The 52,919-nt window shown below is 60.1% G+C and carries 51 protein-coding genes (1 of these 51 cut by a window edge); 29 read left to right on the top strand and 22 right to left on the bottom strand.

What is annotated here, in order from left to right; genetic code table 11:
* The first annotated feature begins 259 nt into the window (after positions 1 to 259).
* Positions 260 to 739, top strand: a complete 480-nt coding sequence (locus ACQZ40_RS10825; protein ID WP_448747922.1) for a DUF2938 domain-containing protein — start codon at positions 260 to 262, stop codon at positions 737 to 739.
* Between the two features lie 40 nt (positions 740 to 779).
* Here ACQZ40_RS10825 and ypfJ read toward each other — a convergent pair whose 3' ends face one another.
* A complete protein-coding gene (ypfJ, locus tag ACQZ40_RS10820; RefSeq protein ID WP_078051812.1) occupies positions 780 to 1,697 on the bottom strand; it encodes a KPN_02809 family neutral zinc metallopeptidase in 918 nt (305 codons plus the stop codon).
* Positions 1,698 to 1,794: 97 nt separating this feature from the next.
* Entirely contained in the window at positions 1,795 to 2,283 is a 489-nt protein-coding gene (locus tag ACQZ40_RS10815; protein ID WP_220317236.1) for a DUF2306 domain-containing protein, read from the bottom strand.
* 47 nt (positions 2,284 to 2,330) lie between these two features.
* Here ACQZ40_RS10815 and ACQZ40_RS10810 point away from each other — a divergent pair, with 47 nt between their 5' ends.
* The 3 genes from ACQZ40_RS10810 (at position 2,331) to ACQZ40_RS10800 (ending at position 7,329) form a co-directional block, all read left to right on the top strand.
* A complete protein-coding gene (locus tag ACQZ40_RS10810; protein ID WP_448747921.1) occupies positions 2,331 to 3,197 on the top strand; it encodes a LytTR family DNA-binding domain-containing protein in 867 nt (288 codons plus the stop codon).
* Between the two features lie 157 nt (positions 3,198 to 3,354).
* Positions 3,355 to 6,843, top strand: a complete 3,489-nt coding sequence (gene carB / locus ACQZ40_RS10805) for a carbamoyl-phosphate synthase large subunit (protein WP_448747920.1) — start codon at positions 3,355 to 3,357, stop codon at positions 6,841 to 6,843.
* A gap of 297 nt (positions 6,844 to 7,140) precedes the next feature.
* Entirely contained in the window at positions 7,141 to 7,329 is a 189-nt protein-coding gene (locus ACQZ40_RS10800) for a type II toxin-antitoxin system antitoxin (RefSeq protein WP_174036264.1), read from the top strand.
* Between the two features lie 79 nt (positions 7,330 to 7,408).
* Here ACQZ40_RS10800 and ACQZ40_RS10795 read toward each other — a convergent pair whose 3' ends face one another.
* The 3 genes from ACQZ40_RS10795 to ACQZ40_RS10785 all read right to left on the bottom strand — a co-directional run bounded on the left by ACQZ40_RS10795 (position 7,409) and on the right by ACQZ40_RS10785 (position 11,380).
* Complete coding sequence (locus ACQZ40_RS10795; protein ID WP_078051808.1) at positions 7,409 to 8,548, bottom strand: GGDEF domain-containing protein; 1,140 nt, start codon at positions 8,546 to 8,548, stop codon at positions 7,409 to 7,411.
* Between the two features lie 151 nt (positions 8,549 to 8,699).
* Positions 8,700 to 10,148: a UdgX family uracil-DNA binding protein gene (locus ACQZ40_RS10790; RefSeq protein ID WP_448747919.1), complete on the bottom strand. Its 1,449-nt coding sequence runs from the start codon at positions 10,146 to 10,148 to the stop codon at positions 8,700 to 8,702.
* A complete protein-coding gene (locus ACQZ40_RS10785) occupies positions 10,148 to 11,380 on the bottom strand; it encodes a putative DNA modification/repair radical SAM protein (protein WP_271045384.1) in 1,233 nt (410 codons plus the stop codon). Before ACQZ40_RS10785 ends, ACQZ40_RS10790 begins: the two co-directional genes overlap by 1 nt.
* Before the next feature lie 221 nt (positions 11,381 to 11,601).
* Between ACQZ40_RS10785 and greA the strand changes: the two genes are divergently transcribed.
* Both greA and ACQZ40_RS10775 read left to right on the top strand, forming a co-directional pair.
* Positions 11,602 to 12,078, top strand: a complete 477-nt coding sequence (gene greA / locus ACQZ40_RS10780) for a transcription elongation factor GreA (protein WP_003522847.1) — start codon at positions 11,602 to 11,604, stop codon at positions 12,076 to 12,078.
* 80 nt (positions 12,079 to 12,158) lie between these two features.
* The gene (locus tag ACQZ40_RS10775; RefSeq protein WP_448747918.1) at positions 12,159 to 13,214 is read left to right on the top strand and encodes a glycosyltransferase family 4 protein; all 1,056 of its coding nucleotides are present in this window, start codon (positions 12,159 to 12,161) and stop codon (positions 13,212 to 13,214) included.
* Between the two features lie 31 nt (positions 13,215 to 13,245).
* Here the strand turns inward: ACQZ40_RS10775 and ACQZ40_RS10770 are convergent, their stop codons facing one another.
* Entirely contained in the window at positions 13,246 to 13,713 is a 468-nt protein-coding gene (locus tag ACQZ40_RS10770; RefSeq protein WP_020011325.1) for an Lrp/AsnC family transcriptional regulator, read from the bottom strand.
* A 267-nt stretch (positions 13,714 to 13,980) separates the two neighbouring features.
* Between ACQZ40_RS10770 and trxB the strand changes: the two genes are divergently transcribed.
* The 4 genes from trxB to ACQZ40_RS10750 all read left to right on the top strand — a co-directional run bounded on the left by trxB (position 13,981) and on the right by ACQZ40_RS10750 (position 18,019).
* Complete coding sequence (gene trxB, locus ACQZ40_RS10765; protein WP_243015656.1) at positions 13,981 to 14,955, top strand: thioredoxin-disulfide reductase; 975 nt, start codon at positions 13,981 to 13,983, stop codon at positions 14,953 to 14,955.
* Positions 14,956 to 14,979: 24 nt separating this feature from the next.
* Positions 14,980 to 15,876: a LysR family transcriptional regulator VtlR gene (locus ACQZ40_RS10760; RefSeq protein WP_020011327.1), complete on the top strand. Its 897-nt coding sequence runs from the start codon at positions 14,980 to 14,982 to the stop codon at positions 15,874 to 15,876.
* A 612-nt stretch (positions 15,877 to 16,488) separates the two neighbouring features.
* Positions 16,489 to 16,779, top strand: a complete 291-nt coding sequence (locus tag ACQZ40_RS10755) for an ArsR/SmtB family transcription factor (protein WP_003522852.1) — start codon at positions 16,489 to 16,491, stop codon at positions 16,777 to 16,779.
* Between the two features lie 127 nt (positions 16,780 to 16,906).
* Positions 16,907 to 18,019, top strand: a complete 1,113-nt coding sequence (locus ACQZ40_RS10750) for an alkene reductase (RefSeq protein WP_065655738.1) — start codon at positions 16,907 to 16,909, stop codon at positions 18,017 to 18,019.
* Positions 18,020 to 18,072: 53 nt separating this feature from the next.
* On the opposite strand, the gene ACQZ40_RS10745 is transcribed toward ACQZ40_RS10750, so the two are convergent.
* On the bottom strand, positions 18,073 to 18,462 hold the full coding sequence (locus ACQZ40_RS10745) for a DUF6220 domain-containing protein (RefSeq protein ID WP_448747917.1): 390 nt from the start codon (positions 18,460 to 18,462) through the stop codon (positions 18,073 to 18,075).
* A complete protein-coding gene (locus ACQZ40_RS10740) occupies positions 18,462 to 19,499 on the bottom strand; it encodes an NAD-dependent epimerase/dehydratase family protein (protein ID WP_448747916.1) in 1,038 nt (345 codons plus the stop codon). Before ACQZ40_RS10740 ends, ACQZ40_RS10745 begins: the two co-directional genes overlap by 1 nt.
* 89 nt (positions 19,500 to 19,588) lie before the next feature.
* On the opposite strand from ACQZ40_RS10740, the gene ACQZ40_RS10735 reads away from it, so the two are divergent.
* Positions 19,589 to 20,533 carry a LysR family transcriptional regulator gene (locus ACQZ40_RS10735; RefSeq protein WP_174044670.1) on the top strand — a complete coding sequence of 315 codons (945 nt, stop codon included), beginning with the start codon at positions 19,589 to 19,591 and terminating at the stop codon, positions 20,531 to 20,533.
* Positions 20,534 to 20,591: 58 nt separating this feature from the next.
* On the opposite strand, the gene ACQZ40_RS10730 is transcribed toward ACQZ40_RS10735, so the two are convergent.
* Positions 20,592 to 20,858: a DUF2188 domain-containing protein gene (locus tag ACQZ40_RS10730; RefSeq protein ID WP_003522857.1), complete on the bottom strand. Its 267-nt coding sequence runs from the start codon at positions 20,856 to 20,858 to the stop codon at positions 20,592 to 20,594.
* A 194-nt stretch (positions 20,859 to 21,052) separates the two neighbouring features.
* Between ACQZ40_RS10730 and ACQZ40_RS10725 the strand changes: the two genes are divergently transcribed.
* Entirely contained in the window at positions 21,053 to 22,159 is a 1,107-nt protein-coding gene (locus tag ACQZ40_RS10725; RefSeq protein WP_065655735.1) for a calcium:cation antiporter, read from the top strand.
* A gap of 58 nt (positions 22,160 to 22,217) precedes the next feature.
* Here the strand turns inward: ACQZ40_RS10725 and ACQZ40_RS10720 are convergent, their stop codons facing one another.
* Positions 22,218 to 23,420 (bottom strand): pyridoxal phosphate-dependent aminotransferase, encoded by a 1,203-nt coding sequence (locus tag ACQZ40_RS10720; RefSeq protein ID WP_003522859.1) that lies wholly within the window; start codon positions 23,418 to 23,420, stop codon positions 22,218 to 22,220.
* 211 nt (positions 23,421 to 23,631) lie between these two features.
* Between ACQZ40_RS10720 and ACQZ40_RS10715 the strand changes: the two genes are divergently transcribed.
* The 4 genes from ACQZ40_RS10715 (at position 23,632) to ACQZ40_RS10700 (ending at position 26,729) form a co-directional block, all read left to right on the top strand.
* Positions 23,632 to 24,558: an EAL domain-containing protein gene (locus ACQZ40_RS10715; RefSeq protein ID WP_078051801.1), complete on the top strand. Its 927-nt coding sequence runs from the start codon at positions 23,632 to 23,634 to the stop codon at positions 24,556 to 24,558.
* Between the two features lie 146 nt (positions 24,559 to 24,704).
* Entirely contained in the window at positions 24,705 to 25,016 is a 312-nt protein-coding gene (locus tag ACQZ40_RS10710) for a hypothetical protein (RefSeq protein ID WP_078051800.1), read from the top strand.
* A 150-nt stretch (positions 25,017 to 25,166) separates the two neighbouring features.
* Positions 25,167 to 26,069 (top strand): DMT family transporter, encoded by a 903-nt coding sequence (locus ACQZ40_RS10705; protein ID WP_174039524.1) that lies wholly within the window; start codon positions 25,167 to 25,169, stop codon positions 26,067 to 26,069.
* A gap of 444 nt (positions 26,070 to 26,513) precedes the next feature.
* Complete coding sequence (locus ACQZ40_RS10700) at positions 26,514 to 26,729, top strand: cold-shock protein (RefSeq protein ID WP_003494703.1); 216 nt, start codon at positions 26,514 to 26,516, stop codon at positions 26,727 to 26,729.
* Positions 26,730 to 26,874: 145 nt separating this feature from the next.
* Here ACQZ40_RS10700 and ACQZ40_RS10695 read toward each other — a convergent pair whose 3' ends face one another.
* Complete coding sequence (locus ACQZ40_RS10695; protein WP_125145551.1) at positions 26,875 to 27,519, bottom strand: MBL fold metallo-hydrolase; 645 nt, start codon at positions 27,517 to 27,519, stop codon at positions 26,875 to 26,877.
* A 230-nt stretch (positions 27,520 to 27,749) separates the two neighbouring features.
* Here ACQZ40_RS10695 and ACQZ40_RS10690 point away from each other — a divergent pair, with 230 nt between their 5' ends.
* The 4 genes from ACQZ40_RS10690 to ACQZ40_RS10675 all read left to right on the top strand — a co-directional run bounded on the left by ACQZ40_RS10690 (position 27,750) and on the right by ACQZ40_RS10675 (position 31,224).
* Entirely contained in the window at positions 27,750 to 28,349 is a 600-nt protein-coding gene (locus ACQZ40_RS10690) for a DUF1236 domain-containing protein (RefSeq protein WP_065655730.1), read from the top strand.
* 241 nt (positions 28,350 to 28,590) lie between these two features.
* Positions 28,591 to 29,097: a MarR family winged helix-turn-helix transcriptional regulator gene (locus ACQZ40_RS10685; protein WP_031234081.1), complete on the top strand. Its 507-nt coding sequence runs from the start codon at positions 28,591 to 28,593 to the stop codon at positions 29,095 to 29,097.
* 2 nt (positions 29,098 to 29,099) lie between these two features.
* Positions 29,100 to 29,813 (top strand): response regulator, encoded by a 714-nt coding sequence (locus tag ACQZ40_RS10680; RefSeq protein WP_003522866.1) that lies wholly within the window; start codon positions 29,100 to 29,102, stop codon positions 29,811 to 29,813.
* A 31-nt stretch (positions 29,814 to 29,844) separates the two neighbouring features.
* Entirely contained in the window at positions 29,845 to 31,224 is a 1,380-nt protein-coding gene (locus ACQZ40_RS10675; protein WP_059757454.1) for an ATP-binding protein, read from the top strand.
* Positions 31,225 to 31,282: 58 nt separating this feature from the next.
* Here the strand turns inward: ACQZ40_RS10675 and ACQZ40_RS10670 are convergent, their stop codons facing one another.
* The 4 genes from ACQZ40_RS10670 to ACQZ40_RS10655 all read right to left on the bottom strand — a co-directional run bounded on the left by ACQZ40_RS10670 (position 31,283) and on the right by ACQZ40_RS10655 (position 33,648).
* On the bottom strand, positions 31,283 to 31,624 hold the full coding sequence (locus ACQZ40_RS10670) for a tRNA-binding protein (protein WP_448747915.1): 342 nt from the start codon (positions 31,622 to 31,624) through the stop codon (positions 31,283 to 31,285).
* Positions 31,625 to 31,635: 11 nt separating this feature from the next.
* Positions 31,636 to 32,454, bottom strand: a complete 819-nt coding sequence (gene proC, locus ACQZ40_RS10665; RefSeq protein WP_078051799.1) for a pyrroline-5-carboxylate reductase — start codon at positions 32,452 to 32,454, stop codon at positions 31,636 to 31,638.
* A 1-nt stretch (position 32,455) separates the two neighbouring features.
* Positions 32,456 to 32,956: a type III secretion system chaperone family protein gene (locus ACQZ40_RS10660; RefSeq protein ID WP_003522870.1), complete on the bottom strand. Its 501-nt coding sequence runs from the start codon at positions 32,954 to 32,956 to the stop codon at positions 32,456 to 32,458.
* A 428-nt stretch (positions 32,957 to 33,384) separates the two neighbouring features.
* Positions 33,385 to 33,648 carry an accessory factor UbiK family protein gene (locus ACQZ40_RS10655; protein WP_003522871.1) on the bottom strand — a complete coding sequence of 88 codons (264 nt, stop codon included), beginning with the start codon at positions 33,646 to 33,648 and terminating at the stop codon, positions 33,385 to 33,387.
* Between the two features lie 308 nt (positions 33,649 to 33,956).
* Between ACQZ40_RS10655 and lgt the strand changes: the two genes are divergently transcribed.
* From lgt to ACQZ40_RS10625, 6 genes are all read left to right on the top strand, one after another.
* The gene (gene lgt, locus ACQZ40_RS10650) at positions 33,957 to 34,769 is read left to right on the top strand and encodes a prolipoprotein diacylglyceryl transferase (RefSeq protein ID WP_174039662.1); all 813 of its coding nucleotides are present in this window, start codon (positions 33,957 to 33,959) and stop codon (positions 34,767 to 34,769) included.
* 15 nt (positions 34,770 to 34,784) lie between these two features.
* Positions 34,785 to 35,885: a class I SAM-dependent methyltransferase gene (locus ACQZ40_RS10645; RefSeq protein WP_448747914.1), complete on the top strand. Its 1,101-nt coding sequence runs from the start codon at positions 34,785 to 34,787 to the stop codon at positions 35,883 to 35,885.
* A gap of 151 nt (positions 35,886 to 36,036) precedes the next feature.
* Positions 36,037 to 36,831, top strand: coding sequence for a peptidoglycan editing factor PgeF (pgeF, locus tag ACQZ40_RS10640; RefSeq protein ID WP_080856615.1), 795 nt, complete (start codon positions 36,037 to 36,039; stop codon positions 36,829 to 36,831).
* Position 36,832: 1 nt separating this feature from the next.
* Positions 36,833 to 37,984, top strand: a complete 1,152-nt coding sequence (locus ACQZ40_RS10635; RefSeq protein ID WP_448747913.1) for a M24 family metallopeptidase — start codon at positions 36,833 to 36,835, stop codon at positions 37,982 to 37,984.
* Positions 37,985 to 38,073: 89 nt separating this feature from the next.
* Positions 38,074 to 38,823: a hypothetical protein gene (locus ACQZ40_RS10630; protein WP_400156228.1), complete on the top strand. Its 750-nt coding sequence runs from the start codon at positions 38,074 to 38,076 to the stop codon at positions 38,821 to 38,823.
* Between the two features lie 221 nt (positions 38,824 to 39,044).
* Entirely contained in the window at positions 39,045 to 39,977 is a 933-nt protein-coding gene (locus tag ACQZ40_RS10625) for a ribose-phosphate pyrophosphokinase (protein ID WP_003522877.1), read from the top strand.
* A 247-nt stretch (positions 39,978 to 40,224) separates the two neighbouring features.
* On the opposite strand, the gene ACQZ40_RS10620 is transcribed toward ACQZ40_RS10625, so the two are convergent.
* The 4 genes from ACQZ40_RS10620 to ACQZ40_RS10605 are packed head-to-tail and all read right to left on the bottom strand — an operon-like array spanning position 40,225 to position 43,684.
* Positions 40,225 to 41,064 (bottom strand): phosphatase PAP2 family protein, encoded by an 840-nt coding sequence (locus ACQZ40_RS10620; RefSeq protein ID WP_448747912.1) that lies wholly within the window; start codon positions 41,062 to 41,064, stop codon positions 40,225 to 40,227.
* Positions 41,054 to 42,562 carry an ArnT family glycosyltransferase gene (locus ACQZ40_RS10615; RefSeq protein WP_448747911.1) on the bottom strand — a complete coding sequence of 503 codons (1,509 nt, stop codon included), beginning with the start codon at positions 42,560 to 42,562 and terminating at the stop codon, positions 41,054 to 41,056. Before ACQZ40_RS10615 ends, ACQZ40_RS10620 begins: the two co-directional genes overlap by 11 nt.
* Complete coding sequence (locus tag ACQZ40_RS10610) at positions 42,537 to 42,824, bottom strand: lipid-A-disaccharide synthase N-terminal domain-containing protein (protein WP_031233742.1); 288 nt, start codon at positions 42,822 to 42,824, stop codon at positions 42,537 to 42,539. The genes ACQZ40_RS10615 and ACQZ40_RS10610 overlap by 26 nt, the downstream gene beginning before the upstream one ends.
* 20 nt (positions 42,825 to 42,844) lie before the next feature.
* Entirely contained in the window at positions 42,845 to 43,684 is an 840-nt protein-coding gene (locus tag ACQZ40_RS10605) for a glycosyltransferase family 2 protein (protein WP_448747910.1), read from the bottom strand.
* A 189-nt stretch (positions 43,685 to 43,873) separates the two neighbouring features.
* Between ACQZ40_RS10605 and ACQZ40_RS10600 the strand changes: the two genes are divergently transcribed.
* The gene (locus ACQZ40_RS10600; RefSeq protein ID WP_448747909.1) at positions 43,874 to 46,138 is read left to right on the top strand and encodes a methyl-accepting chemotaxis protein; all 2,265 of its coding nucleotides are present in this window, start codon (positions 43,874 to 43,876) and stop codon (positions 46,136 to 46,138) included.
* Positions 46,139 to 46,270: 132 nt separating this feature from the next.
* On the opposite strand, the gene adh is transcribed toward ACQZ40_RS10600, so the two are convergent.
* The 3 genes from adh to ACQZ40_RS10585 all read right to left on the bottom strand — a co-directional run bounded on the left by adh (position 46,271) and on the right by ACQZ40_RS10585 (position 51,111).
* Positions 46,271 to 47,788 (bottom strand): aldehyde dehydrogenase, encoded by a 1,518-nt coding sequence (adh, locus tag ACQZ40_RS10595; RefSeq protein WP_142845448.1) that lies wholly within the window; start codon positions 47,786 to 47,788, stop codon positions 46,271 to 46,273.
* Positions 47,789 to 47,961: 173 nt separating this feature from the next.
* Positions 47,962 to 48,921, bottom strand: a complete 960-nt coding sequence (locus tag ACQZ40_RS10590) for a helix-turn-helix domain-containing protein (RefSeq protein ID WP_065655946.1) — start codon at positions 48,919 to 48,921, stop codon at positions 47,962 to 47,964.
* Positions 48,922 to 49,026: 105 nt separating this feature from the next.
* Positions 49,027 to 51,111 carry a putative bifunctional diguanylate cyclase/phosphodiesterase gene (locus ACQZ40_RS10585; RefSeq protein WP_448747927.1) on the bottom strand — a complete coding sequence of 695 codons (2,085 nt, stop codon included), beginning with the start codon at positions 51,109 to 51,111 and terminating at the stop codon, positions 49,027 to 49,029.
* Positions 51,112 to 51,416: 305 nt separating this feature from the next.
* Here ACQZ40_RS10585 and ACQZ40_RS10580 point away from each other — a divergent pair, with 305 nt between their 5' ends.
* Both ACQZ40_RS10580 and ACQZ40_RS10575 read left to right on the top strand, forming a co-directional pair.
* Entirely contained in the window at positions 51,417 to 52,025 is a 609-nt protein-coding gene (locus tag ACQZ40_RS10580) for a 50S ribosomal protein L25/general stress protein Ctc (RefSeq protein ID WP_065655715.1), read from the top strand.
* Between the two features lie 295 nt (positions 52,026 to 52,320).
* Positions 52,321 to 52,919 carry the 5' end (the start) of a putative bifunctional diguanylate cyclase/phosphodiesterase gene (locus ACQZ40_RS10575; protein ID WP_448747908.1) on the top strand. The gene runs 1,789 nt beyond the window's last position, so 599 of the gene's 2,388 nt are visible here — the first part of the coding sequence; it begins with the start codon at positions 52,321 to 52,323; its stop codon lies off the right edge, out of view.

Raw genomic sequence — 52,919 nt, 5'->3', positions numbered from 1 at the left:
GCTCCTCTTTCGTGTCCGAGATCGTCGCCAAACGCTCGAATACGAGTAGAATCAACACCGTGCGCCATGTCCACCAAATTTAAACCGGACAGCAGTGGGACAAGCACGAGCATGACGGGGGCGAGGTCTTGCGCCTTTCTCACCACTCTGATGGCCGGAGCGATCCGGCCATTTTTCTTGTCCGCTCCGGCAATAGCCGGTTTCCGCCACCGGCGTGATCCGCTAGAGCTTGATCGATCATGATCATGCGGAGGGATCTATGCTGGAACTGATTTGGCGCGGCATTGCCATGGGCATCAGCGGCACCGTGTTTATGGATATATGGGCAATCGTGCTGCACCGGTTCTTCGGCCAGTCCGCGCCGAACTGGGCGCCGGTCGGCCGCTGGTTCTGGCATGTGCCGAAAGGTACGATATTTCACGACAGTATCGCCACGGCTGAACCCTATGAACATGAACTGGCGCTCGGCTGGATTTCACATTACGCCGTCGGCATTCTTTATGGCATCGTTCTAGCGCTGGTAGTCCCGGCCGCGTGGTTTGCCAATCCTTCGTTCATTGAGCCGTGGATCGTCGGCATCGTAACGGTTGGCGCGGGCTGGTTCCTGTTGCAGCCGGGGCTCGGCATTGGCTGGGCAGCGTCGAAGACCCCCAACCCGAACAAGGTCCGCTTTCTCAACCTCGTGGCCCATACGGTTTTCGCCCTCGGCATGTATGCCGTGGCGCTTTTGATGCGCTAAATGAAAAGGGGGCTGAAAAGCCCCCTCTCCTGTCCGGCTCTCAGATATTCGCCGAGAACGTATCGCAATCTTCGACACGGCCGCTCTGGAAACCGCGCTTGAACCACTCCGCGCGCTGTGCCGAGGTGCCGTGGTTGAAACTGTCAGGCACCACATAGCCCTGGGTCTGCTTCTGCAGCGTATCGTCGCCGATCTGGTGGGCGGCGTTCAGCGCTTCCTCGAGGTCGCCGGTTTCGAGAATACCCTTCTGCTCGGTGAACTTGCCCCAGATGCCGGCATAACAATCCGCCTGGAGCTCGACGCGCACCGACATCTTGTTGGCGTCCGTCTGGCTCATCGACTGACGGCGGCGGTTGAACTCCGGCAGAACGCCGGTCAGGTTCTGGATGTGGTGGCCGACCTCATGCGCAATCACGTAAGCTTGCGCGAAATCGCCGGCCGCGCCGAAACGCTGGTCGAGTTCCTTGAAGAAGCTGGTGTCGAGATAGACCTTGCGGTCGCCCGGGCAATAGAACGGGCCGCTGGCAGCGGAAGCATAACCACAGGCGGAAGACACCTGTCCGGAGAACAGAACCAGCGTCGGCTTCTGATAGGTCTCCCCGGCCGACTGGAAAATGCCGCTCCACGTATCTTCCGTCTCGGCAAGGACGGTGCGGACGAAGGCGGTCGTCTCGTCGGACGATTGTCCCTGTGGTCGCGTGCCGGACTGCTGGGTCCCCGATTGCGTCGTACCGCCGCCATCCATCGACAGATCGCCGCCGGTCAGCAGCGTTAGCGGGTTGATGCCGAGCACCCAGCTGATCAACAGAATGACCAGAAGACCGCCAATGCCGATGCCGCCGCCGCGACGTCCGATCGGCACCCGCATACCGCCGCGGGAAAAAGGATCACCCGATCCCGCCGACATGCCGCGCCGATCCTCGATATTGTCCGACTGGCGACGCCCTCTCCATTCCATGCTCTTCTCCCGGCGGTTCCGCCTCAACAAGCTGCCTTATAACGGCACTATAATACATCTTGTTCCGGAAGAAAGCAGAGGTGGCAAACGGAGAGCGTCATGCGGCTCTGCGTCTTTGTTTCAGCACGGTCAGAAACAGGACGACAAACAGGAGAGCGCCGGCGGAAAGAACCAAAAATCCGGCTCTGCCATCACCAAAAGCAACCTCATGCATGATGCGGCCGGGAACGAAGGTGAAACCTCCGGCAATCACGATGCCGCCGAGATAAACGCTCTGCATGATCCGCATATGGCGTCTGATATCACCGCGGCGGGCGAAATAGATCGATTGCAGACACCCGTAGATGGTGAAGATGGAAAGCAGATGGATCGGGCTGAAACCATAAAACACCTTCAATTCATGGATGAAGAAGGTAGACGCCGCAGTCGCGACCATCAGCACCACCCAGATCTTGCCGAGCAGCCGGTGAATGGCGGTGCCCTTTGGGCGCAGAAAAATGAAGGCCCCAAGAAGGGCTGCGGGCACGACGGTGGCAACATGGAACTGCACGGCAAGCGATGCATCTAACAAAGGCTGGAATGACATGGGCGCTGTTTCGGTTCGGTTGAAATCGAAGCCAATTTCGGCAAAACATGCGGAGAAGAAAAACGGATTGGCGCCATCAGCAGGAAAACTTCGTGGATCACCCGTCTCTGCAATTCACGCTTCGTGAAATGCACGCCATGCTGCAATCGCGCAGGCTATGGCTGACATTTCTTGCCGTGCTGGCGATCTTCATCTTGACCGGGCCTTTCGGAACGAGCGAAACCATGAGCTTCGCCGACCGGTTGCTTTACTGGACTATCATTCAGGCGGGTGCCTGGATGCTCGCCATCACCTTTTCGGTCATCGCCAATACGATCCTTTCAGGCCACATCGACAACATGCTGACACGCATGATGATCGGCTCGCTGACGGCGGCACTGCCGATCGGGCTGCTGCTCACCATCACCAATCAGATTTTCTACGGCAAGGAGATGGGTCTCACGCCGGTTCTGAAGAGCAGCCTCTCATCCCTGCCGCTCTGCGCGATCTTCTGCCTGTTGAGTTACCTTACGACCCGCCAGTCCTTCGAAAAGGTGGCGGACGCCGAAACGGACACAAAGGCAAATGCAGATAGGGACGTGAAAAGCATCATCCCCTTGCTGGAACGATTGCCGCCGCAAAAGCGCGGAGAATTGCTGCGGCTGTCGGTGCAGGATCATTACACGCAAATCGTCACCACGCGCGGGCAGCAGCTGGTTCTGCTACGTTTTGCCGATGCGCTGAAAGAACTCGGCCAGACGGCGGGTTTACAGGTGCATCGTTCCCACTGGATTGCCGATGCCGACTTTGTCTCCCTGCGCAAACAGGCCGGCCGTCTGCATGTCATGACCAGAGACGGCAGTGAAATCCCCGTCAGCCGCTCTTACAGTGCCGCGGTACAGGCTCGTTTCGCCACGCTTGTCCCTGCCGGTTAAGAGTTTCTGTCGATTCCGGAATTTATGGGGTTCCGTTCTCAAAAACATTTGCCTATAAGCCGCTTCTAGCCTGAAAACATTTGAATTGCGCCCCCCGACCGGTGATCCTTCACCCTGGCCGGTGTTTTGCGCAACCGAAAAGCGGAACGAGAGAGCCATGCCGAAGCGCCAAGATATCAAGTCCATCCTCATCATCGGCGCGGGACCGATCGTCATCGGTCAGGCATGTGAATTCGACTATTCCGGCACCCAGGCCTGCAAGGCGCTGAAGGAAGAGGGTTACCGGGTCATCCTGGTCAACTCCAACCCGGCGACGATCATGACCGATCCGGGCCTTGCCGACGCCACTTACGTCGAGCCGATCACGCCCGAAGTCGTGGCAAAGATCATCGCCAAGGAACGTCCGGATGCGCTTCTTCCGACCATGGGCGGTCAGACCGCGCTCAACACCGCGCTCTCTCTCAAGCGCATGGGCGTTCTCGACCGTTACAATGTGGAAATGATCGGCGCAAAGCCGGAAGCCATCGACATGGCCGAAGACCGCGCTCTCTTCCGCGAAGCCATGGCCCGCATCGGCCTTGAAACCCCGCGCTCCATGCTGGCCAACGCCACCGAAATCAAGGATGCCGACCGCAAGAAGCACGAGGCAGCCCGCACCGAGCTGAAGGGCAAGCTTTCCGGTCCCGATCTCGACAAGGCGCTGGACGATCTCGAAAACCAGTGGAACCTTGGCGAGACCGACCGCAAGCAGCGCTATATGGCCCATGCCATGGCGATTGCCGCTCAGGCCATCGATCATGTCGGCCTGCCGGCCATCATCCGCCCGTCGTTTACGCTTGGCGGCACCGGCGGCGGCATTGCCTATAACCGCTCGGAATTCTTCGACATCGTCTCGGGCGGTCTCGACGCCTCGCCGACGACGGAAGTTCTGGTCGAAGAATCGGTTCTCGGCTGGAAGGAATATGAGATGGAAGTCGTCCGCGACAAGGCGGACAATTGCATCATCATCTGCTCCATCGAAAACATCGATCCGATGGGCGTCCACACGGGTGACTCGATCACCGTTGCGCCGGCGCTGACCTTGACCGACAAGGAATACCAGATCATGCGCAACGCCTCGATTGCGGTGCTGCGCGAGATCGGCGTGGAAACCGGCGGTTCGAACGTGCAGTTCGCCGTCAACCCGAAGGACGGCCGCCTGGTCGTCATCGAAATGAACCCGCGCGTGTCGCGCTCCTCTGCGCTGGCTTCCAAGGCAACCGGCTTCCCCATCGCCAAGATCGCCGCCAAGCTCGCCATCGGTTATACGCTGGATGAGCTGGAAAACGACATCACCGGCGGCGCGACCCCTGCTTCGTTCGAACCTTCCATCGACTATGTCGTCACCAAGATCCCGCGTTTCGCCTTCGAGAAATTCCCCGGCGCTTCGCCGATCCTCACCACCGCCATGAAGTCGGTCGGCGAAGTCATGGCCATCGGCCGCACCTTCGCAGAATCGCTGCAGAAGGCGCTGCGCGGCATGGAAACCGGCCTCACCGGTCTCGATGAAATCGAAATCCCCGGTTACGAGGAAGGCGAAGGCTCCAAGAACGCCATCCGCGCCGCCATCGGCACGCCGACGCCGGACCGCCTGCGCATGGTCGCCCAAGCGCTGCGCATGGGCATGAGCGAAGAGGAAGTCCACGAGAACTCAAAGATCGACCCGTGGTTCATCGCCCAGTTCAAGGCCATCGTCGACATGGAAGCCCGCATTCGCGAGCACGGCCTGCCGCAGGATGCGGAAAACCTGCGCATGCTGAAGGCCATGGGCTTCTCCGACGCCCGCCTCGCCAGCCTGACGTCCAAGCGTCCGAAGGAAGTGGCCGAACTGCGCAACAGCCTGAATGTTCGTCCGGTCTTCAAGCGCATCGACACCTGCGCCGCCGAATTCGCCTCGCCGACCGCTTACATGTATTCGACCTATGAAATCCCGTTCGTCGGCGCCGCCCGTTCGGAAGCGCAGGTCTCCGACCGCAAGAAGGTCGTCATCCTCGGTGGCGGCCCGAACCGTATCGGCCAGGGCATCGAGTTCGATTATTGCTGCTGCCACGCCGCCTTCGCGCTGAAGGATGCCGGTTTCGAAGCGATCATGATCAACTGCAACCCGGAAACGGTTTCCACCGACTACGACACCTCCGACCGCCTCTATTTCGAGCCGCTGACGGCCGAAGACGTGATCGAGATCATGCGCGCCGAACAGGAAAAGGGCGAGCTGGTCGGCGTCATCGTGCAGTTCGGCGGCCAGACCCCGCTGAAGCTCGCAGAAGCCCTGGAAAAGAACGGTATCCCGATCCTCGGCACCGCGCCCGACATGATCGACCTTGCGGAAGACCGCGACCGCTTCCAGAAGCTGCTGATGAAGCTCGATCTTGCCCAGCCGAACAACGGCATTGCCTATTCGGTCGAGCAGGCCCGCCTCGTCGCTTCGGAAATCGGCTTTCCGCTGGTCGTTCGCCCGTCCTACGTTCTGGGTGGCCGCGCCATGCAGATCATCCATTCGGAAGGCCAGCTCCAGACCTATCTGCTCGACACGGTTCCGGGCCTCGTACCCGAGGACATCAAGCAGCGTTACCCGAACGACAAGACCGGCCAGATCAACACCCTGCTCGGCAAGAACCCGCTGCTGTTCGACAGCTACCTGACCAACGCCGTGGAAGTGGACGTCGATGCGCTGTGCGACGGCGAAAGCGTCTTCGTCTCGGGCATCATGGAGCACATCGAAGAAGCCGGCATCCATTCGGGCGACTCGGCCTGCTCGCTGCCGGTCCGTTCGTTGTCGAAGGAAATCGTCGACGAGTTGGAACGCCAGACGACGGCGCTTGCCAAGGCGCTCAATGTCGGCGGCCTGATGAACGTGCAATATGCCATCAAGGACGGCACGATCTACGTTCTCGAAGTCAATCCGCGCGCCTCGCGCACCGTGCCTTTCGTCGCCAAGACCATCGGCGCGCCGATCGCCAAGATCGCCGCCCGCGTCATGGCCGGCGAGAAGCTCGATCCGGCGATTGCCGCTTACGGCGAAAAGCCCGATCCGCGCAACCTGAAGCACATTGCCGTCAAGGAAGCCGTCTTCCCCTTCGCCCGCTTCCCCGGCGTCGACATTCTGCTCGGACCGGAAATGCGCTCGACCGGCGAAGTCATCGGCCTCGACACCGATTTCGCGCTGGCCTTCGCCAAGAGCCAGCTCGGCGCCGGCGTCGACCTGCCCCGCTCCGGTGCGGTCTTCGTCTCGGTGCGTGACGAGGACAAGGAAGGCGTTCTGCCCGCCATCCGCATTCTCGTGGAAAGCGGCTTCAAGGTGCTGGCCACCGGCGGCACGCAGCGCTTCCTCGCCGAAAAGGGAATCAACGCCGAAAAGATCAACAAGGTGCAGGAAGGCCGTCCGCATATCGAAGACGCCATCCGCAACCGTCAGGTCCAGCTCGTCATCAACACCACCGACAGCACCAAGGCGATTTCTGACTCGAAGTCACTGCGCCGCGCGACGCTGATGCAGAAGGTGCCTTACTACACGACGATGGCCGGCGCGGAAGCGGCAGCGCTTGCCATCAAGGCGCTGAAGGCCGGCAATCTGGAAGTGAAGCCGCTGCAGAGCTACTTCCAGTAAGCTGCGGTTACCGCAGGTTCCAGCGTTGAATGAAAACAAGACGCCGCGGGTCACCATGTCCGCGGCGTTTTGCATCGCGTAATCCTGCGGCAATTCATTGCCGGTATCAAAACATCAGGTTCGAACGAGGCCCATGATGTCCCTATTGCTCAATGACGGATCGCCCGCAGCCATTCGCCGCGCCGTTGCCAACGCTCCGGTCAAACGCTCCATGAAGATGCTGAGGTACCCCGCCATAGTATCCCAGCGATGGGGACACCTGGCCCCGATAAGCCAAAGCGCCTTGAGGGACTGACCATGGCTGGACGTCCACCGGGACCGGAGCGGGTGGCTTTTCCGCTGCGGATCGAACCCGCAATATTGAACATGATCCGGCACACCGCGGGCGGCGAATTGCGCAGCGTTAATGCCCAGATCGAGGTTCTTCTGAAAGAGGCTCTGTCCCGCCGCGCCACGGCGGATGAAGCAGACAAGCCGCCCTTCTAGACCGAAGGGCAACAACGACGCTACACGACACGACGATGCGGTGCCGCCCTGCGGAAAGATCGACGGCCCGCAGCCCCGCCTATGCCGCCTGCGCCTCCCGGACGCAATTGCGCCCTTCCATCTTCGCGCGGTAAAGTGCGCGGTCCGCCATTTCCGCGAGCGTCTGGAGATCGCAGCGCATCTCGCCAGTGGCGGCAACGCCGATGCTGATTGTGACGCCGACACGCAAACCGCCGCAATCGACCTCGGTTACCGCAATCGCATCGCGAATGCGCTCGCCGATCATGCAGGCCTTGCGAACGCCGGCGCCCGGCAGGTAGATGATGAATTCCTCTCCGCCGTAACGCGCCAGCACGTCCCCGCTGCGGATGCTGCCGCCGATACGCTTCGCCACTTCCTGCAGCACGCTATCGCCGACGGCGTGGCCGAAACGGTCGTTGATCGACTTGAAGTGATCGATATCCAGCAACATGGCCGCATCGGTGGGATCGGGCGTCGCAGGCATGGTCTGGAAAAAGAAGCGCCGGTTCTTGACGCCCGTCAGCGGGTCGGTATTCGCAAGAACAAGCAGTTTTCGCTCCGACCGCTCGGCCACGAACATCATCACGAACAGGGCAATGGCGAAGTTCAGCATGATGATCAAGAAAAACGCATTGACCAGATTGATAGTGGCATAATCGGGCAAAAGCACGCTTTTCACCACCGATAGCGAAATGAGACCGGAGACGCCGGTGATGCCACCCAGCGCCAGGCGAGACAGCAGCGGCTCCCTGCGCCATCTGGCCAAAAGCACCGATGCCCCGGCGAGATAGGCAAGCGATGCGCAGCCATTGAAGAGCGCCGCGCGATACGCATTATTTTCCGCCACCTGCTGGGCGACAACCATCGCCAGCACGGAGATGACGCAGACAATGGATACGGTCCGTCGGTCGACGGAACGCCCATCGCTCAACGCCTTCAAGCCGAGCCAGATCAGCGCGTAACCCACAATACCGAAAGCGACACTGCCGAGCCGCCACAGGGCCGGCGACAATATTCCCCATTCGCCATAACCAGCAAGCGTGGAACCAATCGTCATCGAGGCGAAACCCGCCGCAAGGGGGATGGGACCGCGCAAGCCGCGATTGGTCATTTTCAGATAGATAAAACTCAAAAGCCCAACGATATAAGAACACTTCTGCATCAGTATGACTGTCGCAAGGTCGAGTTCACCCAACATGATTTGTCCATACGGTAAATAAATTCGGAGGACTTAATTATAGTATTAAGTATAAAGTTTCAATAAAAATAACAGATAAATAATCAGTAAATGATACTACTGCAAGTTATGGCTCAAATATTGAATAAATCTCCAGCGCGCAAATGGAAATTTATTCGAATGTTCTAATAAAACTTATATCCTTCTTGAACCGCATGGTTTCCGCCTCTTTCACCTGCGCATCGGCAAGGCGCAGGAGGTAGGACGGATGCATGGTGACAAAAAGCGTTCGGCCTTCCTCCATCGGCAGAGGACGGCTCCGAATCTCCGAGAGCTTTTCCTTACCGCCGGTCAGCGCATAAAGCGCCGTTGCGCCCATGGCAACGATCAGCTTCGGCCGAATAAGCGCGATTTCCTGATTGAGCCACCAGCGGCATTGCTCCACTTCGCCCGCATTCGGCCGCTGATGGATGCGCCGTTTGCCGCGCGTTTCATATTTGAAGTGTTTGACGGCATTGGTGACATAAAGCTTTTTGCGCTCGATACCGGCATCGGCAAGAGTCCGGTCGAAAAGCTGGCCGGCCGGACCGACAAAAGGCTTGCCGGCGAGATCCTCGTGATCGCCGGGCTGTTCGCCAACGATCATGATTTCCGCATCCTCCGGCCCCGAACCGAAAACCGTTTGCGTGGCGCTGCAATGCAGGGGACAGCGGGTACAGTGGGCAGCCTCCCGCGCCAGCGACGCGAGCGTGCCCTCCGGCACGGGTTGCGTCGTCTCCCGGGCAGCGGCCGCAGCCTGCAGGCGATGGTGAAAGGGCTGCGGCTGGCTTGCCGCCCTGGCGGCCATCTCCAGCACCCGCGCCTCGGCACCGAGAACGAGACCGGGAATGAGATCGGCTTCCGGCAGGTTCTTCCAGTATTTCTTCGGCATCTCCGCCGTCATGGCTTTGATCTTGAGGCGCGCCGGATTGAATATATTGGCATAATAGGTCCGCCAGAGTTCATCCGTCTCGTCCTTCAGATCAGGCTTCGCCGCCGCCTCCCGTGAGGTTTGCAGCTCGCTTCCGTCCCATCGGGCGGACCCTTTCGGCGTGGCGATCAGCCAGTCCATATCGGTAAACCGTCGCTGGAAAAACGCTGCCGTCCGCTCGACGATGAAATGATCCGGCTCGAACCAGGCCACGAACCGCCGTCGCCCGCCCTGCCCCTGCGGCCAGGGCAATTCCTTGAAACGGACGAAGGCCGTCATCTTGTGACAATCCCGGCGCACCGATTTCTCGAGCAAGCGGGCCTCTGCAACATCCGGATCGGACTTGAACTGCAACAGGGCGCGATCCCGCTTCAGCCGCCACAATAATCGGTAAAGCAACGCAAACCGGCCGGGATCGCCATGGCAGATGACGGCCTGCGCCAGCGCCAGGAACGAGGCCGAAACGGAAACCTGCCCATTGCCGGCATCGACGGTCGGCAAAGGCTCACCGGCGAAATCCAGCAGCCCTGCCCCGTCGTCCCGCAACCGCCAGTCAATCGTCTCCGGCGGAATATCGGCGGCAAGGGCCGCACGCGCGGCATCGCGCCACTCGCCGAAATCGCCCCGCCCTTCGAGAACCGGGCCATACATCACAACAACGACAATTGTTCGGGCTGCGGCGCAAACATCGCCCGCAAATCCGGCCGCTCGGTCAGCTTGCCCGGCGTCCAGCCCTCGGCGACGATGAAAGCCTTCACCTTTTTCAGGGAAACACCAAAACGGGCGATATCCTCCAGCCGCAGCCGCCGGAACCGCCGCGACGAGAGGATGGAAGCAACCGTCTTGGTGCCGAAACCGGGCACACGCAGCAGCATTTCCCGATCCGCCGCATTGACGTCCACCGGGAAACGGTCGCGATGTTTCAGCGCCCAGGCGAGTTTCGGGTCGATATCGAGATCGAGCATGCCGTCACCCCCGATCGCCGTTATCTCGCTGATATCGAAGCCATAAAAGCGATACAGCCAGTCGGCCTGATAAAGCCGGTGCTCCCGCATCAGCGGCGGCTTGATGAGCGGCAGGCTTTTCGACGAATCGGGAATGGGGCTAAAGGCCGAATAATAGACGCGCCGCAAACCGTAGCTGCCATAAAGCCGGGCGCTGGTGGAGAGAATGGTGCTATCGTCAGCGCCATCCGCTCCCACGATCATCTGCGTGCTCTGCCCGGCCGGTGCAAAGCGCCTGGTCTTGCGTGTCCGGACGGTAGGCTCTCCGGCCTCTTCGATCTTCAGGCGGATATCGGCCATGGAGCGGCGAATATTGACGGGCTGCTTTTCCGGCGCGAAACGGCCAATGCCGCTATCGGTCGGCAATTCGATATTGATCGAGAGCCGATCCGCATAAAGCCCTGCCTCCTCAATGAGCCTGGGCGATGCTTCGGGAATGGATTTCAGGTGAATATACCCACGAAAACCATGGGTAACCCGCAACTCCCGCGCCACGCGCACCATCTCCTCCATCGTATGATCGGAAGAGCGGATGATGCCGGAGGACAGGAACAGCCCCTCGATATAGTTGCGCCTGTAAAACTCCAGCGTCAGCCAAACCACCTCTTCCGGCGTGAACCGTGCCCGCTCGACATTGCTGGAGGAGCGGTTGATGCAATAGGCGCAATCATAGATACAGAAATTGGTGAGCAGGATTTTCAAAAGCGAAATGCATCGCCCGTCCGGCGCATAGGCATGGCAGATGCCCGACCCTTCCGTGGAGCCCAGACCGCCCGATGCTGCGGAGTTGCGTTTTGTCGTGCCGCTGGATGCGCAGGAAGCATCGTATTTCGCCGCGTCGGAGAGAATGGCCAGCCGTTGCCTGATGGACTTCTTCATGGGTATGTTCACTATATGTTCCACAGACAAATGTCAATGACATAAGGTAACGCATTGATTACGTGAGAAAATATGTACGCCTCAAATTTGCTGGCATTTCGCTGTCGTCTTCTGATATAGTCGGCTCAGTTATGATTTTGGCATGGTTCCGGAGTTCCCCTCCGGAACCTGTTTCTTTTTGTGTCTGCAAGTAAAGCGACCGGAATGCGAAGGATAAAAAAATGGTAGAAAAAGTACCGATGACTCAGGGTGGATTCGTCAAGCTGCAGGAGGAGCTGCGCTGGCGCCAGCAGGAGGAACGCCCCCGTATCATCGAGGCGATTGCGGAAGCGCGCGCCCATGGCGACCTTTCGGAAAACGCCGAGTACCATGCTGCCAAGGAAGCACAGAGCCACAATGAAGGCCGCATCACCGAACTCGAAGACCTGACCGCACGTGCGGAAGTCATCGATCTCTCCAAGATGTCGGGCTCGAAGATCAAGTTCGGCGCCACCGTCAAGCTGGTGGATGAGGATAGCGACGAGGAAAAGACCTATCAGATCGTCGGCGATCAGGAAGCCGATGTGAAGGCGGGCCGCATCTCCATTTCCTCGCCCATCGCCCGCGCGCTCATCGGCAAGGAAGTCGGCGACAGCATCGAAGTCAACGCGCCTGGCGGCGCCAAGGGTTACGAGATCCTAGCGGTTCAGTGGGGCTGATTGCCCCGATGTGATGCGCCCCGAGCGGGCGCATCATTTCCTGACGAATAAATCCTCAGCCGCAAAGACGGAAGCCCATCTTGTCCCACGTCAGTCTGAAAGATGTGCAGGTACTCGCGCCTAACTTCAAGCGCAGGCTTTCCGGCGTCACCTCCACCATCGTTCAGCTCATTCCGGTGCAGAACCGGCTGGGACAGAAGGTGGCCACCATCGGCCCCGGCCTGCCGCCGCATCTGCCGCATTCGCGCTTCCGCGATCTGTGGCAACTTTGGCAAAACGGCCCCTTCGGCGGCCCGCGCGTCTGGCATGCGCGCCGCAATCTGGAAATGTTGCCCGGCATTGTCATGCGTGACGTTCTGCGCATGAAGGTGAAGCTGCTCTTTACCTCCGCGGCACAGAGGCGGCATTCCGCCTATACCCGTTTTCTGATTTCGAAGATGGATGCCGTGGTTGCGACCAACGCCCGCTCCGGCTCGTTTCTGGAAGTGCCCCACCGCGTCGTCATGCATGGCGTCGATACCGAGCTGTTCCACCCCGGCACCGGTCCCGAAGATACAATCGCGGCAACCGGCCTGCCGGGCCAATATCTGATCGGCTGTTTCGGGCGAGTGCGCCACCAGAAGGGCACCGATCTCTTCGTGCGCGCCATGATCGAGCTTCTACCCGCCTATCCGGACTGGACAGCCGTGGTGTCCGGCCGTGTGACGGCGGAACACAAGGCTTTCGGTGATGCGCTCAAGGCCGATGTCGCCGCAGCCGGCCTTGCCGACCGCATCGTATTTCAGGGCGAGGTTGACGACATCAAGCCCTGGTACCGGCGGCTGACGCTCTATGTCGCCCCGTCCCGCAATGAAGGTTTCGGCCTGACCCCGCTCGAAGCCATGGCCTCGCAGACGGCCGTTGTCGCCAGCAATGCCGGCGCCTACGAGGAAATGATCGTCAAGGGCGAGACCGGGGCGGTTGTCGATGCGGGTGACTATGCCTCGCTGAGAGACGCGATAAAGACCTATCTCGCCGATCCTGCTCTGGCCAAAGCCCACGCAAGTGCCGGACTTGCGCATGTGCGCAGCACGTTTCCGCTGGAAAAAGAAGCGACAAGTCTCGGCGAAGTCTATGAGGCGTTGCGGCGGGGGTAATGCCCCCCGAAGCCGACAAAAAGCCGGCCGATCAGATTTCCACCAGACCGACGCGCTTGACCTGACGGATGGTGAGCATGGTGCGCACGGTATCGACATTTTCGTCCGCCGTCAGAACCTCGATGACGAAATCCTGAAATTCCGTCAGGTTTCTGGCGACGCAATGCAGCAGGAAGTCGCTTTCGCCCGACACCATCCACGCCTGCCGCACCAGCGACCAGCCGGCGGTTGCCGCCGCAAAGGCCTTCAGATTGCTGTCCGACTGGCGCTTGAGACCGATCATGCAGAAGGCGACGAGGTCGAAACCGAGCTTCGGCGCGTTCAACATGGCGTGATAACCCTCGATCACACCGGCTTCTTCCAGCTTGCGGACGCGTCTGAGGCATGGCGGCGCAGAAATTCCGACCCTTTCGGCCAGCTCCACATTGGTCATGCGCCCGTCGCGCTGCAATTCGCGCAGGATTTTCAGATCGATGGCATCGAGTTCGACGCTGGTCACGGAGAAGTACCTCGTTAAGCTGGAGAACTTCCTTGTACTATTCGGCGCAGGATTCGCAACATTATGCCACCGCCCGGTCACAAAATTGCGCGCGCATCCACAACTGCCTTGTTGGTAACGCAAGGCTGCCCTTGAATAAAGACACTAGACAACCTTAAATACCGGGCAACGAAGGGGTTGCGGCCTGTCCGCCGTCTTGCGGCCGGAGGGTTCTGGTGTCGAAGGGCACTGCTACCGAGAGGCCCCGCTATTGAAAGGAACGTTTCCATGTCTGCCCGCCACACGAAGGTATTGATCATCGGCTCCGGTCCCGCCGGTTATACCGCGGCGATCTATGCGGCCCGCGCCATGCTGAAACCCGTGCTGATTGCCGGCATGGAACAGGGCGGCCAGTTGATGATCACCACCGATGTCGAGAACTATCCGGGCTTTGCCGATCCGATCCAGGGTCCGTGGCTGATGGACCAGATGCTGAAGCAGGCGACGCATGTGGGCGCGGAAATCGTCAGCGACCTCGTCACCGAAGTTGAGACCAACGTGCGGCCTTTCGTGGTCAAGACCGATTCCGGTCAGGTCTGGACCGCCGACACGCTGATCATCGCCACCGGTGCCAAGGCCAAGTGGCTGGGTATCGAGAGCGAACAGCACTTCCAGGGCTTCGGCGTCTCCGCCTGCGCCACATGCGATGGTTTCTTCTATCGCAATAAGGACGTGATCGTGGTCGGCGGCGGTAACTCCGCCGTGGAGGAAGCGCTCTATCTCGCCCATATCGCCAAATCCGTGACCGTCGTGCACCGCCGCGACAGCTTCCGCTCGGAAAAAATCCTGCAGGAACGGCTGTTCGCCAAGGAAAACGTCAAGATCCTGTGGAACACGGAAATTGCCGAAATCACCGGCGCTCCCGCAAAGCCGCCGATGCCGCCCTCCGTCTCGGGTGTGCGGCTGCGTGATACCAAGACCGGGGTCATCAGCGACACGCCGATCGACGGCGTCTTCGTCGCCATCGGCCACGCGCCGGCAGTCGAACTGTTCAAGGGCAAGGTGAAGCTCAAGGACAATGGTTACATGTGGACCGCTCCCGATTCCACGGCAACCGACGTGGAAGGTATTTTCGCCGCCGGCGACGTCACCGACGACATTTACCGCCAGGCTATCACCGCCGCCGGTATGGGCTGTATGGCCGCCCTTGAAGCAGAACGGTACCTCACCGCACAGCAGCCGCTTGCGGTCGCAGCCGAATAACCGAAAGGCAGGATAGGCATGGCAATGCCATTGGACTGGGATAAACTGCGCATTTTTCATGCCGCAGCCGAAGCAGGGTCTTTCACCCATGCTGCCGACAAGCTGCATTTGTCCCAGTCGGCCATCAGCCGTCAGGTCAGCGCGCTGGAGCAGGATGTCGGCGTCAAGCTGTTCCATCGCCACGCCCGCGGTCTCATCCTCACCGAACAGGGCGAGTTGCTGTACCGCACCGCCCATGACGTGCTTCTGAAGCTCGAAACGGTGAAGATGCAGCTCACCGAAACGACGGAGAAGCCGAGCGGCAAGCTGCGCGTGACGACGACCGTCGGCCTCGGCCAGGGCTGGCTGACGGACAAGGTGCAGGAATTTTTGCAGCTCTATCCGGAAATGTCGATCCAGCTCATCCTCGACAATGAGGAGCTGGACGTGAACATGCGTCACGCCGATTGCGCCATCCGCCTGCGCCAGCCGCAGCAGTCGGACCTCATTCAGCGCAAGCTGTTCACGGTGCACATGCACGTCTACGCCGCGCCGTCCTATATCAACCGCCATGGTGAGCCGCAGTCGATCGAGGATCTCGACAATCACCGCATCATCTCCTTCGGCGAACCGGCGCCCAACTATCTGCTGGACGTCAACTGGCTGGAGAACGCCGGACGCTCATCCGACAACACGCGTACACCACACCTACAGATCAACAGCCAGACCTCGATCAAGCGCGCCTGCCTGCTGGGAATCGGTATTGCCTGCCTGCCGGATTATATCGTCGGCCGCGATCCGGGCCTTATCCAGCTATCGCTCGCCGCCGATATTCCGTCCTTCGATACCTATTTCTGCTATCCGGATGAGATGAAAAACGCTGCAAAGCTGAAAGCCTTCCGCGACTTCATCGTGGCAAAGGCGCGGAACTGGAACTTCTGACGTTAAAATAATCGACACTCGGTTATAGCTATTAAATTTCAATAGCTTATCTGACACGATACCTGAGCGGCGCACCTGCGCCGCGCAGGAGCATTGCACATAAAATATACCGGAAATATCGAGGGCTGCGTGGTGCGCATGCCTGACCTGCACAAAAAAGAGTTGTTTCGTGCACAAAAAAGCACCATATCGCTCTCAGCTGATGCACACGGTGGCTTTTCCTCCCAGTTCCACCGCATCAGCTGTTCCCCTCTGGAGGTTTTTGACCTTCACACTTAAAGGGCCCTGGATCCATCCGGCGGCCCTCTTTTTTTACCCGCAAGAATTTTCTCCGAATTGGCGAAATATCGCATGATGCAACCTTGTTTTGCATTATTCCCACACCCATATTTTAGTCAGCTGTCACGCTCGCTCAAGGCACGCGACAGCTGTTCCCCTCTGGAGGTTTTGACCTTCAAACTTATCAGGCCGCGGAGATATCCAGCGGCCTTCTTTTTTGGAAATGCCTGCCCGCCCCCTTGATCCTCACAGACGATCCTCACAGAGACGTGACTTGTATATCGATGATGACCGATATAAATATCGGACATGCCAGATATTGAAGAAGCACCGATGAACCCGGAGGAAATCCTCAAAGCCCTTTCGCACCCCGCAAGGCTGAAATTCCTGGAATGGCTGAAGTCTCCGGAAAGTCACTTCTGTCAGGAGCATCCCCTCAGCATGGGTGTATGCGCCAACCAGTTTCAGATCAGCGGCCTGTCGCAATCCACCGTCTCGTCGCATCTGGCGGTGTTGCAGGCAGCCGGCCTGATAAGGTCGAAAAAGGTCGGGCAATGGGTGTTTTTCGAACGCAACGAAGAAACCATCGACGCCTTCCGCAATTATCTGCAAGCCAATCTCTGAGCCTCCCAAGCTTTGAGCCTCGGGGTGTCGGACCGGAAACCGCAAGGCGGTTTTCATTCCGGCACCCAGACAGAAAGACAGCGCGTCCCCCGCGCAATTTCGCCAACCGACCAGAAAGTGAAGTCGCATGACCAGTCTTTTCGAACCGGCACAGGCCGGCGATATCGCACTCGCCAACCGTATCGTCATGGCCCCCCTCACCCGCAACCGTTCGCCGGGCGCCATTCCCAACAACCTCAACGCCACCTATTACGAGCAGCGCGCCACGGCCGGGCTGATCGTCACGGAAGGCACGCCGATTTCCCAGCAGGGTCAGGGTTACGCTGACGTTCCCGGCCTCTACAAGCGGGAAGCAATCGCGGGCTGGAAACAGGTGACGGATAGCGTGCATTCTGCCGGTGGCAAGATCGTCGCGCAGATCTGGCATGTGGGCCGCATTTCCCACACCTCGCTGCAGCCACATGGCGGCCAGCCGGTCGCGCCTTCCGCCATTCCGGCCAAGTCGAAGACCTATATCATCAATGATGACGGCACCGGCGCCTTTGCCGAAACCTCCGAGCCCCGCGCGCTCACCATCGACGATATCGGCCTCATTCTCGAGGATTACCGCAGCGGCGCGCGCGCAGCACTGGAAGCCGGTTTCGACGGTGTCGAAATCCATGCCGCCAATGGCTACCTGATCGAGCAGTTCCTGAAATCCAGCACCAACCAGCGCACGGATGATTATGGCGGCTCGATTGAAAACCGCGCCCGCTTCCTGCTCGAAGTTGTCGATGCCGTGGCGGAAGAGATCGGCGCAGGCCGTACCGGTATCCGCCTCTCGCCCGTCACGCCCGCCAACGACATTTTCGAAGCCGATCCGCAGCCGCTTTATAATTACGTGGTGGAACAGCTCGGCAAGCGCAATCTCGCCTTTATCCATGTCGTTGAAGGTGCAACCGGCGGCCCGCGCGATTTCAAGCAGGGCGACAAGCCTTTCGATTATGCCGCCTTCAAGGCCGCTTATCGCAATGCCGGCGGCAAGGGTCTGTGGATCGCCAATAATGGCTACGACCGTGAGAGCGCCATCGAGGCCGTCGAAAGCGGCAAGGTGGATGCCGTGGCCTTCGGCAAGGCCTTCATCGCCAATCCGGATCTGGTGCGCCGCCTGAAAAATGACGCGCCGCTCAACGAGCCGAACCAGCCGACCTTCTATGGCGGCGGAGCCGAAGGTTACACCGACTATCCGGCGCTTGCCTGATAAGGGATAAAGCAAAGACGCCGCACTGCCCGAAAGCAGTGCGGCGTTTTCTTTCAGCGCAGGCTTCGCGCCTGCCGCGCGGCAAAATCGGAAAACGCGCCCATGACGAAGGCGTTGGGCACATGCAACGCCTGCAGGAAGCCATTGCCCGTTTCCCGGCCGATGCTCATCAGGGCCACCTGAAGACAGTAAAGACCAAGCAGGACCAGCGTGCGGGCAAGGTTCGGCCGCAGATCGTCATATAGAGAAGCGAGAACCGCCAGCGACAAAATCGGAACGGCAATCAGAAAGCCGAGCCCCTTGTGCAGCGAAAGCAGCGATCCATCGTAATAGATCGACAGCCCGGCCAGCAGCACCTGCGCGAAGATCAGCACCGGCACGCTTGCCGAAATCACGGCAAACACGCGACGCCGGGCCGACATCCCATTAGCAATCGTGGCCATCACACCCTGCCCCCGGCATCGGCCGGACGAGGAAGGCTCGACGGCTGCGGCCTCTGCTCAAGGCAGCCGAGGCTCGCCAGTGTCGTCGCTACCGCAATGTCGATCGGTGTCCTGGGTTCCGTTCCGAGGAAATCCGTCAGCCTGCGATTGCTCATCCGGATCGGCATCTGCCAGAGATATTGCATTTCCAGCACTTCGCGGAACAGGAGAACGAAGGGAGCGGCCAATTTGATGCCCGACCAGGACAGCTGCCGCCTCCTGACCGGATGCCCGACAACCCGCTCGATGGCTTCAACCAGTTGCAGCCCGTCGAAATCCCAGAAACCTTCCATGTGATAGACGGCGAAAGCCGGAAGCTCGTCTGCGCGGTCCAGCAGCCGGCCAATGGTCTCGGCGACATCCGGCAGATAGGCCCATTGATGCCCGGCATGGGGCGCGGCGGGATTCCGGACACTCCGGACCGGCTTTCCGGGTTTCACCAGCATCTGCGAAAACCAGTTGTTTCTCGCGTCCGGCCCAAAGAAATCCCCGGCGCGGACGATCAGCACCGGCACGCCACGCATCGACGCCATTTTCAGCCGACGCTCCATCTCCACACGTAATGCGCCCTTGCGGGTGAACGGCTTTTGCGGGCTGTCTTCCGTCAGAAGCGGAAAGGCGTCCGGGCCGAAATTATAGACGCTGCCCGGAAAGACGATCCTCGCCCCGCTGGCCTCGGCAGCGGCGATGCTATTGTCGAGCATCGGCAGTACCTGGCTTTCCCAGTTGCGATATCCGGGAGGATTGACCGCATGGACGATGAGGCTCACGCCTTTTGCCGCATCCATCACATCCTGCCGGTTCATGGCGTCCCCGGCCACCCGTTCGACGCCGTCCGTGGCGCCCGTTGACGTCCCCTGGCGCGTCATCGCCCTCACCCGCCATCCCCGTTGCTGCAGCATTCTGGAGACCTGACTGCCGACACCGCCATTCACCCCCAAAATCAGGGCCAGAGGCCGTCCATTCTGCGCTGTATTTGCGTTGTTTTCATATATCATCGCCGTACTCCTTGTTGTGGGCTGGAGTATCGTCCCGTTCCGCGATATACGAAATTATCGAAATGAGTGGAGCAGCTATACAAAATCTTATGACGAGAAACCGCGACATCAGCTGGGATTTCTATCGCACCTTCCTCAGCGTGCTGAGCGACGGTTCGCTTTCCGCCGCCGCCCGCGAGCTTGGCATCACCCAGCCGACGGCGGGACGTCATATCGGCGCGCTGGAAGAGGCCGTCGGCTTTCCGCTGTTCATCCGCTCGCCGCACGGGCTGATGCCGACGGAAGCAGCCCTTGCGCTCCGCCCCTATGCGGAAAATCTCGCGGCGACGACCGCCGCCCTCATGCGCGCGGCCTCCGGCGAAGTCGGTAAGATCGAAGGCACGGTGCGCATCAGCGCAAGTGATATCATCGGCGTGGAAATGCTGCCGCCGATCATCACGGCCATGCAGGAGGTTCACCCGCGGCTTGAAATCGAGCTTTCGCTTTCCGATACGCTGGAAGACCTTTTAAGGCGCGAGGCGGATATCGCCATTCGCATGACCGAACCGCAGCAGGATGCGATCGTCATGCGTTATATCGGCAATTTCCGTCTGGGATTTCATGCAACGCGCGACTATCTGGCAAGAGCCGGCACCCCGAAGAGCATGGAAGATCTGAACCATCACCGGATGGTCGGCTTCGACCGCAAGACGCCTTTCATCCGGGCGGCCATCCAGCGCATGCGCTCGCTCGATCCGGACATACCCGATATTGAGGAAATTTCCTTTGAAATCCGCGCCGACAGCAATCTCGCCCAGCTTGCCATGATCCGCGCCAGCGCAGGCATCGGCGTCTGTCAGATCGGCCTGGCGCGCAAGGACCCCCGGCTCGTTCAGGTTCTTCCGAAAATCGACATCCCGCTCCACACCTGGGTCGCGATGCATGAAAATCTCAAGACCTCGCCGCGATGTCGTGCCGTGTTCAGCGCCCTCGTCGAAGGCCTCAAGGGGCATCTTAAAGAAACCGATCCGAGCGCACCGCCGAAACGGCGCTAATGCCGAACAACTCCCGGCAAAGTGATCCCGGCTTTGCTGGAAATCCACGGATCGCTGATCAAAACGGTCTGGCCTGCTGCGTCGTCTTGTCGACCACCTCGGCTTCCGGCCGGTCGCCGCCCTGGCTGTATTCTTCATGCCAGTGGCCGCTCTCATCCTGATAGCTGATTTCCTCGTCATCGCCCCCCACCTGCTGTTCGGCGGCAACGATGCGCGCAGCCTCGACGGCATCCGCATAAGAAGGGAATGTTTCGGAATAAGCGCCGTTCATGCGGTAGGCAAAGCCTCCGTCATGTTCGACAATTTCATATACCACTTTGGTCATGCATGGTCCTCCTGCTTCGGTAGGCGACATGGCAACCACAACCGCGTTTCAAGCATTGCACCCGATGGGACACCGCGGCATGAGCAGCATGTCCTGCAACACCACTATCCTACCAAAAGCATTCAAGCGCAAATCCTGCTTGATCTGGGGGACGATACGTCACAGCCTGAGCCGATCAGGGGGAAGGGAAATCGATGGCGGGTTCTATTCTGAAACAGGAGCGCATGCTGCTGCTGGCAATACCGGCGGCAATCGTCGCCTATCTGGCCGAACATGCAATATTCGAAGCCGGAAAAACGGCGGCGCTCATCGCCGCGGTCGCGCTGATCGGACTCATCGTCCTGGTCTCGATGCGGGTTGCCCATCACGCCGAAATCCTCGCCACCAAGGTCGGCGACCCTTACGGCACCATGATCCTGACGCTGTCGGCCGTCGCGGTGGAAGTGCTGATCCTCGCCATCATCATGAGCGAATCCAGTTCGCCCACTCTGGTGCGCGATACGATCTATTCCGCCGTGATGATCGACATCAACGGCATTCTCGGTCTCGCGGCGCTGCTCGGCGGTCTTCGCCACGGCGAGCAGCCCTATAACGACGATTCCGGCAAGACCTATGGCGTGATGATCCTCACCGCCATGGGTATTTCGATGATCGTGCCGGAATTCATCCCCAATGAAAGCTGGCATGTCTACTCCGCCTTCACCATCGTCGCGATGATCGCGCTTTACGCCCTGTTCCTCAAAATGCAGGTCGGCCCGCACAGCTATTTCTTCAGCTATGCCTATCCCCGCAAGGCGCATCCGGCCGGACAGGCATCGGACGGCCATGCGGAAGAGGAGGACGAAGGCAGCGTACCGCTCTCCATCGGCCTCATCATCGCCGGCGTGGTGCTGATCGGCGTGCTGGCGGAATTCATGTCGGCCTTCTTAAGCGAAAGCCTCGAGGGCACCAGCGCGCCGCCAGCGCTGATGGCGGTGGTGGTGGCGACGATCTCGGCATCGCCGGAAATCCTCACCGCGCTTCGGTCCGCCTTGCGAAACCGCATGCAGGCGGTGGTCAATATCGCCATGGGCGCATCGCTGTCGACGGTCATCCTCACCGTGCCCGTCATGGAGGGCATTGCACTCTATACCGGCCAGCCCTTCATCATGGCGATGACGCCGGTTCAGACCGTCATGGTCTTCATCACCCTCATCGCCGCCGCCATCAATCTCAATGACGGCGAGACCAACGCGATTGAAGGAATGACGCATTTCATTCTCTTCGCCACCTTCATCATGCTGCTGTTTCTGGGGCTTTGACCAAAACGAAAAAAGCCCGGCATCGCTGCCGGGCTTCTTCATTTGAGATCACAACCGATCAGCGGCAATCGGCGCAGAAGCGCTGGATGCGCTTGCAGGCCTCTTCCAGCAGCGCTTCCGACGTGGCGTAGGAAATGCGGAAGTTCGGGCCGAGGCCGAAAGCCGATCCCTGCACGACGGCGACGCCTTCGGCTTCGAGAAGCTCGGAAACGAAATCCGTATCCGTCTCGATGACCTTGCCCGAGGGAGCGGTCTTGCCGATCAGGCCGGCGCAGGACGGATAAACGTAGAATGCGCCTTCCGGAGCCGGGCAGCTGATGCCCTTCGCCTGGTTGAGCATGGAGACGACGAGGTCACGACGGCCTTCGAAGATTTTCTTGTTGGCCGGAATGAAATCCTGCGTGCCGTTCAAGGCTTCGACAGCGGCCCATTGCGCAATCGAGCTTGCGCCCGAGGTCTGCTGGCCCTGGATCATGTCCATGGCCTTGATCAGCGGCAGCGGGCCGGCAGCGTAACCGATACGCCAGCCGGTCATGGCATAGGCCTTGGAGACGCCGTTCATCGTCAGCGTGCGGTCATAGAGCGAAGGCTCCACTTCGACCGGCGTGACGAATTTGAAATCGCCATAGGTCAGGTGCTCATACATGTCGTCCGTCAGCACCCAGACATGCGGATGCTTGACCAGCACATCGGTCAGCGCCTTCAGCTCGTCGTGCGAATAGGCGGCGCCCGACGGGTTGGACGGCGAGTTGAACACGAACCACTTGGTCTTCGGCGTGATCGCCTTTTCCAGCGCTTCCGGCTTCAGCTTGAAATTGTCTTCCAGCGTGGCGTCGACGAAAACCGGCGTGCCGCCGCAGATCGCCACCATTTCCGGATAGCTGACCCAGTAGGGCGCCGGAATGATGACTTCATCGCCCGGGTTCAGCGTGGCCATGAAGGCGTTGAAGAGGATCTGCTTGCCGCCCGTGCCGACAATCGTCTGCTCCGGCTTGTAGTCCAGCCCGTTTTCACGCTTGAACTTGTCGGCAATCGCCTTGCGCAGTTCCGGAATACCCGAAACCGGCGTGTATTTCGTTTCGCCGCGCTTGATGGCGTCGATGGCCGCTTCCTTGATATTTTCGGGCGTATCGAAATCCGGCTCGCCGGCGCCAAGGCTGATCACATCGCGGCCCTTCGCTTTCAGCTCACGGGCTTTCTGGGTAACGGCGATAGTGGCGGATGGCTTTACGCGGGAGAGAATGTCGGCAAGGAAGGCCATTTTTAATCGGTCCTATTGGGGTTGACATCGGCAGAGGTTGGAAAACTTGTCATCTGCGGCATTTTCTATGTCGAAAGACAGGCCTTCTTTCAAGGTCAAAAGCCGGCTTATGTGCTGCATCGCAGAATTTAAACCTTCCTTAACCCGGAAGTAACGCTTGATACGCTACATTCGCGAGCCTAGAGGTCGTGTCTCTATAGCTGGTTGAAAAATGGCGCTCAAAAGCATCTTTTCCAGTCTTGTCCGCGAGGTCGATGGCACATGGTCCACGGCCTATAGCACCTTCAACCTGAAATCGGCCCTGCAGCCCATTTTCCGCCGCACGGCGAGCGGTATTCTCGACATCGATTCCTTTGAGGGTCTGGTGCGTCCCCATCGCAATGGCGAGCCGGTGACGCCGGGCGAATTCTTCTCGCTGGTCGCGCCGGAAGATATCGAAAATATCGACAGCATCCTGCGCACGATCCACATTCTCAACACCGGCCGGCTCAACCGGTCCCGCGCCCGCATCTTCGTCAATTTCCATCCGGGGCTGTTCCAGACTCCGGCCAAGATGCGCCAGGAAGTGGAGCGCATGCGTCTTGCCGCCCACGAAGCCGGCATGACGGCGGATCGCATCGTCTGCGAAATATCCGAGAAAAAAGCCTCCGATACGCAGATGGTCGCCGACTTCGCGTACCACATGCATGATATCGGCTTTCGCGTGGCGCTCGATGATTATGGCGCGGGCGATTCCGACATCGACCGGGTGAAGCTCATCAAGCCGGACTATGTGAAATTCGAAGCCGGCTGGGTGCGCGATTTCATGCAGAATTCGGCGGGCGCTGCCCTTCTGCGCGTCATCGTCAGCCAGTTTCGCGCCGATGGCATAGAGCCGGTCTTCGAAGGACTGGAAGCTGCATGGCAGGTCGATCTGTGCGAAGAACTCGGCGTCTTCTTGATGCAGGGCTACGTGCTGGCAAAGCCAGAACTTGCCCCGACCAGTTTCGACACACGTTTCCCGGAACTCGGCAGTGAATATTTCGCCCCCTCAAGGACGGAAAGAGGCCCTGCGCCACCGGCATTTTTCCGGGAAGAACGCCCCGCCGATCCGCACCCGCTGCGCCAGACCCGGACCTTCGGAAAACGCGGCCTCTGACGCCAAATCCGCCCAAACGGCTCTCCTAACCGGCTTTGCCACAATATTGCCGCAATAAATGCCGCGGAACGCCAGAATTCGGTCTCCAAGCCGTCCATTTCGAAGCCTCTTTTATCCTTTAAGAACAGGGACAAGAGGCGACAGCCATGTTTACCAACGATCGGACTTCCGTTGAAAGGTTAAGGGCGCAGAGAACGCTGTTTTCCCTCTGGATGGCCGTTGCGGCGTTTCTTGTCATCGTCACCATGGCCGCCGGCATCGCAACCTCGGCCAATGCGGCTGCCCAGGCGGTCGATACCCTGCATACTTCCGCCATTCCGCAGGTGGCAGCGACGACGAAAGCGAGTCCCCACATCCTGCTCATCGTCCTTTCGGCCGCGGCCTTCATTGGCCTCGGCATTGGCGGCCTGACGCTCACCCGGCGCAGCCTGAAGGACGAGGCCCGCCGCTACAAATAAGCGGCCCTCCCCTCGACTTGCGGCATCGGCAGCTTGCTGCTAAAGCACCCGGAAACAGTCATCCGCATCGCGGATCGATATTTCAAAAATCCCCGAATTGCCACGGCCGCGACTGAATGATCTTCCGGCCCTGCCGTGCTGGTGCCAACAATGACGCGTATTCAGGCCAATATGCTGCTTCTGCTCGCCGCAGCAATCTGGGGAGGCGGCTTCGTCGCGCAATCCTCCGCCATGGCGTCTATTGGCCCATTCTGGTTCGTCGGCCTGCGTTTCGCCATTGCCGCCATCGCCGTGCTGCCCTTCGCGTTCATGGAAACACGGTCGCTGAAATCGCCGCCGCGCCGGCGCGAAATCGGCAGCTTCATCCTCGTGGGTCTGGCCCTGTTCGGCGGCGCCACCACCCAGCAGGTCGGGCTCCTGACCACGACCGTCACCAATTCCAGCTTCCTGACCGGGCTCTACGTCATCTTCGTACCGGTGATCGCCGTCGTGCTTTACCGCCGTCATCCCCACTGGATCGTCTGGCCATGCGCGCTGATGATGCTGGGCGGCATATTCCTGCTCTCCGGAGGCGCATTCGAGGCGCTGACCACCGGCGATATTCTCAGCATCATCTGCGCCTTCTTCTGGGCGATCCAGATCACGCTTGCCGGGCGCTTCGTCTCCGAAAGCGGAAGGCCGCTGGCGCTTTCCTGCACCCAGTTCGCCGTTTGCTCCCTTCTTAGTTGCATGATCGGCGTCGTGTTCGAACCGATCAGCATGGCCTCCATCGAGGCGTCGCTGGCGGAAATCCTCTATGTCGGCCTCGTCTCCTCCGGCCTCGCCTTCGTTTTGCAGGTCATCGGCCAGCGTTACACCACCGCCCCGCAGGCCGCGATATTCCTGTCCTCGGAAGCGCTTTTCGGCGCTTTGCTGGCTTCGGTGTTCCTGAAGGAAACCATTTCAAGCGCCGGCTATATCGGCTGCCTGATCATATTCGTCGCGATCCTGATCGTGGAACTGGTGCCGGAATTGACGCGCAAACGGCAAAAATCCATGGCTGGAGCGGCCTGACGCAAAAAGAACTTATTTTTCTCGTTCCGCCGTAAATCCAGATAGGGCATTCAAATTTTGCCGTGAAATCGTGCGGTAAACGGCAATTATTTCATCAATTGTCGCTTCTGCGGAAAAAATATGCGATTGCGCAATCTTATTCTACCGCAGGTTTTTTATCTGACAAAAAGCCCGTGAAAACTTTTGCTTGCCAATTTTCGATAAACGCATCACTCTACCGCGGTTCGGGCAATTTGCGAGCATGGGAAGGCCTATAATTTTGCGCACTGGGGACGCTATAAACCTCGGGCGGTGGGACGAAAAACGTTGGATGAGAACGCCATTACTTCCCGCTGCGAAGGTCCATTTTCTCAATAGTCAAAAACTGCCTGCCAACGCCCACGCGGGGCAAAACTGTAATGCTGCCTGTAGCTGAACGCGGGCAGAGCGAAAAGGACCTGATGCATGGCCGAAACTGGCACCGTAAAATTCTTCAATACAGACAAAGGCTTCGGCTTCATCAAGCCAGACAATGGTGGCGCTGATATCTTTGTTCACATCTCTGCCGTACAGGCTTCTGGCCTGTCCGGACTTTCAGAAAATCAGAAAGTGAGCTTCGACACGGAACCGGATCGTCGCGGCAAGGGGCCGAAGGCAGTCAATCTGCAGATTGCTGGCTGACCCTAAAACGGCTTTCTTTTCTAGTTGAAGCCCGGCAGGAATGCCGGGTTTTTTTGTGCGGTCCCGCAGGCCTTAGAGCATTTCCAAGAAAAGTGGAATCCGGTTTTCCGTCTGGGAATGCGTAAAAACTCTAATGGGCCGGCGCTCAGAGCCCCTTGAGATAAGGGTTGGTGAGCCGTTCCTCGCCCAGCCGTCCACCCGGACCATGGCCGCAGATGAAACCGACATCGTCACCCAGCGGCAAAAGCTTGTCGCGGATGGACGCCATCAATTGCTCGTGGTTTCCGCCCGGCAGGTCCGTGCGCCCCACCGATCCCGAAAACAGCACGTCGCCGACATGGGCGAAGTTCTGGTCGCGGTTGTAATATATGACGTGGCCGGGCGCATGACCTGGGCAATGATAGACCTCGAAGACGTGGTCTCCAAATGAGACCTTATCGCCTTCCTTCAACCATGTATCAGGCACCACATTCTTCAGACCGCTGATGCCGTATTTCTCCGCCTGCACCTCGATCCTCTCCAGCAGAGGCCGGTCGTCCTCATGCGGCCCGATGACCGGCAGCGACAGCTTTTCACGCAGTTCATCGGCACCGCCGGCATGATCGAGATGCCCGTGCGTCAGCCAGATTTCCTTCAGCGTGATGCCGTTTTCAGACACGACCTGGAGAATGACGTCAACATCCCCACCGGGATCGACGACGACGCCTTCCTTTGTGTCCTGATCGAACAGGATGGTGCAATTCTGCTCGAATGGCGTGACCGGAATAATGCCCGCCTGCAATTTTCCCATATCCTGTATCTCCTGTCTGAAAGCTCCAGCCTCCTATAGCCCGCGACCGGGTGCGGCACAATGGCGGCGGAAAAAACGCCGGCTTTCAGCAACTGAAGCAGTCTAAAATATAATTGGAAACAGTGAGATAGCAATAAATCCTAGGCTGATGGCGGGAATTGCCGGCAAAAAATGTGGAACGCCCCGATGGTTGCGACGTTGTAGCTCCAGTCTTGAAAGGAGTGAGACACATGGACAAGACGCTTAAAATGCTCATGGCTGGCGGCGCCTTCGCCTTGATGGCCGGTTTCGCGAACGCCGCCATGGTCGCCACCACCGCATCGGATATCTCCGTTCGCTCAGGCCCGGGTGAAGACTATCCCGAAGTGGGACTGGCCACCCGCGGCAGCAATGCGGTTCTGGATGGCTGCATGGAAGGCAGCAGCTGGTGCCGGATCGAAGTCAACGGTCTGCGCGGCTGGGCCCACGCCGATTATCTGAATGTCATGTATGAGGGCTCTCCGGTCATTCTCGAACAGCGCCGCTCGGAACTCAGCGTGCCGGTCGTGACCTACGAAACGACCTCGAGCGTGCAGGCAGAGCCCAATCCCGGCGATCCGAACCTCGGCCGCGTCGGTGAGGTCGATCCGCCGCAATCGGTGATCACCTACATTGACGAACATCCCGCAGACACCGTCACCTATGACGGCGACATAGCCGTCGGTAGTGTGTTGCCGTCGGATACGCGTCTCGTCGAAATTCCGGACTATCAATATCGTTATGTCCGGGTGAACGACGTGCCGGTTCTGGTCGAACCTTCGACGCGACGGATCGTTTACGTCTATCAGTAAACGCACGGCGGACATCAAGAGACGGATGAAGAGCGCGGAGTTTCCGCGCTCTTTTCTATTTCCGGTAAAGGTCACTCAGGATTCCAGTTGCACCCGCACCCGCGCCATATTATCCACCGCAACAGAAAATGATCGCGGCATTCTCCCGAGCGGACGCATTTTCGGCTATGTTTACAGAATATTGGCGCATCGACGCCTGTCAGCCTATGATCAGACAGCCGCAGAATATGAAGGAACCGCAGTGCCACCGCAATCGCTCAAAACCGCAGCCGCCAGGCAGACACCGGCACTCCCGAAGGTTGACGACGGCAAGATCGACTTCGACACGATCGAGGCGCTGTTTTTCGCCTATCGCGATTTCGTCTCCGATCCCGATGTCATTCTGTCGAAACTGGAATATGGGCGGGCGCATCACCGGGTGGTCTATTTCGTCAGCCGGCAGCCGGGCATGACGGTGGCGGATCTGCTTGATACGCTGCAGATTACAAAGCAGAGCCTTGCCCGTGTGCTGAAGCAATTGATCGACGACGGTTACATCCGCCAGATGGCAGGCCCGGAAGACCGCCGCCAGCGCAGGCTTTACCCCACGCTCACGGGTCGCGAACTGGCGCTGGCGCTGAGCGAGCCGCAGTCGCGCCGCATCGACCGCGCGCTGGAAGGTCTCGGGCCGGACGCCCGCGCCTGCGTGCGCAAATTCCTGGCGCAGATGCGCAGCCCGACGACGACGACAACCGTGGAGGACGAGTGACGATGGCGACAGCACCGACAAAACGTCCACCGGCGGATGACGATGCGGCCCATCTCCTGATCGTCGACGACGATGCCCGCATCCGCGATCTCCTGCAGCGCTTTCTGGGCGACAAGGGCTATCGCATCTCCGTGGCGGCCGATGCGGCCGAAGCACGGCGCAAAATGGTGGGCATCCGTTTCGATCTGCTCATCCTCGACGTGATGATGCCGGGTGAAAACGGACTTTCGCTGACCCGCTCGCTGAACGAGGACAAATCCGTGCCGGTCATCCTTCTGACCGCCCGGTCGGAAGCGGATTCGCGCATCGCCGGGCTGGAAGCGGGAGCGGACGATTATCTCGCCAAACCTTTCGACCCGCGCGAGCTCGTCCTTCGCATCAACAATATCCTGCGGCGCAATACCTCGCCCGATACGCCGAAGATCGAACAGATCATGTTCGGCCCCTACAGCTTCTCCATCCCCAAAAAGGAATTGCGGCGCGGCCCCGAAACGATCCGCCTGACGGATCGCGAGCAGGAGATCATGCTGCTTTTTGCGCTGCGCGCCGGCGATACCATTCCCCGCCACGAGCTGGTGGAAGCGGAATCGGAAGTGGGCGAAAGAACCATCGACGTGCAGATCAACCGTCTTCGCCGCAAGATCGAGGACGACCCTGCCAATCCTGTCTATCTGCAAACGGTGCGCGGCATCGGTTACCGCCTGAGCGTGGACTGACGAGCACCCAACGAAGGGCGAACGCACGGCCATGGCGAGCCTCGATTTTCTCAGCACGGTCAGAAACAGCGGCGCGGCCAAAGCGTGGCGCATGTCGGGCAGATGGCTGCGCCACTGGCTGCCCACCGGCCTCTACACACGCTCGCTGCTCATCATCATCCTGCCGATGATCCTGCTTCAGGGCGTGGTCGCGGCCGTCTTCATGGAACGCCACTGGCAGCTCGTGACGGAACGCCTCTCCGCCGCCGTAACGCGCGATATCGCCGCGATCATCGAGCTGCTGCAGACGGACCCGGAGGAAGACGACTATCAGCGCGTCATCCGCATCGCCCGCGACAAGCTGGATCTCAGCGTCTATATCGAACCGAAGACAGACCTGCCGGCCCCGAGACCGGAGCCGCTGTTTTCGATCCTCGACAGGATCCTCGCGGATCAGCTGACACAACAGATCGGCAGGCCGTTCTGGATCGATACCTATGGCAACGGCTCGTTGGTGGAAATCCGCATCCAGCTCGAAGACAAGACCCTGCGCGTCTTCACCCGCCGCAGTTCGGCCTATGCCTCCAACACCCATATCTTCCTTGTCTGGATGGTCGGGGCATCGCTGGTGCTGATCGCCATCTCCATCCTCTTCCTGCGCGGGCAGATCAAACCCATCGAAGCGCTCGCCAAGGCGGCGGAAAACTTCGGCAAGGGCCAGAAGATCAGCGGCTATTCCCCACGCGGTGCGGATGAGGTGCGGCGCGCCGGCCTCGCCTTCATCCTGATGCGCGAGCGTATCGAGCGGCAGATGGAGCAGCGCACCGCCATGCTGAACGGCGTCAGCCACGACCTGCGCACCATTCTCACCCGCTTCAAGCTGCAACTGGCGCTCGCAGGCGACAATCCCGACCTCGAGGGGCTCGACAAGGATGTCGAGGACATGCAGTCGATGCTGGAGGCCTATCTGACCTTTGCCCGTACCGATGTCGAAGAGGATGTCGGCACGCTGGAGCTTCCAGCCCTTCTCGAAAAAATCGGCCATGATTTCGAGCTGCACGGCAAGAAATTCAGCTACGAGCTTTATAATATCGAGCGGATCATCGCGCGGCCGAACGCGCTGTCCCGGCTCGTCGCCAATCTGGCCGAAAATGCACGGCGCTACGCCGGCAATCTCCACATCGATATCCGCAAGGCGCCGCGTTCCATCATCATGACCTTTGACGATGACGGGCCGGGCATTCCGGAGAACTCACGCGAGGACGTGTTCAAGCCGTTCTTCCGGCTGGACGAGGCGCGCAACCTCAATGCTTCGGGCACCGGCCTTGGCCTTTCCATCGTTCGCGATATCGCCCGCAGCCACGGCGGCGATGTGACGCTCGATGAAAGCCCGATGGGTGGATTGCGGGTAATCGTCAAAATTCCGGCTTAAAGCACCGGATCGAAAAGTGTGTCACGGACCCGCTCCGGCACTGAGCCGTCGTGTTCCATCAGCACATTTTCTCGCCGTTCGGTACTGGCCGTTCAACGGCGGCAAGCACGATATCGCCATTGGCATCGGCAAAACCGAGCGTCAGAACCTCGGACCGGAAAGGGCCGATCTGGCGCGGCGGAAAATTCACCACGCCCAGAACCTGCCGGCCGACAAGGCTTTCCAGCGTATAATGCACCGTGATCTGCGCCGAGGATTTCTTAACGCCGATCTCCGGCCCGAAATCGATCTTCACCTTGAAGGCAGGCTTGCGCGCCTCGGGAAAAGGCTCGGCTTCGATGACGGTGCCGACGCGGATATCGACCTTCTCGAAATCGGCATAGGAAATTTCACCGCTCATCGCCCGTCCCTTCAGCCCGCCAGCTCTTCAGCGCGGGTTTTTGCGGCAGCGACCGCCCTGTCGAACAGGGGCTGCATGCCGTCTTCCGCCATCAAAACGGACAGCGCCGCAGCCGTGGTGCCGCCCGGCGAGGTGACATTCTGGCGCAGGCGCGCCGCTTCGTCGGAGGATTGATGCAGCAGCTCACCGGCGCCGGCCACGGTCTCGCGCGCCAGACGCATGGCCACATCCGCCGGCAGACCGGCCTTGCGGCCGGCTTCGGCCATGCATTCCACCAGATAGAAGACATAGGCCGGGCCGCTTCCCGAAACGGCGGTTACCGCGTCGATATCGCTTTCGGCATCCACCCATTCGACCGGGCCGCTGACTTTCAGCAGCCCGTCCACCACCGTTTTAAGCTCCGGCGTCAACAGCTCGTTGGCATAGGCCCCCGTGACGCCACGGCCGACCATGGCCGGTGTGTTGGGCATGGCCCGCACGGCCGCAACCTTGCCGAAATGCGAAACGAACGTGCCGATGGTGGTGCCCGCGGCAATCGAAACGACGACCGTATTCGGGCCCAGCAGGGGTTTCAGTGAGGGCAGTACGGCTTCCATCATCTGCGGCTTCACCGCCACGAAAAGAATACCGGCCTTCACACCCTCGGGCACGCTTTCGCTATGGGTGGCTCCGGCTTCCGCAATCGTCGTCCGCATCGCGTCGGAAGGGCGCGGATCGATCACGATGACCTGCGATCCCGGCACGCCCTTTTTCAGCCAGCCTGAAAGCAGAGCGCCGCCCATATTGCCGGCGCCCACCAGGACGAGCGGCCCGGAAGCCTTATATACCATCTTACGCTTCTCCGACGGTCTCGAACATGACCGCTTCGATTGCACTTTTCGCATCCAGCCCCGACCAGACGACGAACTGGAATGCCTGATAATATTGTTCGCAGGCCTCCAGCGCGCTGGAAAGCAGCACTTCCACCTGCTGGTTGTTCGGCTCGGCGCCGCCCGCCAGAAGCAGGGACTGGCGGAAGATAACCACATCTTCCTGCCGCCACAGATCGAAATGCCCCATCAGCACCTGACCGTTGACCTGGGAGAGCAGACGAATGACTTCGTTGACGCGCTGGTCCGGCACCTTGATGTCGAAGGCGCAGGCAAGATGCAGCGCCTCGAACTCTTCCATCCATGAAAAGGAAACGTGATAGTCGGCCCAGTGACCGGCGACGGTCATGGCGATCTCGTCTTCGCCCGAACGTTCGAACGACCAGTCGTTCGAGGCCGCGACGATCTCGATCATGTCCACGGGATTGGACTGACGCTCAATTTCAAATTCTATCAGACTCATGCGGCACCTTCTCAGCCGGTAGGAATGTCCTGTTTTGAACGCCGGGCACAAAACGCACATACAAACCGGGATAAACATTTGAGACGATTGCCCGACACCACCAGAATTACGCATTCACCCTGTCTGGAGCTTACCAGGTCTTTTCGAATCATCATTTAAAATCAGTGTATAATGGCCGAGTCCTGCTGCCACCCCTTCCCCGCCATTTTTGCTTTTTGAACAGTGGATATCTCCTCCCCCATCACCTCAGGCGAGATACATAAGCGACTCTGCCGATTGCGTTTTTTGGAAGTGTCCACAGGCCCCAAAAAATTCGCGCAGGAGGGATGTTTTTAACAACCGGGAGTCATTTCGGGCGGAATGGGCCGAAAACAAAAAGTCCCGGAATCGCAAGCGATCCGGGACCCATCGAAAAAAGCGTTAAAAAATCAGTCCTTGGCGGCGGAAAGCTTCGCTTCCAGAGCCTCGATACGCGCGCGCAGCGCGTCGTTTTCATCACGCGCCTGAATGGCCATTTCGCGAACGGCATCGAATTCCTCGCGCCGGACGACGTCCAGACTGTTCAGCCAGCGATCCGCCTGGGCGTGAAAAGCGGCTTCGGCTTCCTTGCGCACACCCTGCGCCGCGCCGGCCGCATCGGTCATCAGCTTGGCAAATTCATCCAGAAAACGGTTGGTGCCTGTCGTGCTCATGGCGCTCATCCTTCGTCGGTTCAGGGGCATCGTCTTGCCCGCTGTTGCTAGCCTTCAGGTAGGCACTCCATCGCCGCCTTGCAAGCGAAATCGAAAAATCGCAAGAGCTTGCATGGCCTTTGCTATCTTAAGCCGCAGCTTGAAGAATAACCTTGACCGCCGCCATCGCAATCGCCATTTTCCTTGGCGTCAGGGAGACCGGTGAGCATCATCGCCCGGCCCCTTGAGGCAATGGCTCGTTCCGTTGTCCGCCCCGCAACGATGACGGAATATACGGATTGTTAGCCGCTCCCACCCAACTCGCCATCATGCCCTTCCCCAATATCGATCCGGTAGCGCTGTCCCTCGGCCCGCTCTCGATCCACTGGTACGGTATCGCCTATGTCGCCGGCATCATGCTCGGCTGGTTTTATGCCCGTCGCCTCGCCCGCACGGATCGCCTGTGGCCGAACGAGACGTCGCCGATCTCGGCGCAGCATCTTGACGATTTCATCCTCTGGGCAGCCGGCGGCATCGTACTCGGCGGGCGCATCGGCTACATCCTGTTTTACGATCTCGCCGCCGTCGCCGCCAATCCCATCAGGGCAATCGAGATATGGAACGGCGGCATGTCGTTCCATGGCGGCCTGATCGGCACCACCATCGCCATGATCCTCTTCGCCCGCAAGAACGGCATTCCGGTCTGGAGCATGTTCGACATCGTCGCGGCCGTAGCACCCATCGGCCTGCTGTTCGGGCGCATCGCCAATTTTATCAACGGCGAATTGTGGGGGCGCATCGCCGACGTGCCATGGGCGGTCGTCTTCCCGACCGGCGGCCCCTTCGCGCGGCACCCGAGCCAGCTTTATGAAGCCGGCCTTGAAGGCCTCGTGCTCGTCATCGTTCTGGCAATCGCCATCTATGCCTTCAGGGCGCTGAAGACGCCCGGCGTCGTCACCGGTATCTTCGTCTGCGGTTACGCGCTGTCGCGCATCTTCGTGGAGTTCTTCCGCGAGCCGGACGCCCAGATCGGTTATCTCGCCGGCAACTGGCTGACCATGGGCATGGTGCTCTCCACGCCGATGTTCGCCCTCGGCCTCTGGGCGGTTCTGCGGGCGCGCAGCGCGGCAAAAAGCGCCTGAACGGTATGACCCGCCATGACGACACCGCTCGCGCAACGCATCAAATCACTTATCCGGCTCAACGGTCCGCTTAGCGTTACCGACTTCTTCTCGCTCTGCCTCGCCGACCCGGAGCACGGTTATTACAGGAGCCGCGAGCCCTTCGGCCGTTCGGGCGATTTCATCACCGCACCTGAAGTCAGCCAGCTTTTCGGCGAAATGCTCGGCGTTTTCGTGGTCCATGCCTGGCAGAGGCACGGCGCGCCCATGGAAACCCAGCTGGTGGAAATCGGCCCCGGCCGCGGCACCATGATGTCGGACATGCTGCGCGTCATCCGCCGCATCGCACCGCCGCTTTACGAGACGATGCGGGTGCATCTGGTCGAAACCAGCCCCCGCCTTTCCGCCATCCAGAAGGAAACACTGGCCGCACATGCGGGCAGACTGACCTGCCATGACAGTTTCGACGACGTGCCGGAAGGTTTCCTGCTCCTCGTCGCCAACGAGCTTTTCGACGCCATTCCGATCCGGCAATTCATAAAGACGCCGCAGGGTTTCCGCGAAAGGGTCGTCAGCCTCGACGCCAATGACGAACTTGTGTTCTCGACCGGGCTTGCCGGCATAGACCCGGCTTTGCTGCCGCCGCAGCCGGAACGGCAGCCGATTGGAGCCATAGTCGAGATTTCGCCTGCCCGCGAAGCCGTGATGACCGCGATCTGCCAGCGCCTCTCCGTCCATGGCGGCACGGCGCTCGCCATCGATTACGGCCATCTGGTCGCCGGTTATGGCGATACGTTGCAGGCCATGCGCAACCATGCCTTCGACCCGGCGCTTGCGCATCCCGGCGAAGCCGATCTCACCAGCCATGTCGATTTCGAGAGCCTCGTGAAAACAGCCGAAGCAACCGGCGTACACGTCAACGGCACTTTGAGACAGGGCGACTTTCTCTATGGCCTCGGTCTCAAGGAACGCGCGGCCGCACTTGCCGCCAAAGCCACGCCGGACCAGACGCTGGAAATCGCCGAAGCGGTCAACCGCCTCGCCGGCGAAGGCGCCGGCAAGATGGGGGAACTTTTCAAGGTCATCGCCGTTTCAAGTCCCGCGCTTCATCTCCTGCCGTTTCGCGCGGTGGATTGACAGCGCAATCACCTCTGGGCCAACATCGCAGCGACACACGAAGCAGGCACACTGCATCACACACGCCGCGCAACGCCGCGGCAACCGGAAACATCTCGCTTAACCGTACCTCACTGGCCAACAGCGATATTCTCCAAGGAACTCCCACACCATGCAGAACGCAACGCTGCCGCTCCCCATCCAGAGTCCCCTGCTCGCCGACTATAGCAAAAACCGTATCCGTCACGGTTTTTTCACCCGGCAGGGCGGGGTGTCGGAAGGGCTTTATCAGGGCCTCAATGTCGGCCTCGGCTCGCATGACGAACCGGAACGGGTGCAGGAAAACCGTCGGCGCGTGACGCAATGGTTCGGCCTGTCGGCGGAGCGCCTCGCCACCGTGCACCAGATCCATTCCCCCGATGTCCTCGTGGTCGATGAAACCTATGACGGCAGCCGCCCGCAGGCCGACGCCATGGTAACCGCGACACCGGGTTTCGTGCTTGGCGTGCTGAGCGCCGATTGCGGCCCGATCCTGTTTGCCGATGCGGAAGCCGGCGTCGTGGGTGCCGCCCATGCCGGCTGGAAAGGCGCGCTGTTCGGCGTGCTCGAAAACACCATCGAGACCATGACGACGCTCGGCGCCAGCCGGGAACGCATCGCCGCCTCGCTCGGCCCTTCGATCAGCCAGAACAATTATGAGGTCGGTCCGGAATATGTGGCGCGTTTCACCGATGTCGATCCGGCCTATGCGAATTATTTCGCCGGGACGGAGAAGGAAGGCCACGCATTGTTCGACCTCAAGCAATTCACCATCGACCGGCTGACGAAAGCCGGTGTGAAAGCGGAAAATCTCGGCCTCTGCACCTATCCCGACGAACATCGCTTCTATTCCTACCGCCGCACCACCCACCGCGCCGAACCCGATTATGGCCGGCAGATTTCCGCAATCGCAATTCTGGAGGACTGACATGGCCCTGCATTTCGAGCTTTCGGAATTCGATGCCCGCCGCGAGCGTCTGCTCGCGAAAATGGCCGAGGAGAAGCTGGACGCCCTTCTGCTTTTCGCGCAGGAAAGCATGTATTGGCTGACCGGCTATGACACGTTCGGCTACTGCTTCTTCCAGACCCTGGTGGTCAAATCGGACGGCTCCATGACGCTTCTGACCCGCTCGGCGGATCTGCGCCAGGCCCGCAATACCTCCATCATCGAGAATATCCTGATCTGGGTCGACCGGCCCAATGCCGACCCGACGCTCGATCTGAAGAACCTGCTGAGCGATCTCGACCTGCTCGGCGCGAAGGTCGGCGTCGAATACGACACGCACGGCATGACCGGCCGCGTCGCCCGCCTGCTGGACAACCAGCTTGCCAGCTTCTGCCAGATGAGCGACGCTTCCTATCTGGTCAGCACCCTCAGGCTCGTCAAAAGCCCGGCCGAGATCGCCTATGCGCGCAAGGCGGGCCAATTGGCCGATGCGGCGCTGGACGCAGCGTTGCCGCTCATCCGGCCCGGCGCGGACGAGGCCGCGATCCTCGCGGCGATGCAGGGAGCGGTTCTGGCCGGCGGCGGCGATTACCCCGCCAATGAATTCATCGTCGGTTCCGGCGCGGATGCGCTGCTGTGCCGTTACAAGGCCGGCCGCCGCAGACTCGACGACAAGGATCAGCTGACGCTGGAATGGGCCGGCGTCAGCGCGCATTACCATGCCGCCATGATGCGCACGGTGGTGATCGGCGAACAGGACTTCCGCCAGAAGGAGCTTTACAGCGCCTGCCTGCAAAACCTCACCGCCATCGAAGAGGTGCTGCGACCGGGCAAGACCTTTGGCGATGTCTTCGACGTGCATGCCCGCGTGATGGACGAACGCGGCTTGACCCGCCACCGGCTGAACTCCTGCGGTTATTCGCTGGGCGCGCGCTTCTCGCCGTCCTGGATGGAGCATCAGATGTTCCACGCCGGCAATCCGCAGGAGATTACCGCCGACATGACGCTTTTCGTGCATATGATCGTGATGGATTCCGATTCCGGCACGGCCATGACGCTCGGCCAGACCTATCTGACCACCGACGGCGCACCGGAGCCGCTCTCGCGCCACAACCTCGATCTTCTCACAGCTTAAATCGCTGCCGGGTTTGACAGAGCGGGAAAACCGCCCTTACATTGCGCCACCTTGGGCAAGAAGGAGCGGAACATGAGAGGGAAAATCGCATGAGCCGGACGGGGTTCACCCCCCTTTTTCCGGCCATCATTGTTCCAGCGATGATGCTGGCCCTGTCAGGCTGCAACACGACGGAAGCGCTTACACCGCAGGTGGATGTCGGCCACAATGCCTCGCAGTCGACACCCGTGACCCAGGGCGATCTCGACCAGATGGCCGCCGCCGCCGACCGCGCGCCAACGGGCGCTCCGGCAACCGCAACATCCGTTCCCGCCTATGCACCGCAAAACTCGTTGCAGGCGCAGGCACAGGCGCTATCCAACGGCAGCCAGTATGGCGAGCCGCTTCGCCAGAACCAGACCGCAGCCCAGCCACCCGCCGCCGCTCAGCCCGCCCCCGCGCAGCAGACGGCATCGCTTGCGCCCGCCTCTTCCGCAAACTCCATCCGCTTTCTGCCGATCATCGGAGCGCCGGTTCAGGCGGTGACGCCGCTGTCGCGCCAGCTCGGGGCCGAAGCGCGGGCGAAGGGTCTGACCATCCGGGCCTCAAACGACAATTCGGCCGAAAACATCCTGAAGGGATATTTCTCCGCCTTTGCCGATGGCGCCAAGGTCAATGTCGTCTACGTCTGGGACATTCTGGACGCCAATGGCGTGCGGCTTCACCGCCTGCAGGGGCAGGAAACGGTGGCGGCAAAAGGCAGCGATCCATGGGCCGCCGTGACCGACAGGGTCATGCAGGATATCGCTGCAAAAACGCTCAACGACTATTCGTCATGGAAGCAGTCTCAACAGGGATGAGGTGAAAACGGCGGGAGAAGTCACAGAGATTTCACGAAAATCATTGCGAAAGCGCGGAGTCCTCTTGCAATCGGAAGCAACAGCGCTATTAAGGCGCGCATGGCAACAAGGCGTATCCGGCAAAGGCTTTTCAGCCGGATGTTCCTCCCCTTGAACGACGCTTGGTTACGGTGGATTGAGCCCCGTGATGCAAGGCGATGGCATGGAAACAGGCGGCCGCAATGAAGGTTTTCGCAGGCAATTCGAACCGGCACCTTGCCGAAGCGATCTGCAAGTATCTTAACGTTCCTCTCGGAAATGCCACTGTAAAGCGGTTTGCTGACCAGGAAATATTCGTAGAAATCAGCGAGAACGTGCGCGGCGAAGACGTTTTCATCGTCCAGTCCACCTCCTTCCCGGCAAATGATCATCTGATGGAACTGCTCATCATGATCGACGCCATGCGCCGCTCCTCTGCCAAGCGCATCACCGCGGTGCTGCCTTATTTCGGTTACGCCCGCCAGGACCGCAAGGCCGGCCCCCGCACCCCGATTTCCGCCAAGCTCGTCGCCAATCTGATCACCGAAGCCGGCGCCGACCGCGTTCTCACCCTCGATCTCCATGCCGGCCAGATCCAGGGCTTCTTCGATATCCCCACCGACAATCTCTTCGCAGCGCCCATTCTCGCCCGCGACGTGAAGGACCATTACGACACCAACAATGTCATGGTGGTTTCGCCCGATGTTGGCGGCGTGGTTCGCGCCCGTGCACTCGCCAAGCGTCTCGACTGTCTTCTGGCCATCGTCGACAAGCGTCGTGACCGTCCGGGCGAATCCGAAGTCATGAACGTCATCGGCGATGTCTCCGGCAAGGACTGCATCCTCATCGACGACATCGTCGATTCCGGCGGCACGCTCTGCAACGCCGCCGAAGCGCTGCTGAAAAAGGGCGCCACCAGCGTTACCGCCTATATCACCCACGGCGTGCTTTCCGGTGGCGCGGTTGCCCGTGTTGCGTCCTCGAAGCTGCGCGAACTCGTCATCACTGACAGCATCCAGCCGACCACCGGTGTCCAGTCCGCGCATAATATCCGCGTGGTCAGCACCGCAGGCCTGCTCGGCGAAGCGATCAACCGCACCGCACAGGAACAGTCGGTTTCCGGCCTGTTCGACTGAAGAGCTGCGGCAAACCTCGACAACCGTTCTGCCGCTTGGCGAATTGCCGCCCGGTTTAGATTCCCGGGCAGGTTGCGTTCCATGTTGAAATCGCTGATTGCCTCGACGTCGTCCTCGGCCCTGCGCCGAGGATCCAGCCATGTTGAATGAAATCAACAGGTCGCAGATCCTCGGAGACCCGAGGATGACGCAGGAGTGTCTGGCACGCTTGGCCATTCACTCATTGAAGCGAACTCCGAAGTTCCCTTTAAGACGATGCCGCACCCGCATCCGGCGGCCGTTGCAGACGTGAGGCTGCGGCCTTCCACGAGCGCCGAACCCTGACCAGAACAGCATGGCGACCGTTACGCCAGATGCTGACCGTATCGGCTGTAACCGCATCGCCGGTAAACAGATGGCGGTGACGTCCGATCACCAGCGCCCGGTAGAGAAACAGGGTTGTGAGGGCGGAAAACAGGATGGACATCACCACATCGCTGAGGAAATGCCCGCCGGCCGCGATGCGCAAGCCGGACATGAGGACGATCATGCCGGCAGCGATGCTTCCCATCGCCAACCGTCCGCGCCGTTGCAGCCGGGGCCAGACGAGCACGCAGAGCGGCAGGAAGAAACTGGCGATCAGCGCGGTTTCGCCGGAAGAAAACGAGCAGTTCGAATAACATTGCGCACTGTACTGGAAAGGCGGCGTGAAAAGCTGCTGCCCGCCGAATTCGGTGACGCTGAACGGGCGCGCGCGACCGATAGTCGCCTTCAGCACACCGTTGACCAGAAGCCCGGCACAGAGGATCACCGGCCCGCACAGAAAGGCCCACACCCGCCAGCCGGTTCTCTGCAGCGTGCCCAGCCGAAGATTGCCGACAAGGATCGTGAACGCCAGAAGGGTGGCAAGCTCCGTACCTTCGCGCAGCGTATCCCGCAACCATTCGGGAAACGGCTCACGGCCGGACCATGGCTGCTCGACGGGCGAGAAAAACAAGGCGGAGAATCTCAGATCGATGGAGGGAAAGGTCGCGAACAGGATGACGAGCGCCAATGTGGCGAGTGTCACCCAGATCGTGATCCGCATATGCGAAAGATCATTGTCCATTGCTGCCCTCCGGCATGCATCGCGGCAGCAGGCGCCAGAGACCGATTTCCCTGCCCTCAAGGAAACCCGGCCCGGCGGTCCAGCGGGCGACCGGCGCCTCGCCGGCAAGGCAGGCCGGCAGGCCATCCGCACTTGCCAGGAACAGGGGATTTTTCGCCTCGCCCGGTTTCAGCGGGTAAAGAAGCGCATAGTGACTGGAAGGCACGCCGGTCTCGGGCAGCGCGCGCGTCATCACCTGTTTCTCATCCCGAAGCTGATAAAAAAGCTCGGCAAGTATCGAACGGTCGGTAGCGACGATGGCGTCCGCACCCGCCTCGCGCGCCCGTAACAGACCGGTCGACACCAGCTCGGCGCGCCCGAGATACCGCGCCATCGCCAGTTCACCTTTCGGCAGGCGCAATTGCGTTCCGGCAATGGTCATCAGCGGCAGCGCGACGGCCACGATGCCGCCGAGCACAAGCGTGGACACGATGAGCCAACACCGCGATGCCAGGACCGGCACCGCCAGCAGCACGCCGGCCGCATAGGCCCCGACTGCCCAATTGGCGAGCGCCCGTGACATCAAACCCTGCGCGGTAATCAGAAGAATGATCGGCACCGAAAGAGCGACCAGCGCCCGGGTTTCGGCATTTTTCGCACGAATTGTTGCAACGATCATGCCGACGAAAACGAATGGTCCGACCACACCCGCCTGGGAGAAGAAGAATTCCAGCGCGGAACCGATCTTCAGCTGGACGCCATGCCAGTTCGCATTATCCGCCGTATGGCGTGCGGTCATGAAATCATGCGCCGCGTTCCACCACAGATTGGGCGCGATGACGGCGACGCAGACGAGCGCAGCAATGACCGCGTCACGCAGCCGGATGCGCCATGCCTCACAAAGCCAGCCGGCAGCGATGAAGCAGGGCAGAAAATAGATCATCGCATATTTCGACATCAGCCCGAGGCCGAAGCAGAGACCGAGCGCGATGCTCCAGCCCAGCGCCGCCCTGCCCTCGCGGCGGGCCAGCGCAAGCTTCCGCACGGAGATCATCGACAGCACGATGAACAGCATCATCGGCGTATCGGTCGAGATCAACAGGCTGCCGAGCGTTACGGCCGGCAGGGTCAAATAGATAAGGGCGGCCAGGGATGCCAGCCTGACATCATAGATCATGCGGCCGAGCGCAAGAATGGCCGCCGCCGCGACGCCATGCACCACGGGCGCGGCCAGCCGCACCTGAAACGTGCCCTCGCCGCCACCCAGAATGGTTGCCGCGCGAATGAGCCAGCCGATCAGGGGCGGCTTGGAATAGGCGCCGAGCGCCATCTCCCTGCCCCATAGCCAATATTGCGCCTCATCGACGAAAAGGTCGGTGCGATTGAAGGCCAGCCCAAGGACGCGCAGCGCCGTCACGAGGACGATCGCCGCGAATGAAAATGTCAGCCACCGGCGCTCATCGCCTGCCTGCTCGTAAGGCAGGGTCGCCGCCTCATGCATGCTGGCGGCGTTCTGCATGAATCAACCAGAGATTTCGGGCATAGATGAAAAGGCCGGACGCCTGGCCCAGAATGAAGACCGGATCGCGCCGCCAGATGGCGTAGGAAAGCAACACCAGACCGCCGAGAACGGAAAAATACCAGAAGGCCACCGGAATGACCGAGCGGTTCGCCCGTTCCGAAGAAATCCATTGAACCAGAAAACGCATGGTAAACAGCATCTGGCCCATGAAGCCGGTGCAGACCCACAGAAATTCCTTCCAGCTGTTCACATGCAGCATGGACCATAAAGCCGGTGCATTCACGGCGATGTCTCCGTTTTGAAAGTTTCAGCCCAGCTTGAGCGCTTGCGCCGGCGCAGCAGCCAGGCGACGCCGATCAGGTCGTGGATGCCGACAAGCGCGCGGCCGATATTGGTGTAATGGGAATTCCCGTGCAGCCGCGCCCGGTGCGTGACGTCGACATGGGTGACCTGCCAGCCGTCGCGATTGAACAGCGCCGGGAAATAGCGGTGGTGATGATCGAAATAGGGCAAGGCGAGATAGGCGTCGCGGCGGAAGGCCTTGAGCCCGCAGCCGGTGTCGCGCGTGCCGTCCTTTAAGATCCGCGCCCGAAGCCCATTGGCGAAGCGGGAGGAAAGACGTTTTCCAAGCGTATCGCGCCGACCGACACGCTGGCCGGCCACAAGACCGAGCCGGCTGGGAGCGCTGGCGGAGAGAAGCGGCGCGAGAAGAGCCGGCAGATTGTCCGGCGGGTTCTGCCCATCTCCATCCAGCATGCAGATGACAGGCGCACGCGCCGCCTGCACACCGCTGTGGATCGCCGCAGACTGTCCGCCCTGACGATCATGCCGGACGAGCCGCAGCATCGGGTAACGATCGCCAAGCGCCAGCACCGCATCGACCGTGCCGTCGGAAGATGCATCGTCCACCACCACGATCTCGAAGGCGCCGACAGGCAGGCAGGCGGCAAAAATCTCCGCCACGAGCGTTTCCACACTCGCTTGCTCATTGTGCATGGGCACGACAACGGCGAAATCCGGCCTCGGTTTCACGCTGGCTCCGTCATATCCGTCCGCACTCAGTCCGCAGACATCATTGATAGTGGCGAGAGAAGGAGCGCGGAAAGCTTGCATGAACATGAACAGCCGTTGAACTTCACTCGATATGCGCCCGTTCTATTGCAGTTTTATTACGGGAAACGCGTCAGTGGCGGCCGGCTATTTTTTCACGGCATGCGGGAAACAATCGTACAATTCCCAGCACTTTTAACGCGGCCGTAAACAATTTTTGCCACGGTATGGCCACGTTTTTTGGGGGGAGGAAACAGGATGCCGGGTGTAAATCCGACTGCTGTCAAAGCTAAATCATTGTCGATAAAGGCCAAATTTGCAGCGCTCGTCACGGGCGCAACGCTGGTTTCATGTCTTTCCGTGGGGCTGTTGTCCTATGAGATGGGGAAGTCTGGACTGATCGACGCCAGCGAAATCAGGCTCGAAACGGTTGCAGGCAACCAGTCCAAGCAGCTTGATGCCTATACTTTGCGCGTCGAACAGAGCATTTCCGAACTGTCGCAGAACGCCGCGGTCGCACAGGCGCTGGAAACGATGACCACCGTTGTGCCGACGGAAAGGGATGCGATCATCCAGGCTTTCCGGCGCGAGGGCGTCTCCGAAGAGGAGCGCGCCTCCTTCAATGGCGAAGGCCTGCGACTGCTTTACGCCATTCGCCACGCCACCATCAACGCCGCCATCGCCAGCGTCTGGCGCAACACCCGTGTCAGCGACATCTATGTGATCGACAAGACCGGCCTCATTATTTACACCGTAACCAAGGGGAAGAACTTCCTCACCAGCGTGACGGAACCGCAGAACGCCGCGATCAAGGACCTGTTCGACCGCATCGAAGCCGGCAAGGACGGCGTCGTCAGCACCACAGGTTTCACTGGCGGCGAAAATGATTCGGCCATGATCGGCATGCCGCTCGCCGTCTCCAACTGGGGCCAGCTCCAGCGCAAGGGCGCCGTCATCATGCGCATCGCCGCTGATCGCATCGGCGCGGTGGTGACGCCCGAGGAAACCGGCAAGACCATCGATGACGCCGTTCTCCTGAGCGCCGACGGCAAACGTCGGGCCGGCGTACTGTCGGGCGGTGCTGACGCTGCGGTTTCCGAAAGCCTCGCCGCCCTTTCCAACGCAAACAACGCCGGAACGGTGATGGCGCAGACACCTGCGGGCAACATCTTCTATGCCTATCGTCCGGTCTCCGTCTTCGGCCAGAAACATCTTTTGGCCATCGGCCAGCAGGAAAGCAAGGTTCTCGCCGCCGCCAACGATCTCGCCTTCTGGGCAACGGTTGCGACGCTGGCTGTGCTTGCGATCATGACGCTGATCGGCATTTTCGTTTCCGCAAGCCTCACCAAGCCGCTGACCGGCCTTGCGGGGCTGATGGAGCGCCTGAACGGCGGTGAAAACAACATCGAGATCAAGGCCGTTTCCCGTGGCGACGAGATCGGCACCATGGCGCGCGCGCTGGAATCCTTCCGTCAGGGCATTCTGGACAAGCAGCGCATGGAAGCCGAATCCCATCGCAAGAGCGAAGAACTGGACGAAGAACGCGCCCAGCGGGAAATGGAAAAGGCAAGAAGCGCGAAAGAACTGGAAGAGGCTGTCGACGCACTCGCCACCGGTCTTGCCAATCTCGCGGCCGGCAGGCTCGATCTCCGCATCGACAAGTCCTTCGTGCCGTCGCTCGATCATCTGCGCATCGACTTCAACAACTCCATGGCGGGCCTGGAAGCGACCATCTCCAACATCGGCGAAAGCGCCAATGCCATCCGCTCCGGCTCCGGCGAACTGAAAAGCGCATCGGAAGACCTGTCGCGGCGCACCGAACGCCAGGCCGCAGCCCTTGAGGAAGCGGCAGCGGCACTCGGAGACATGACGCAGGCCGTCAATCTCTCGCTGTCGCGCTGCAATGTCGCGGTCGAGGCGACGGCGGGCACGATGCAGGATGCGCACAAGTCCACGGCTGTCGTTAAAGAAGCGATCGTGGCGATGGAACGCATCGAAACCTCGTCCGCCAAGATCCGCCAGATCATAGATGTCATCGACCAGATCGCCTTCCAGACCAATCTGCTGGCGCTGAATGCCGGTGTGGAAGCCGCCCGCGCCGGCGAAGCCGGCAAGGGCTTTGCCGTTGTGGCGCAGGAAGTTCGCGAGCTTGCCCAGAAATCGGCAGCCGCCGCCCGGGACATCACGACGCTGATCGCCACCTCGGCGGGCGATGTGGAAAGCGGCGTGGCGCTGGTGCTGAAGACGGGTGAAAGCCTCGAGCAGATCCAGAAACGCATCCAGTCAGTCAACGACCAGATCGGCGAGATCGCCACCGCATCACGCGAACAGTCCGGCCGCCTCAGCGAAATCAATGCCTCCGTCAACGAACTCGACCATGTAACGCAGCAGAACGCGGCCATGGTGGAGGAAACGACGGCCGCCGCTTTCTCGCTATCCAGCGAGGCGGACGGCCTGACCGAACAGGTGGGGCAGTTCTCGGTCGGCGGCCTCCGCCAACGGGACCAGCGTTACGCGGCATAAACCGCAACGAAAAAAGGCCGGAGGCGAAACCTCCGGCCTTTCTGTTTGAAGCCGGGCTCCCAGGAGCCGAAGCCCCTGGGAACACGCCGGCGATCTGGCACCGCAGCCCCTCGCCGGCTTCCGGGGAGGACCTCAGAAGAAACCGACCTTGTTCGGGCTGTAGGACACGAGCAGGTTCTTGGTCTGCTGGTAATGATCGAGCATCATCTTGTGGGTCTCGCGACCGATGCCCGACTGCTTGTAGCCGCCAAAGGCAGCGCCTGCCGGATAGACGTGATAGCAATTCGTCCACACGCGGCCCGCTTCGATGCCCCGGCCGGCCCGATAGGCAATGTTGGTATCGCGGCTCCAGACGCCTGCGCCCAGACCGTAAACCGTGTCATTGGCGATTTCGAGCGCCTCTTCCAACGTCTTGAAGGTTGTGACGGAAACGACCGGGCCGAAGATTTCCTCCTGGAAAATCCGCATCTTGTTGTTGCCTTCGAAGACGGTCGGCTGGATGTAATAGCCATCCTTCAGATCGCCCGTCAGCGTCTTGCGGTCGCCGCCGGTCAGAACCTTGGCGCCTTCCTTCTTGCCGATCTCCAGATAGCCCATGATCTTGTCGAACTGTTCCTGCGAGGCCTGCGCGCCCAGCATGGTCGACGGATTGAGCGGATCGTCCTGGCTGATCGCCTGAACGCGCTTGATCGCCTTTTCCATGAAGCGGTCATAGATCGATTCATGCACCAGCGCACGCGACGGGCATGTGCAGACCTCACCCTGATTGAGCGCGAAGAAGGCGAAACCTTCGAGCGCCTTGTCGAGGAAGGCATCGTCCTCGTTCATCACATCGGCGAAAAAGATGTTCGGCGACTTGCCGCCCAGCTCCAGCGTGATGTTGGTGACGTTGTCGGCCGCATAACGCATGATTTCCTTGCCGACCGAGGTGGAGCCGGTAAAGGCGATCTTGGCGATGCGGTTGCTCTGCGCCAGCGGCTTGCCGGCTTCGAGGCCCGTGCCGTTGACGATGTTGAGGACGCCGGGCGGCAGCAGGTCTTCGATCAGTTCCATGACGATGAGAATCGAGGCCGGTGTCTGTTCGGCAGGTTTCAGCACCACGCAATTGCCGGCGGCAAGCGCCGGTGCAAGCTTCCACGCGGCCATCAGGATCGGGAAGTTCCACGGAATGATCTGGCCGACGACGCCGAGCGGCTCATGGAAGTGATAGGCGACCGTATCGTTGTCGATTTCGCCGATCGTGCCTTCCTGGGCGCGGATGCAGCCCGCGAAATAACGGAAATGGTCGATGGCGAGCGGAATATCCGCATTGGTGGTTTCGCGCAGCGGCTTGCCGTTATCCCAGGTTTCGGCACGGGCGATGAGATCGAGATTGTCCTCGATCCGCTGGGCGATCTTGAGCAGGATGTTGGAGCGCTCCGTCACGCTCGTCTTGCCCCATTTGTCGCGGGCCTTGTGGGCCGCGTCGAGCGCGAACTCGATGTCGGCTGCATCCGAACGCGGCACTTCGCAGATCTTGTGGCCGGTCACCGGCGAGAGATTGTCCATGTAGCGGCCGGATTTCGGCTCCACCCATTTGCCGCCGATGTAATTGCCGTATTTCAGCTTGAAGGGCGCTTCGCCCGCTTTCTGCTGAACCTGAATGTTCATGATTTCATCCTCCCTGATGAAAACGATCCGCATCGGACCGCATGGGAGGAAGGTGGGCCTAGATGGCGCGGTTCGGTAGAGGGGCGACGCGGTTCCGCAGCGCACATTGTCTCACATCTGCGACAAAGGCGCCTCGATCCGGCATGATTGTCCGGGTCGCCCCCGCACGCACCTCAATGCACGTCGAATTTCTTCATCTTGCGGTGAAGCGTGGCGCGGCTGATGCCGAGCAGCGAAGCGGCTTGCGTGACATTGCCGTTGGTGCGCGACAATACGCGGCGAAGTGCTGAACGTTCCGCTTCGGCGAGGTCGGAGCCGCCATCGTGGCGCTGCTCCTGAAGAACATCGGCGGCGGGCAGACCCTGCGCGATGCGGGCATCGTCCAGCTTCAGCGCAAGGCGTGCGGCACGGGTCGCGCCCAGCACGAGATCGTCCTGATCCACGGCGAGCAGCGACAGCGCCGCTCCGAACCCGCTCGGCACGACGACGATGCGCGCACCCGGAAAGGCACGGCGGAACAGATTACCCTCGATGCGCTGTGCCGCATCCTTCACCGCCTGGGTGACGAAGGAGAAAGTCATCTCGTTGATGTCGTCGCGGCAGGTGGAAATATCGAGCGCGCCGGTCACCCGGCCGGTATGATCGCGAATGGGAGCCGTGGTGCAGCAGAGTTCGGTATTCGACGTGAAGAAATGCTGATCGCGGTAGACCACCACCGAGCGCTCATCCACCAGCGCCGTGCCGATACCGTTGGTGCCCACGCTTTCTTCGCTCCAGACCGCCCCGGACCAGAGGCCAAGCGCCCGGAAATCACGATCATCGCCAGAGGCGCCGCGCCGCTCCAGCGCAACGCCCTGCGCGTCGGTCAAAAGCAGGCAGCAGCCGGATCTGCCGACGCTTTGGAAAATGCGGTCGAGTTCATCCGTGCTTTCGGCAATCAGGCCGGCCGCACTTTCGCGGGCGCGGCGGAACTCATACTCGCTGAGAAAGATCGGCTTGCGGTTTTCCTCCGGTGCAAGATGATGTTTGACCATGCAGCGACGCCAGGAAGCGACAATCGGAGAACTTGCGGCTGCGGAACGATGGCGCGCGGTTTCATACACGCGTTCCGCATGGGCGATGTCTGTCGGCATACGCTCCTCCCAAAGCTTTTCGGCGATGGTGCGCTGGAAGCGGCCATGTTTCAACAAAAAATTTCGCGACCGGCCTTGCCGGGCGCAGCCGCAGGTGCCGCCGGACTATCGGACCGCCTTGAAATAACGCCGGCCGGCGGTCACGTCCGTTTCATCCTCGGCCGAAAGGAACGTATCGTCCACGAGATTGGCGATGGAGGTCAGCGGACCGGGCTTGCCGAAAAAGAAGCCCTGCACCTGCAGGCAACCTTCACGCCGCAGGAACTCGATATGGGCCTTGGTTTCAACGCCTTCCGCAAGCACCGGAATATTGAGGCTGTGCGCCAGAATGAGCGTCGAGCGAACGATCGCCTCCGACTGCACGTTGGTCGACAGGCCATCGATGAAGGCGCGGTCGATCTTGATCTTGTCGAAGGGGAAGCTCTGCAGCGTCGAAAGCGAGGAATAGCCCGTGCCGTAGTCGTCCATGGCGATCTTGACGCCGAGCGACTTGAGTTTGCGGATGGTGACGAGGGCGTGGCGATGGTCGGCGATGATGCTGCCTTCGGTAATTTCCAGCTCGAGCCTCTCCGGCGCAAGTCCCGTTTCGGCAAGAATTCTCTCAACCTTGTCGGGGAAATCATTATCCGCAAGCTGCTGCGGCGCGACGTTAACGGCAATGGCGAGTGACTTTTTCCACCGCGCAGCCTGCGCGCAGGCTTCTCTCAGAACCCATTCGCCCAGTTCGACGATAAAGCCGGTCTGTTCGGCGATCGGAATGAATTCGGTCGGCGAGACCATGCCCCGTTCGGGATGGTTCCAGCGCAAAAGCGCTTCGAAACCGACGATGCTGCCGCTTTTGGTGTCGTTCTGCTGCTGGTAATAAAGCTCGAACTCGTTATTGGCGAGGCCGCTGCGCATGGCGACGGCCAGCACGTTGCGCTCACGCGCGGCCTCGTCCATGGATTTGTCGTAAAAGCATATGGTGTCCGAAGTACCGCTTTTTGCCCGGTACATGGCGACATCCGCCTGGGCCATCAGAGTATCGGCATCGATGGAGCCGGTATTGCGAACCGATATGCCGACGCTTGCGCCAACCGAAAATGTCTGCCCGTTCCATTCCACCGGCTTGCTGATGTGCTCGATCAATCGCTGGGCGAATTCCGCGCCGTCGGCGCGGGTGTAATAGGAATGGGTCATCGCCACGAATTCATCACCTCCCATGCGGGCCAGAAACTCTCCGGTCTTCAGCACGGAACTCGCGCGGTCGGCGATGGCGCGCAGCACGGCGTCGCCTGCCGCATGGCCATGCACGTCATTGATTTCCTTGAAACGGTCGAGATCAATGGAAAGGAGCGCGGTGTGTGCGCCCAGCGAGACATGGCGTGTGCGGCGATTGAGATGCTCGATGAATGCCGCCCGGTTGGGAATACCAGTCAGCGGATCGTGCAACGAAAGATGGCGATAGCGGGCAACCGCCTGCTGAGTGGACTGCGCATCGATGACATAAGTGGAGAGCCCGAGCGCCAGAAGCAGAAGCGTCACCGCAATGGCGCCTCCGCCCATGATGGCCGGCGGCAGCAGGTTTTCCGGAATGACGATGCGCGGGTCGAAGGCGAAGGACATCGACGCCATGCCGGTATAATGCATCGAGGCAATGGCGAGGATGAGAAACGCCACCGCGCTATACTGGCAGAAACGGTTAACAGGCCGGGCAACGCGATTGACCGCAATGGCGCCCAGCACAGCTCCCAATATCAGCGAGGCGATGACATAGGCCTGATCCCAGAAAATCATGCCCTGAACATTATAGGCGGCCATACCCGTATAATGCATTGCCGCAATGCCGAGGCCGAGGACCACGCCACCGGCTTCCACCAGCACGCTGCGCCCGCCATAGGCGGAAATGCCGAGGCCGGCAGTCGTTGTGGTAATGGCAATCAGAAGCGACAGCCCGGTCAGATAGGGATCGTATCCCACATCGCCCGCCGCGACATAGCCCAGCATCGCCACGAAATGGGTGGTCCATATCGCCGCCCCGCCATTGACGCCCGCCAGAAACAGCCAGTTGACCTTCTGCACGCCCGTCGCCAGACGTGCTTTCGAAAAAAGGCGCATCGACACGAAACTGCCCAGCATGCAGACGAAGACCGCTGCGGCGGTGTATCGATAGTCGTGATCGATGGTGAGGCACTGGAGAACTTTGAGCATTGTCATCTACGCAATTGGAATTTTGCATAGCCTTATCATTCGCCAAGTTTTCACCCGGTTTATGTGCATGGATAAGCATATATTAAAGGTTGCAACAACCGAGTGAATTAGCGAGAACTAATAAAATTACAAAGCGGCACCCGTCAAAAACGGGCCGCTCTTGTCTTTATGCACCGTTTGTATTATAGCGCCCGCACCCGTGTAGACACCCTTGGAGGCAACGCGGGCGGGATGGCCTCTGGCCTCTCCGGTTCAGGCCGCTTCATTCGGCGTGAACTCTCCATATAACCTCGAAAGGAATTGCCATGAGCAAAGAATCGTATGAGCTCAAGGCCGAGGCGCGCGAACGAGTTGGTAAGGGGTCCTCTCGTGAACTTCGCCGCAACGGTTTGATTCCCGCTGTCATCTATGGTGACAAGCAGGCCCCCATTTCCATCGCGCTCTCGACCAACGAAGTCACCAAGCGTATCCACGCTGGCGGTTTCATGACGACGGTTGCGACCATCGACGTCGACGGCAAGAAGATCAAGGTTCTCCCGAAGGACTACCAGCTTGATCCGGTCCGCGACTTCACCATGCACGTCGACTTCCTGCGCGTTTCGGGCAACACGCTCGTCAACGTCGAAGTTCCGGTTCACTTCGTCAACGAAGAAAAGTCGGACATCAAGATCGGCGGCGTTCTGAACATCGTTCGCCACACGGTGGAATTCCACTGCCCGGCCAACGACATTCCGGAATTCATCACGGTCGATCTCGCTGGTCTGAAGATCGGCGACAACGTTCACATTTCGAATGTGAAGCTGCCGAAGAACATCACGCCGGTTATCGCCGACCGTGACTTCACGATCGCGACGATCGTTGCTCCGGCCGCTGGCGTTGCAGAAGAAACGACCGAAGAAGCTTCCGAGGAATAATCGGCGGCCGCAAGGCCGACAGCTTTGAACAATAAGGCCCGTTCCGTTTTCGGAACGGGCCTTTTAGTTTTTATGAACTTTAAAACCAGAAAGCTTGCCATCCTCACCTGATACGCAACCCGTTTCAGTGTCGATTAACACTTCCATGAAACGATACCCTCGCGCTGTCGCGGAACACCGGCCGGGCTGAGGAAATGCGTGGGAAAACAGGCTTTTGCCGAAAACCCTCGCAAAACCCTCCGGGCGGAGGAAACGGGCGCAGCAAGTCTGGGGCAAAGGGTAGCTGCAATCGAACATGGCTCATTCCGTCGAAAGTCGCTTTATCGCGATTGTTTCCGGCGCACTTCTTACAGTGGTCGCCCCGCTCTTCACGCTTTTGCTGACGCTCTCCTACCACGAAGCCATTCGCAGCCAGCGTAACCACCTTGAGATTCTGCTGTCGACCAATGCGCAGGCGCTTGCCCGGCCCCTGTGGGACCTTGATGACGACACCATAAACCAGATTACCGGCACCCTCATTTCCGACCCCGTGATCAGGATGGTCGAGGTCAGGGATACCTCCGGCCAGCTCGATATCGTCCAGACGGCCGGCAGCGACATCATTCAGGATGCCGCCTCGACGACGCGCGAAGTGACCTACAAGACCACGAAGGGCTCCGTCACGGTCGGGCAACTGACGATCTATTACGACAATGTCAGCCTTCTGACCTCTTTGAGCCGCACCGAACTGGCCTTCATCACGATTTTCATACTCGCCGTCCTCACCATCGTTCTTGCCGCCATCGCCGGCAACCGTTTCATGGTCATCCGCCCGCTGATGCGGCTCGCGGCCGCCATCGAGGCGACGCGGCGTCTCGGCTCGCGCCACCACGTCGACTGGCGCTCGAAGGACGA

The organism is Agrobacterium sp. 16-172Ci, from assembly GCF_053522725.1.
This window is presented reverse-complemented; position numbering and strand designations above follow the sequence as displayed.

What these genes read in the sequence shown, in the direction of transcription:
- ACQZ40_RS10825 (WP_448747922.1), top strand. Translation starts at nt 260, where the DNA reads ATGCTGGAACTGATTTGGCGCGGCATTGCCATGGGCATCAGCGGCACC.
- ypfJ (WP_078051812.1), bottom strand. Translation starts at nt 1,697, where the DNA reads ATGGAATGGAGAGGGCGTCGCCAGTCGGACAATATCGAGGATCGGCGC.
- ACQZ40_RS10815 (WP_220317236.1), bottom strand. Translation starts at nt 2,283, where the DNA reads ATGTCATTCCAGCCTTTGTTAGATGCATCGCTTGCCGTGCAGTTCCAT.
- ACQZ40_RS10810 (WP_448747921.1), top strand. Translation starts at nt 2,331, where the DNA reads ATGCGGAGAAGAAAAACGGATTGGCGCCATCAGCAGGAAAACTTCGTG.
- carB (WP_448747920.1), top strand. Translation starts at nt 3,355, where the DNA reads ATGCCGAAGCGCCAAGATATCAAGTCCATCCTCATCATCGGCGCGGGA.
- ACQZ40_RS10800 (WP_174036264.1), top strand. Translation starts at nt 7,141, where the DNA reads ATGGCTGGACGTCCACCGGGACCGGAGCGGGTGGCTTTTCCGCTGCGG.
- ACQZ40_RS10795 (WP_078051808.1), bottom strand. Translation starts at nt 8,548, where the DNA reads ATGTTGGGTGAACTCGACCTTGCGACAGTCATACTGATGCAGAAGTGT.
- ACQZ40_RS10790 (WP_448747919.1), bottom strand. Translation starts at nt 10,148, where the DNA reads ATGTATGGCCCGGTTCTCGAAGGGCGGGGCGATTTCGGCGAGTGGCGC.
- ACQZ40_RS10785 (WP_271045384.1), bottom strand. Translation starts at nt 11,380, where the DNA reads ATGAAGAAGTCCATCAGGCAACGGCTGGCCATTCTCTCCGACGCGGCG.
- greA (WP_003522847.1), top strand. Translation starts at nt 11,602, where the DNA reads ATGGTAGAAAAAGTACCGATGACTCAGGGTGGATTCGTCAAGCTGCAG.
- trxB (WP_243015656.1), top strand. Translation starts at nt 13,981, where the DNA reads ATGTCTGCCCGCCACACGAAGGTATTGATCATCGGCTCCGGTCCCGCC.
- ACQZ40_RS10760 (WP_020011327.1), top strand. Translation starts at nt 14,980, where the DNA reads ATGCCATTGGACTGGGATAAACTGCGCATTTTTCATGCCGCAGCCGAA.
- ACQZ40_RS10755 (WP_003522852.1), top strand. Translation starts at nt 16,489, where the DNA reads ATGAACCCGGAGGAAATCCTCAAAGCCCTTTCGCACCCCGCAAGGCTG.
- ACQZ40_RS10750 (WP_065655738.1), top strand. Translation starts at nt 16,907, where the DNA reads ATGACCAGTCTTTTCGAACCGGCACAGGCCGGCGATATCGCACTCGCC.
- ACQZ40_RS10745 (WP_448747917.1), bottom strand. Translation starts at nt 18,462, where the DNA reads ATGGCCACGATTGCTAATGGGATGTCGGCCCGGCGTCGCGTGTTTGCC.
- ACQZ40_RS10740 (WP_448747916.1), bottom strand. Translation starts at nt 19,499, where the DNA reads ATGATATATGAAAACAACGCAAATACAGCGCAGAATGGACGGCCTCTG.
- ACQZ40_RS10735 (WP_174044670.1), top strand. Translation starts at nt 19,589, where the DNA reads ATGACGAGAAACCGCGACATCAGCTGGGATTTCTATCGCACCTTCCTC.
- ACQZ40_RS10730 (WP_003522857.1), bottom strand. Translation starts at nt 20,858, where the DNA reads ATGACCAAAGTGGTATATGAAATTGTCGAACATGACGGAGGCTTTGCC.
- ACQZ40_RS10725 (WP_065655735.1), top strand. Translation starts at nt 21,053, where the DNA reads ATGGCGGGTTCTATTCTGAAACAGGAGCGCATGCTGCTGCTGGCAATA.
- ACQZ40_RS10720 (WP_003522859.1), bottom strand. Translation starts at nt 23,420, where the DNA reads ATGGCCTTCCTTGCCGACATTCTCTCCCGCGTAAAGCCATCCGCCACT.
- ACQZ40_RS10715 (WP_078051801.1), top strand. Translation starts at nt 23,632, where the DNA reads ATGGCGCTCAAAAGCATCTTTTCCAGTCTTGTCCGCGAGGTCGATGGC.
- ACQZ40_RS10710 (WP_078051800.1), top strand. Translation starts at nt 24,705, where the DNA reads ATGTTTACCAACGATCGGACTTCCGTTGAAAGGTTAAGGGCGCAGAGA.
- ACQZ40_RS10705 (WP_174039524.1), top strand. Translation starts at nt 25,167, where the DNA reads ATGACGCGTATTCAGGCCAATATGCTGCTTCTGCTCGCCGCAGCAATC.
- ACQZ40_RS10700 (WP_003494703.1), top strand. Translation starts at nt 26,514, where the DNA reads ATGGCCGAAACTGGCACCGTAAAATTCTTCAATACAGACAAAGGCTTC.
- ACQZ40_RS10695 (WP_125145551.1), bottom strand. Translation starts at nt 27,519, where the DNA reads ATGGGAAAATTGCAGGCGGGCATTATTCCGGTCACGCCATTCGAGCAG.
- ACQZ40_RS10690 (WP_065655730.1), top strand. Translation starts at nt 27,750, where the DNA reads ATGGACAAGACGCTTAAAATGCTCATGGCTGGCGGCGCCTTCGCCTTG.
- ACQZ40_RS10680 (WP_003522866.1), top strand. Translation starts at nt 29,100, where the DNA reads ATGGCGACAGCACCGACAAAACGTCCACCGGCGGATGACGATGCGGCC.
- ACQZ40_RS10675 (WP_059757454.1), top strand. Translation starts at nt 29,845, where the DNA reads ATGGCGAGCCTCGATTTTCTCAGCACGGTCAGAAACAGCGGCGCGGCC.
- ACQZ40_RS10670 (WP_448747915.1), bottom strand. Translation starts at nt 31,624, where the DNA reads ATGAGCGGTGAAATTTCCTATGCCGATTTCGAGAAGGTCGATATCCGC.
- proC (WP_078051799.1), bottom strand. Translation starts at nt 32,454, where the DNA reads ATGGTATATAAGGCTTCCGGGCCGCTCGTCCTGGTGGGCGCCGGCAAT.
- ACQZ40_RS10660 (WP_003522870.1), bottom strand. Translation starts at nt 32,956, where the DNA reads ATGAGTCTGATAGAATTTGAAATTGAGCGTCAGTCCAATCCCGTGGAC.
- ACQZ40_RS10655 (WP_003522871.1), bottom strand. Translation starts at nt 33,648, where the DNA reads ATGAGCACGACAGGCACCAACCGTTTTCTGGATGAATTTGCCAAGCTG.
- lgt (WP_174039662.1), top strand. Translation starts at nt 33,957, where the DNA reads ATGCCCTTCCCCAATATCGATCCGGTAGCGCTGTCCCTCGGCCCGCTC.
- ACQZ40_RS10645 (WP_448747914.1), top strand. Translation starts at nt 34,785, where the DNA reads ATGACGACACCGCTCGCGCAACGCATCAAATCACTTATCCGGCTCAAC.
- pgeF (WP_080856615.1), top strand. Translation starts at nt 36,037, where the DNA reads ATGCAGAACGCAACGCTGCCGCTCCCCATCCAGAGTCCCCTGCTCGCC.
- ACQZ40_RS10635 (WP_448747913.1), top strand. Translation starts at nt 36,833, where the DNA reads ATGGCCCTGCATTTCGAGCTTTCGGAATTCGATGCCCGCCGCGAGCGT.
- ACQZ40_RS10630 (WP_400156228.1), top strand. Translation starts at nt 38,074, where the DNA reads ATGAGCCGGACGGGGTTCACCCCCCTTTTTCCGGCCATCATTGTTCCA.
- ACQZ40_RS10625 (WP_003522877.1), top strand. Translation starts at nt 39,045, where the DNA reads ATGAAGGTTTTCGCAGGCAATTCGAACCGGCACCTTGCCGAAGCGATC.
- ACQZ40_RS10620 (WP_448747912.1), bottom strand. Translation starts at nt 41,064, where the DNA reads ATGGACAATGATCTTTCGCATATGCGGATCACGATCTGGGTGACACTC.
- ACQZ40_RS10615 (WP_448747911.1), bottom strand. Translation starts at nt 42,562, where the DNA reads ATGCAGAACGCCGCCAGCATGCATGAGGCGGCGACCCTGCCTTACGAG.
- ACQZ40_RS10610 (WP_031233742.1), bottom strand. Translation starts at nt 42,824, where the DNA reads ATGCTGCATGTGAACAGCTGGAAGGAATTTCTGTGGGTCTGCACCGGC.
- ACQZ40_RS10605 (WP_448747910.1), bottom strand. Translation starts at nt 43,684, where the DNA reads ATGTTCATGCAAGCTTTCCGCGCTCCTTCTCTCGCCACTATCAATGAT.
- ACQZ40_RS10600 (WP_448747909.1), top strand. Translation starts at nt 43,874, where the DNA reads ATGCCGGGTGTAAATCCGACTGCTGTCAAAGCTAAATCATTGTCGATA.
- adh (WP_142845448.1), bottom strand. Translation starts at nt 47,788, where the DNA reads ATGAACATTCAGGTTCAGCAGAAAGCGGGCGAAGCGCCCTTCAAGCTG.
- ACQZ40_RS10590 (WP_065655946.1), bottom strand. Translation starts at nt 48,921, where the DNA reads ATGCCGACAGACATCGCCCATGCGGAACGCGTGTATGAAACCGCGCGC.
- ACQZ40_RS10585 (WP_448747927.1), bottom strand. Translation starts at nt 51,111, where the DNA reads ATGCTCAAAGTTCTCCAGTGCCTCACCATCGATCACGACTATCGATAC.
- ACQZ40_RS10580 (WP_065655715.1), top strand. Translation starts at nt 51,417, where the DNA reads ATGAGCAAAGAATCGTATGAGCTCAAGGCCGAGGCGCGCGAACGAGTT.